Source organism: Bacillus sp. XB1 (genome assembly GCF_053557995.1).
The window spans coordinates 1-56,158 of the sequence record NZ_JBNRIL010000008.1; the positions used below are offsets into that span (position 1 = coordinate 1).

General features: G+C 39.1%; 71 protein-coding genes, 1 rRNA gene and 2 other annotated features (1 of these 74 cut by a window edge). Of the genes, 71 read left to right on the top strand and 1 reads right to left on the bottom strand.

The genetic code is table 11. From position 1 onward, the window contains the following. The 71 genes from rrf to ACK1U5_RS27045 all read left to right on the top strand — a co-directional run. A 5S ribosomal RNA gene (rrf, locus tag ACK1U5_RS26695) occupies positions 1–89 on the top strand; the annotation flags it as partial. Between the two features lie 208 nt (positions 90–297). Then, positions 298–759, top strand: coding sequence for a transcriptional regulator CtsR (gene ctsR / locus ACK1U5_RS26700; RefSeq protein WP_001244558.1), 462 nt, complete (start codon positions 298–300; stop codon positions 757–759). A gap of 170 nt (positions 760–929) precedes the next feature. After that, positions 930–1,478, top strand: a complete 549-nt coding sequence (locus tag ACK1U5_RS26705; protein WP_000128398.1) for a UvrB/UvrC motif-containing protein — start codon at positions 930–932, stop codon at positions 1,476–1,478. Positions 1,479–1,482: 4 nt separating this feature from the next. After that, entirely contained in the window at positions 1,483–2,547 is a 1,065-nt protein-coding gene (locus tag ACK1U5_RS26710) for a protein arginine kinase (protein WP_000050842.1), read from the top strand. 22 nt (positions 2,548–2,569) lie between these two features. Continuing rightward, positions 2,570–5,005, top strand: coding sequence for an ATP-dependent protease ATP-binding subunit ClpC (gene clpC / locus ACK1U5_RS26715; RefSeq protein ID WP_000971184.1), 2,436 nt, complete (start codon positions 2,570–2,572; stop codon positions 5,003–5,005). 95 nt (positions 5,006–5,100) lie between these two features. After that, entirely contained in the window at positions 5,101–6,477 is a 1,377-nt protein-coding gene (gene radA / locus ACK1U5_RS26720; protein WP_001085202.1) for a DNA repair protein RadA, read from the top strand. A 3-nt stretch (positions 6,478–6,480) separates the two neighbouring features. Further along, positions 6,481–7,554, top strand: a complete 1,074-nt coding sequence (gene disA, locus ACK1U5_RS26725; protein ID WP_000392158.1) for a DNA integrity scanning diadenylate cyclase DisA — start codon at positions 6,481–6,483, stop codon at positions 7,552–7,554. 160 nt (positions 7,555–7,714) lie between these two features. Continuing rightward, entirely contained in the window at positions 7,715–8,824 is a 1,110-nt protein-coding gene (locus ACK1U5_RS26730; protein ID WP_000919677.1) for a PIN/TRAM domain-containing protein, read from the top strand. A 16-nt stretch (positions 8,825–8,840) separates the two neighbouring features. After that, complete coding sequence (gene ispD / locus ACK1U5_RS26735; RefSeq protein ID WP_000288282.1) at positions 8,841–9,521, top strand: 2-C-methyl-D-erythritol 4-phosphate cytidylyltransferase; 681 nt, start codon at positions 8,841–8,843, stop codon at positions 9,519–9,521. Positions 9,522–9,637: 116 nt separating this feature from the next. Then, the gene (gene ispF, locus ACK1U5_RS26740) at positions 9,638–10,114 is read left to right on the top strand and encodes a 2-C-methyl-D-erythritol 2,4-cyclodiphosphate synthase (RefSeq protein ID WP_000488391.1); all 477 of its coding nucleotides are present in this window, start codon (positions 9,638–9,640) and stop codon (positions 10,112–10,114) included. A gap of 89 nt (positions 10,115–10,203) precedes the next feature. Then, positions 10,204–11,661 (top strand): glutamate--tRNA ligase, encoded by a 1,458-nt coding sequence (gene gltX / locus ACK1U5_RS26745; protein ID WP_000415143.1) that lies wholly within the window; start codon positions 10,204–10,206, stop codon positions 11,659–11,661. A 47-nt stretch (positions 11,662–11,708) separates the two neighbouring features. Beyond that, positions 11,709–11,955: a binding site (T-box leader), on the top strand. A gap of 150 nt (positions 11,956–12,105) precedes the next feature. Continuing rightward, a complete protein-coding gene (gene cysE, locus ACK1U5_RS26750) occupies positions 12,106–12,771 on the top strand; it encodes a serine O-acetyltransferase (RefSeq protein ID WP_000476497.1) in 666 nt (221 codons plus the stop codon). After that, entirely contained in the window at positions 12,752–14,149 is a 1,398-nt protein-coding gene (cysS, locus tag ACK1U5_RS26755; protein WP_000152276.1) for a cysteine--tRNA ligase, read from the top strand. The genes cysE and cysS overlap by 20 nt, the downstream gene beginning before the upstream one ends. A gap of 2 nt (positions 14,150–14,151) precedes the next feature. Further along, the gene (locus tag ACK1U5_RS26760; RefSeq protein WP_000564261.1) at positions 14,152–14,559 is read left to right on the top strand and encodes a Mini-ribonuclease 3; all 408 of its coding nucleotides are present in this window, start codon (positions 14,152–14,154) and stop codon (positions 14,557–14,559) included. Further along, positions 14,556–15,299, top strand: coding sequence for a 23S rRNA (guanosine(2251)-2'-O)-methyltransferase RlmB (gene rlmB / locus ACK1U5_RS26765; RefSeq protein WP_000200237.1), 744 nt, complete (start codon positions 14,556–14,558; stop codon positions 15,297–15,299). The genes ACK1U5_RS26760 and rlmB overlap by 4 nt, the downstream gene beginning before the upstream one ends. 3 nt (positions 15,300–15,302) lie before the next feature. Continuing rightward, a complete protein-coding gene (locus ACK1U5_RS26770; protein ID WP_000997886.1) occupies positions 15,303–15,815 on the top strand; it encodes an NYN domain-containing protein in 513 nt (170 codons plus the stop codon). 67 nt (positions 15,816–15,882) lie between these two features. Further along, positions 15,883–16,542 carry an RNA polymerase sporulation sigma factor SigH gene (locus ACK1U5_RS26775; protein ID WP_000387193.1) on the top strand — a complete coding sequence of 220 codons (660 nt, stop codon included), beginning with the start codon at positions 15,883–15,885 and terminating at the stop codon, positions 16,540–16,542. A 136-nt stretch (positions 16,543–16,678) separates the two neighbouring features. Beyond that, positions 16,679–16,825 (top strand): 50S ribosomal protein L33, encoded by a 147-nt coding sequence (gene rpmG / locus ACK1U5_RS26780; RefSeq protein ID WP_014481927.1) that lies wholly within the window; start codon positions 16,679–16,681, stop codon positions 16,823–16,825. A 32-nt stretch (positions 16,826–16,857) separates the two neighbouring features. Further along, complete coding sequence (gene secE / locus ACK1U5_RS26785; protein ID WP_001241323.1) at positions 16,858–17,037, top strand: preprotein translocase subunit SecE; 180 nt, start codon at positions 16,858–16,860, stop codon at positions 17,035–17,037. Positions 17,038–17,168: 131 nt separating this feature from the next. Next, positions 17,169–17,702, top strand: a complete 534-nt coding sequence (gene nusG / locus ACK1U5_RS26790; protein WP_000415794.1) for a transcription termination/antitermination protein NusG — start codon at positions 17,169–17,171, stop codon at positions 17,700–17,702. A gap of 167 nt (positions 17,703–17,869) precedes the next feature. Continuing rightward, entirely contained in the window at positions 17,870–18,295 is a 426-nt protein-coding gene (rplK, locus tag ACK1U5_RS26795) for a 50S ribosomal protein L11 (protein ID WP_001085872.1), read from the top strand. A gap of 176 nt (positions 18,296–18,471) precedes the next feature. After that, positions 18,472–19,164 carry a 50S ribosomal protein L1 gene (gene rplA, locus ACK1U5_RS26800; protein ID WP_001987630.1) on the top strand — a complete coding sequence of 231 codons (693 nt, stop codon included), beginning with the start codon at positions 18,472–18,474 and terminating at the stop codon, positions 19,162–19,164. 49 nt (positions 19,165–19,213) lie between these two features. Further along, positions 19,214–19,358, top strand: a sequence feature (ribosomal protein L10 leader region). A gap of 39 nt (positions 19,359–19,397) precedes the next feature. Continuing rightward, entirely contained in the window at positions 19,398–19,898 is a 501-nt protein-coding gene (rplJ, locus tag ACK1U5_RS26805; RefSeq protein WP_000048716.1) for a 50S ribosomal protein L10, read from the top strand. A 67-nt stretch (positions 19,899–19,965) separates the two neighbouring features. After that, positions 19,966–20,325: a 50S ribosomal protein L7/L12 gene (gene rplL, locus ACK1U5_RS26810; protein WP_000159736.1), complete on the top strand. Its 360-nt coding sequence runs from the start codon at positions 19,966–19,968 to the stop codon at positions 20,323–20,325. 75 nt (positions 20,326–20,400) lie between these two features. Then, positions 20,401–21,000: a class I SAM-dependent methyltransferase gene (locus ACK1U5_RS26815; RefSeq protein WP_000763262.1), complete on the top strand. Its 600-nt coding sequence runs from the start codon at positions 20,401–20,403 to the stop codon at positions 20,998–21,000. A gap of 291 nt (positions 21,001–21,291) precedes the next feature. Further along, positions 21,292–24,825 carry a DNA-directed RNA polymerase subunit beta gene (gene rpoB, locus ACK1U5_RS26820; protein WP_000147553.1) on the top strand — a complete coding sequence of 1,178 codons (3,534 nt, stop codon included), beginning with the start codon at positions 21,292–21,294 and terminating at the stop codon, positions 24,823–24,825. 37 nt (positions 24,826–24,862) lie between these two features. Further along, a complete protein-coding gene (rpoC, locus tag ACK1U5_RS26825; RefSeq protein WP_000567939.1) occupies positions 24,863–28,474 on the top strand; it encodes a DNA-directed RNA polymerase subunit beta' in 3,612 nt (1,203 codons plus the stop codon). A 113-nt stretch (positions 28,475–28,587) separates the two neighbouring features. Continuing rightward, entirely contained in the window at positions 28,588–28,836 is a 249-nt protein-coding gene (locus tag ACK1U5_RS26830; protein ID WP_000121837.1) for a 50S ribosomal protein L7ae-like protein, read from the top strand. 114 nt (positions 28,837–28,950) lie between these two features. Further along, on the top strand, positions 28,951–29,373 hold the full coding sequence (gene rpsL, locus ACK1U5_RS26835; RefSeq protein WP_001142341.1) for a 30S ribosomal protein S12: 423 nt from the start codon (positions 28,951–28,953) through the stop codon (positions 29,371–29,373). A gap of 29 nt (positions 29,374–29,402) precedes the next feature. After that, positions 29,403–29,873 carry a 30S ribosomal protein S7 gene (rpsG, locus tag ACK1U5_RS26840; protein ID WP_001137491.1) on the top strand — a complete coding sequence of 157 codons (471 nt, stop codon included), beginning with the start codon at positions 29,403–29,405 and terminating at the stop codon, positions 29,871–29,873. Positions 29,874–30,081: 208 nt separating this feature from the next. Beyond that, positions 30,082–32,160, top strand: coding sequence for an elongation factor G (gene fusA / locus ACK1U5_RS26845; RefSeq protein ID WP_000090370.1), 2,079 nt, complete (start codon positions 30,082–30,084; stop codon positions 32,158–32,160). 117 nt (positions 32,161–32,277) lie between these two features. Then, on the top strand, positions 32,278–33,465 hold the full coding sequence (gene tuf, locus ACK1U5_RS26850) for an elongation factor Tu (RefSeq protein WP_001029614.1): 1,188 nt from the start codon (positions 32,278–32,280) through the stop codon (positions 33,463–33,465). 400 nt (positions 33,466–33,865) lie between these two features. Next, complete coding sequence (gene rpsJ, locus ACK1U5_RS26855; protein ID WP_001040596.1) at positions 33,866–34,174, top strand: 30S ribosomal protein S10; 309 nt, start codon at positions 33,866–33,868, stop codon at positions 34,172–34,174. 34 nt (positions 34,175–34,208) lie between these two features. Then, positions 34,209–34,841: a 50S ribosomal protein L3 gene (rplC, locus tag ACK1U5_RS26860; protein ID WP_000160207.1), complete on the top strand. Its 633-nt coding sequence runs from the start codon at positions 34,209–34,211 to the stop codon at positions 34,839–34,841. Between the two features lie 25 nt (positions 34,842–34,866). Further along, positions 34,867–35,490 carry a 50S ribosomal protein L4 gene (rplD, locus tag ACK1U5_RS26865; RefSeq protein WP_001127258.1) on the top strand — a complete coding sequence of 208 codons (624 nt, stop codon included), beginning with the start codon at positions 34,867–34,869 and terminating at the stop codon, positions 35,488–35,490. Then, on the top strand, positions 35,490–35,780 hold the full coding sequence (gene rplW, locus ACK1U5_RS26870; protein WP_001205558.1) for a 50S ribosomal protein L23: 291 nt from the start codon (positions 35,490–35,492) through the stop codon (positions 35,778–35,780). Before rplD ends, rplW begins: the two co-directional genes overlap by 1 nt. A gap of 28 nt (positions 35,781–35,808) precedes the next feature. Next, positions 35,809–36,639: a 50S ribosomal protein L2 gene (gene rplB / locus ACK1U5_RS26875; protein ID WP_000511583.1), complete on the top strand. Its 831-nt coding sequence runs from the start codon at positions 35,809–35,811 to the stop codon at positions 36,637–36,639. A gap of 60 nt (positions 36,640–36,699) precedes the next feature. Further along, positions 36,700–36,978: a 30S ribosomal protein S19 gene (gene rpsS, locus ACK1U5_RS26880; RefSeq protein WP_000124454.1), complete on the top strand. Its 279-nt coding sequence runs from the start codon at positions 36,700–36,702 to the stop codon at positions 36,976–36,978. Between the two features lie 17 nt (positions 36,979–36,995). Further along, on the top strand, positions 36,996–37,337 hold the full coding sequence (gene rplV / locus ACK1U5_RS26885; RefSeq protein ID WP_001148024.1) for a 50S ribosomal protein L22: 342 nt from the start codon (positions 36,996–36,998) through the stop codon (positions 37,335–37,337). A 3-nt stretch (positions 37,338–37,340) separates the two neighbouring features. After that, positions 37,341–38,000 (top strand): 30S ribosomal protein S3, encoded by a 660-nt coding sequence (gene rpsC / locus ACK1U5_RS26890; RefSeq protein WP_000529956.1) that lies wholly within the window; start codon positions 37,341–37,343, stop codon positions 37,998–38,000. Position 38,001: 1 nt separating this feature from the next. Further along, positions 38,002–38,436 (top strand): 50S ribosomal protein L16, encoded by a 435-nt coding sequence (gene rplP / locus ACK1U5_RS26895; RefSeq protein ID WP_000928969.1) that lies wholly within the window; start codon positions 38,002–38,004, stop codon positions 38,434–38,436. Further along, positions 38,426–38,626 (top strand): 50S ribosomal protein L29, encoded by a 201-nt coding sequence (rpmC, locus tag ACK1U5_RS26900; protein WP_000855718.1) that lies wholly within the window; start codon positions 38,426–38,428, stop codon positions 38,624–38,626. The genes rplP and rpmC overlap by 11 nt, the downstream gene beginning before the upstream one ends. Positions 38,627–38,646: 20 nt before the next feature. Then, positions 38,647–38,910 (top strand): 30S ribosomal protein S17, encoded by a 264-nt coding sequence (gene rpsQ / locus ACK1U5_RS26905; protein WP_000004106.1) that lies wholly within the window; start codon positions 38,647–38,649, stop codon positions 38,908–38,910. Positions 38,911–38,953: 43 nt separating this feature from the next. Next, entirely contained in the window at positions 38,954–39,322 is a 369-nt protein-coding gene (gene rplN, locus ACK1U5_RS26910) for a 50S ribosomal protein L14 (RefSeq protein ID WP_000615912.1), read from the top strand. A gap of 38 nt (positions 39,323–39,360) precedes the next feature. Next, on the top strand, positions 39,361–39,672 hold the full coding sequence (gene rplX, locus ACK1U5_RS26915; protein ID WP_000558200.1) for a 50S ribosomal protein L24: 312 nt from the start codon (positions 39,361–39,363) through the stop codon (positions 39,670–39,672). A gap of 26 nt (positions 39,673–39,698) precedes the next feature. Beyond that, positions 39,699–40,238, top strand: coding sequence for a 50S ribosomal protein L5 (gene rplE / locus ACK1U5_RS26920; protein ID WP_001080831.1), 540 nt, complete (start codon positions 39,699–39,701; stop codon positions 40,236–40,238). Between the two features lie 33 nt (positions 40,239–40,271). Continuing rightward, positions 40,272–40,457 carry a 30S ribosomal protein S14 gene (rpsN, locus tag ACK1U5_RS26925; RefSeq protein ID WP_001085700.1) on the top strand — a complete coding sequence of 62 codons (186 nt, stop codon included), beginning with the start codon at positions 40,272–40,274 and terminating at the stop codon, positions 40,455–40,457. A 29-nt stretch (positions 40,458–40,486) separates the two neighbouring features. Further along, positions 40,487–40,885 carry a 30S ribosomal protein S8 gene (gene rpsH / locus ACK1U5_RS26930; RefSeq protein ID WP_000245511.1) on the top strand — a complete coding sequence of 133 codons (399 nt, stop codon included), beginning with the start codon at positions 40,487–40,489 and terminating at the stop codon, positions 40,883–40,885. Between the two features lie 32 nt (positions 40,886–40,917). Next, complete coding sequence (rplF, locus tag ACK1U5_RS26935; protein ID WP_000086558.1) at positions 40,918–41,457, top strand: 50S ribosomal protein L6; 540 nt, start codon at positions 40,918–40,920, stop codon at positions 41,455–41,457. A gap of 31 nt (positions 41,458–41,488) precedes the next feature. After that, the gene (rplR, locus tag ACK1U5_RS26940) at positions 41,489–41,851 is read left to right on the top strand and encodes a 50S ribosomal protein L18 (RefSeq protein WP_000628816.1); all 363 of its coding nucleotides are present in this window, start codon (positions 41,489–41,491) and stop codon (positions 41,849–41,851) included. A gap of 21 nt (positions 41,852–41,872) precedes the next feature. Beyond that, positions 41,873–42,373 (top strand): 30S ribosomal protein S5, encoded by a 501-nt coding sequence (gene rpsE / locus ACK1U5_RS26945; protein WP_000554646.1) that lies wholly within the window; start codon positions 41,873–41,875, stop codon positions 42,371–42,373. Between the two features lie 13 nt (positions 42,374–42,386). Then, positions 42,387–42,569, top strand: a complete 183-nt coding sequence (gene rpmD / locus ACK1U5_RS26950) for a 50S ribosomal protein L30 (RefSeq protein ID WP_001085234.1) — start codon at positions 42,387–42,389, stop codon at positions 42,567–42,569. Between the two features lie 33 nt (positions 42,570–42,602). Further along, the gene (gene rplO / locus ACK1U5_RS26955; protein WP_000766081.1) at positions 42,603–43,043 is read left to right on the top strand and encodes a 50S ribosomal protein L15; all 441 of its coding nucleotides are present in this window, start codon (positions 42,603–42,605) and stop codon (positions 43,041–43,043) included. Beyond that, entirely contained in the window at positions 43,043–44,344 is a 1,302-nt protein-coding gene (secY, locus tag ACK1U5_RS26960) for a preprotein translocase subunit SecY (RefSeq protein ID WP_000490117.1), read from the top strand. Before rplO ends, secY begins: the two co-directional genes overlap by 1 nt. A gap of 56 nt (positions 44,345–44,400) precedes the next feature. Further along, entirely contained in the window at positions 44,401–45,051 is a 651-nt protein-coding gene (locus tag ACK1U5_RS26965) for an adenylate kinase (protein ID WP_001048989.1), read from the top strand. Then, entirely contained in the window at positions 45,051–45,797 is a 747-nt protein-coding gene (map, locus tag ACK1U5_RS26970) for a type I methionyl aminopeptidase (RefSeq protein WP_000582539.1), read from the top strand. Before ACK1U5_RS26965 ends, map begins: the two co-directional genes overlap by 1 nt. 68 nt (positions 45,798–45,865) lie before the next feature. After that, the gene (gene infA / locus ACK1U5_RS26975) at positions 45,866–46,084 is read left to right on the top strand and encodes a translation initiation factor IF-1 (protein ID WP_001029884.1); all 219 of its coding nucleotides are present in this window, start codon (positions 45,866–45,868) and stop codon (positions 46,082–46,084) included. A 35-nt stretch (positions 46,085–46,119) separates the two neighbouring features. Continuing rightward, positions 46,120–46,233 (top strand): 50S ribosomal protein L36, encoded by a 114-nt coding sequence (gene rpmJ / locus ACK1U5_RS26980; protein WP_000868344.1) that lies wholly within the window; start codon positions 46,120–46,122, stop codon positions 46,231–46,233. Between the two features lie 21 nt (positions 46,234–46,254). Continuing rightward, positions 46,255–46,620 (top strand): 30S ribosomal protein S13, encoded by a 366-nt coding sequence (rpsM, locus tag ACK1U5_RS26985; RefSeq protein WP_000090788.1) that lies wholly within the window; start codon positions 46,255–46,257, stop codon positions 46,618–46,620. A gap of 24 nt (positions 46,621–46,644) precedes the next feature. Beyond that, positions 46,645–47,034 carry a 30S ribosomal protein S11 gene (gene rpsK, locus ACK1U5_RS26990; protein WP_000101798.1) on the top strand — a complete coding sequence of 130 codons (390 nt, stop codon included), beginning with the start codon at positions 46,645–46,647 and terminating at the stop codon, positions 47,032–47,034. A 180-nt stretch (positions 47,035–47,214) separates the two neighbouring features. Beyond that, a complete protein-coding gene (locus ACK1U5_RS26995; RefSeq protein WP_000569643.1) occupies positions 47,215–48,159 on the top strand; it encodes a DNA-directed RNA polymerase subunit alpha in 945 nt (314 codons plus the stop codon). Positions 48,160–48,194: 35 nt separating this feature from the next. Further along, positions 48,195–48,557, top strand: a complete 363-nt coding sequence (gene rplQ, locus ACK1U5_RS27000) for a 50S ribosomal protein L17 (RefSeq protein WP_000331490.1) — start codon at positions 48,195–48,197, stop codon at positions 48,555–48,557. Between the two features lie 103 nt (positions 48,558–48,660). Next, positions 48,661–49,503: an energy-coupling factor ABC transporter ATP-binding protein gene (locus ACK1U5_RS27005; RefSeq protein WP_000711759.1), complete on the top strand. Its 843-nt coding sequence runs from the start codon at positions 48,661–48,663 to the stop codon at positions 49,501–49,503. Continuing rightward, positions 49,479–50,360 (top strand): energy-coupling factor ABC transporter ATP-binding protein, encoded by an 882-nt coding sequence (locus ACK1U5_RS27010; protein WP_000406535.1) that lies wholly within the window; start codon positions 49,479–49,481, stop codon positions 50,358–50,360. Before ACK1U5_RS27005 ends, ACK1U5_RS27010 begins: the two co-directional genes overlap by 25 nt. After that, positions 50,348–51,142, top strand: coding sequence for an energy-coupling factor transporter transmembrane component T family protein (locus tag ACK1U5_RS27015; RefSeq protein ID WP_001186526.1), 795 nt, complete (start codon positions 50,348–50,350; stop codon positions 51,140–51,142). The genes ACK1U5_RS27010 and ACK1U5_RS27015 overlap by 13 nt, the downstream gene beginning before the upstream one ends. A 14-nt stretch (positions 51,143–51,156) precedes the next feature. Then, positions 51,157–51,900, top strand: coding sequence for a tRNA pseudouridine(38-40) synthase TruA (gene truA / locus ACK1U5_RS27020; RefSeq protein WP_002098927.1), 744 nt, complete (start codon positions 51,157–51,159; stop codon positions 51,898–51,900). Positions 51,901–52,052: 152 nt separating this feature from the next. Continuing rightward, positions 52,053–52,490: a 50S ribosomal protein L13 gene (gene rplM / locus ACK1U5_RS27025; protein WP_001260793.1), complete on the top strand. Its 438-nt coding sequence runs from the start codon at positions 52,053–52,055 to the stop codon at positions 52,488–52,490. A gap of 21 nt (positions 52,491–52,511) precedes the next feature. Continuing rightward, positions 52,512–52,904, top strand: coding sequence for a 30S ribosomal protein S9 (rpsI, locus tag ACK1U5_RS27030; protein WP_000079986.1), 393 nt, complete (start codon positions 52,512–52,514; stop codon positions 52,902–52,904). Positions 52,905–53,066: 162 nt separating this feature from the next. After that, the gene (locus ACK1U5_RS27035; RefSeq protein WP_001101005.1) at positions 53,067–53,495 is read left to right on the top strand and encodes a DUF2521 family protein; all 429 of its coding nucleotides are present in this window, start codon (positions 53,067–53,069) and stop codon (positions 53,493–53,495) included. A gap of 66 nt (positions 53,496–53,561) precedes the next feature. Further along, entirely contained in the window at positions 53,562–54,275 is a 714-nt protein-coding gene (cwlD, locus tag ACK1U5_RS27040; protein WP_000822439.1) for an N-acetylmuramoyl-L-alanine amidase CwlD, read from the top strand. Positions 54,276–54,419: 144 nt separating this feature from the next. Next, positions 54,420–55,487, top strand: a complete 1,068-nt coding sequence (locus ACK1U5_RS27045; protein WP_000628846.1) for an Mrp/NBP35 family ATP-binding protein — start codon at positions 54,420–54,422, stop codon at positions 55,485–55,487. A 174-nt stretch (positions 55,488–55,661) separates the two neighbouring features. Here ACK1U5_RS27045 and gerD read toward each other — a convergent pair whose 3' ends face one another. Then, positions 55,662–56,158 carry the 3' portion of a spore germination lipoprotein GerD gene (gene gerD / locus ACK1U5_RS27050; RefSeq protein ID WP_000827296.1) on the bottom strand. It continues 118 nt past the right edge of the window, so the window shows 497 of its 615 coding nt (coding positions 119–615); its start codon lies beyond the right edge, outside the window; its stop codon occupies positions 55,662–55,664.

Sequence of the window (56,158 nt, forward strand, 5' to 3'; positions counted from 1 at the left end):
CCCGTTCCCATACCGAACACGGAAGTTAAGCTCTCTAGCGCCGATGGTAGTTGGGACCTTGTCCCTGTGAGAGTAGGACGTCGCCAAGCAACTAAACACGAGTCAAATGACTCGTGTTTTTTCGTGTTTTCTTTTATAATCCATAGTAATTAAAAAAATGTGCTTAAATAATTACTATTTTGATTAAATGCAGGGGAATGTGGCTAGGATAGTGAATAAGCAAAAGAGTTGCAAATTTTATTAATACGTATATAATTAAAGTCAAAGATAGTCAAAGTCAATAAAGGTGGCGGATAAATGAGAAATATATCTGATATCATTGAGCAATATCTAAAGCAAGTTATTGACTTAAGTAATAATAATGTGATTGAAATCAAAAGAAATGAGATTGCGGATCGATTCGAGTGCGTACCATCTCAAATCAATTATGTAATCAATACCCGTTTTACATTAGAAAGAGGATTTATAGTAGAAAGTAAACGTGGTGGAGGAGGTTACATTCGCATTATAAAAGTCAAACTGCATGATGATATAGACATTATTGATCAAATGCTTCATATGATTGATCATAGCGTTGCACAAGGGAATGCAGAGAGTATGATTATACGTTTATTAGAAGAGGGAATCATAACAGGCCGTGAAGCAAAACTAATGTTAAGTGTACTAGATCGTTCTGTATTATCAATGGATATTCCTTCTCGAGATGAACTTAGGGCTCGAATATTATGCGCAATGTTAAGAACACTGAAATATAAATAAATACAGCTTTTGTAAAAGAATGATAATTAAGATAGGGCAGTTAAATATTGTAGAAGTTTTGAAAAAGAGCATGTACTTTTATCTAAATGGATTAAGGAAAGAGGACAATCTAGTAATGTATGAAAAGTATCATGAGGTAGATCGTTCCTGTTGTAAAGGTGGGGATATTGATGACTTGTCAAAACTGTAATATAAGACCAGCAACTTTACATTATACAAAAGTAATCAACGAGAAGAAGGCGGAAGTTCATCTTTGTGAGCAATGTGCAGAGCAAAGTGGCTATACGTCTTTCTTTCAATCATCACAGTCTAACTTTTCATTTCATGATGTATTTGCTGGTTTATTACACGGTGAATCAACAATGTTTGGAGAAGGAAAAAACGGGTTTTCAAATACAAATACAATAAGATGTCCAGGTTGTAAGATGACATACGAACATTTTACAAAGGTGGGACGCCTTGGTTGTGCTTCTTGTTACGATACATTTAAAGGACACTTAAACCCATTGTTAAAACGACTTCATGGTGGACATACAGAACATTGTGGAAAAATTCCGGAACGAATGGAAGGAAATATCCACTTAAAGAAAGAATTAGATGAACTAAAACTTATTCTGAAACAATATGTACAGAATGAGGAGTTTGAGAAAGCTGCTGAGGTAAGAGATGAAATTCGAGGGCTTGAAACTCAGCTTAGTGAGCATAGAGAGGGGGAGTAGTTCTATGTCACTGGACAAAATTATGAATGAAGCGATTAGTCCATGGATGAAGGGGGATGGCCCTGATTCTGATATTGTTTTAAGTAGTCGAATTCGTTTGGCTCGTAATTTTAAGCAATATCAATTTTCTACTATGCAAAACGAAGAGGAAGCTCAAAAGGTTCAAGAATTATTTAAAAAGAAATTTATAAATAAAGCGGTAGAGCCCTTTGGGAAGTTTGGACTATTAAAAATGAATGAATTAACGCCTCTTCAAAGGAGAGTTTTAGTCGAAAAGCATTTAATTAGTCCAAATCTAGCAGGGACTGAATATGGAGCATGTCTGTTATCAGAAAGCGAACACATTAGTGTGATGCTTAATGAGGAAGACCACATTAGGATTCAGTGCCTATTTCCAGGACTACAGTTATCAAAGGCGCTTCAAAGCGCCAATCAAATAGATAATTGGATTGAGAAAGAGGTTGAATATGCTTTTGATGAATCACTTGGATATATTACGAGTTGTCCTACTAACGTTGGTACAGGATTAAGAGCTTCTGTAATGATTCATTTACCAGGGCTGGTTTTAACAAAAAGAATTAGCCGTATTATACAAGTAATTCAAAAATTAGGTTTAGTAGTAAGAGGAATATACGGTGAAGGTAGCGAAGCGTTAGGTAATATATTTCAAGTATCAAATCAAATGACGCTAGGGAAATCCGAAGAAGATATTATTGCAGATTTAAAGAGTGTCATGCAGCAAATTATACAACAAGAAAAATTGGCCAGAGAATTAATTGTACAAAATTCGAGTATTGAGCTTGAAGATAAGGTTTATCGTTCTTACGGTATACTAGCAAATAGTCGTTTAATTCAATCTGCAGAAGCGGCAACTTGCTTATCGGATGTACGACTTGGTATTGATCTAGGATATATAAAAGGTATATCGAGAAATATTTTGACTGAGCTAATGGTTCTTACGCAACCTGGTATTTTACAACAATACGCAGGAGGACCTTTAGGACCAGAAGAAAGAGATTATCGAAGAGCAACCTTAATCCGTGAGCGATTACGTATTGAAAAAAACTAAGCGCAAGTAGGAGGCGATTTCTATGATGTTTGGAAGATTTACAGAAAGAGCACAGAAAGTATTAGCTTTATCTCAAGAGGAAGCAATTCGCATTGGGCATAATAACATTGGAACAGAACATATTTTACTTGGGCTTGTACGCGAAGGTGAAGGAATTGCAGCAAAAGCGTTAATTGCTCTTGGATTGAGCCCGGAGAAAGTGCAAAAAGAGGTAGAAGCGTTAATTGGACGTGGAACAGAAGCTTCTCAAACTGTACATTATACACCTCGTGCTAAAAAAGTTATTGAATTGTCTATGGATGAAGCGCGTAAGCTAGGACATTCTTACGTTGGAACAGAACATATTTTACTTGGCTTAATCCGTGAAGGTGAAGGTGTAGCGGCACGTGTTTTAAATAATTTAGGCGTCAGCCTCAACAAAGCAAGACAACAAGTGTTACAACTTCTTGGAAGTAACGAAGCAAGTTCAGGTCACCAAGGTGGTTCATCGACAAATGCAAATACACCGACACTAGACAGTTTAGCGCGCGACTTAACAGTTGTTGCACGTGAGAATCGTTTGGATCCTGTTATTGGACGTAGTAAAGAAATTCAACGTGTAATTGAAGTGTTAAGCCGTAGAACAAAAAACAATCCAGTGTTAATTGGAGAGCCTGGTGTAGGTAAAACAGCAATTGCTGAAGGGTTAGCACAGCAAATCGTAAATAATGAAGTTCCTGAAACGTTAAGAGATAAGCGTGTTATGACACTAGATATGGGAACAGTGGTAGCTGGGACGAAATATCGTGGTGAGTTTGAAGATCGTTTAAAGAAAGTAATGGATGAAATACGTCAAGCAGGGAATATTATTCTATTTATTGATGAACTTCATACACTAATCGGTGCAGGTGGAGCAGAAGGTGCAATCGATGCATCAAATATTTTAAAACCATCTTTAGCACGCGGAGAATTACAATGTATTGGTGCGACAACTTTAGATGAGTATCGTAAATATATTGAAAAGGATGCAGCTTTAGAGAGACGTTTCCAGCCAATTCATGTTGATGAGCCGAGTCTAGAAGAATCAACTCAAATCTTGAAAGGTTTACGCGATCGTTATGAGGCCCATCACCGTGTGTCTATTACAGATGATGCAATTGATGCAGCTGTGAAACTTTCCGATCGTTATATTACGGATCGTTTCTTACCAGATAAAGCAATTGATTTAATTGATGAAGCTGCTTCAAAGGTTCGCTTACGTTCTTATACAACACCACCAAACTTAAAAGAGCTTGAAGTGAAGCTTGAGGAAATTCGAAAAGAAAAAGATGCGGCTGTACAAAGTCAAGAGTTTGAAAAGGCTGCTTCCTTACGTGATATGGAACAACGCTTACGTGAGAAATTGGAAGATACAAAGCGTCAGTGGAAAGAACAACAAGGAAAAGAAAATTCAGAGGTTACGGTAGAAGATATTGCAAATGTCGTTTCTACATGGACACGTATCCCTGTTTCTAAACTTGCACAAACAGAGACTGATAAATTATTAAACTTAGAATCCATTCTTCATGATCGTGTCATCGGCCAGGATGAAGCGGTAGTGGCTGTAGCGAAAGCTGTTCGTCGTGCAAGAGCAGGACTGAAAGATCCGAAACGTCCAATTGGTTCATTTATTTTCTTAGGACCAACAGGTGTAGGTAAAACAGAATTAGCAAGAGCGTTAGCAGAATCTATGTTCGGTGATGAGGATGCAATGATTCGCATTGATATGTCTGAGTATATGGAGAAACATTCAACTTCTCGCTTAGTTGGTTCTCCTCCAGGATATGTTGGGTATGAAGAAGGCGGACAATTAACAGAGAAGGTTCGTCGTAAGCCGTATTCAGTTGTCCTATTAGATGAAGTAGAGAAGGCGCATCCTGATGTATTTAATATTTTACTACAGGTATTGGAAGATGGTCGTTTAACTGATTCTAAAGGACGTACAGTTGACTTCCGTAATACGATTGTTATTATGACGTCTAACGTTGGTGCTGAGGCGTTAAAACGTAACAAACATCTTGGATTTAACGTACAAGATGAAAGCCGTGATTATTCGGATATGAAAGGTAAAGTAATGGATGAGCTGAAAAAGGCATTTCGTCCAGAATTCTTAAACCGTATTGATGAAATTATCGTATTCCATATGCTTGAGAAAAAACATATTCAAGAAATTGTGACTCTTATGGTAAATCAGTTAGTGAATCGCTTAAAAGAACAAGAAATTGAATTGCAATTAACAGAAGGGGCGATTGCAGCTATTGCTGATAAAGGGTTTGATCGTGAATATGGTGCTCGTCCACTACGTAGAGCAATTCAGAAGCATGTAGAAGATAGACTATCGGAAGAACTTTTAAAAGGTGCTATTGAGAAAGGACAAAAAGTTATCTTTGATGTAGAAGGGGAAACATTTGTCATTCATAGTGCTGAAAAGGTAAAATAAGTATAGACAAACTAAGAGGGCTACGAGATAGCCCTCTTTCTTGTACGAGAAGGTCAAATGTTTATAGATGAAAGCGAAGTGAAATATAAAAAGATATGGCTAAAAAGAAAACAAAATTCACATGTCAAGAGTGTGGTTATCAATCACCAAAATATATGGGTAAATGTCCAGGGTGTGGTCAATGGAATTCGCTTGTTGAAGAGATGGAACCCGTTGTATCATCCAGACGCCTAAATTATGCAAATGCAATTCAAACAGAAGTAACAAAACCAAGACGTCTTACAGAAGTAGAAACAAAGTCTGAGGCACGTATTGAAACAAAATTTCAGGAGTTTAACCGTGTACTAGGTGGCGGAATTGTAGATGGATCTTTAGTACTTATTGGTGGGGACCCTGGGATTGGAAAATCAACGTTATTATTACAGATTTCCTCGCAATTAGCAGATGCTTCATATGATGTATTGTATATATCAGGTGAGGAGTCAGCAAAGCAGATTAAACTTCGTGCAGATCGTTTACATGTAAATGGTAGTAATCTATTTGTTGTATCAGAGACAGATTTACAGCGTATTGCAGCACATATTGAAGAGATGAATCCTGCTTTTGTTGTTATTGATTCTATTCAAACGATACATTTACCTGAAGTGACATCAGCTCCTGGTAGTGTGGCGCAAGTACGTGAATGTACAGCAGAATTAATGAAACTTGCAAAAACAAAGGGAATCCCAATTTTCATCGTAGGGCATGTGACAAAAGAAGGTGCAATTGCGGGACCGCGTATGCTAGAACATATGGTCGATGCAGTTCTTTACTTTGAAGGAGATCGACACCATACATATCGTATTTTACGAGCTGTAAAGAATCGTTTTGGTTCTACGAATGAAATGGGTATCTTTGAAATGAAAGAACTTGGCCTTGCAGAAGTCTTAAATCCTTCTGAAATTTTCCTTGAGGAAAGACCAGTTGGAGTTGCAGGTTCAACAGTAGTTGCCTCAATGGAAGGAACAAGACCAGTTTTAGTAGAAATACAGGCATTAATTTCCCCTACTAGTTTTGGAAATCCTCGAAGAATGGCGACAGGAATTGATCATAATCGTGTCTCGCTTATTATGGCGGTACTAGAGAAAAGAACAGGTTTACTATTACAAAATCAAGATGCGTATTTAAAAGTAGCTGGTGGTTTGAAATTAGATGAACCGGCAATTGATTTAGCTGTTGCCTTAAGTATAGCTTCAAGTTTTAGAGATAAATCTACGGCACCAACTGATGCGGTAATAGGAGAAGTTGGATTAACTGGAGAAATAAGAAGAGTATCAAGAATCGAACAACGTGTACAAGAAGCAGCTAAATTAGGATTTCAACGTGCTATCATTCCTAGAAAAAATTTAGGGGGGTGGACAATTCCAGAGGGGATTGAGGTTGTAGGTGTTTCTAATTTAGGAGAAGCGCTTCGTTTGACATTAGGAGGCTAGGCTATGGAAGAAAATAAGCAACGTGTCAAAAGTATAATTAATATTTTACAGCTCGTGGCCCCGGGAACACCACTGCGCGAAGGGATAGATAATGTACTTCGTGCACAAACAGGGGGACTAATTGTTCTTGGGTATAATGAGCAGATTAAAAGCATTGTTGATGGTGGTTTTCATATTAATTGCGCATTCTCTCCTGCTAGTTTATATGAATTAGCAAAAATGGATGGAGCACTTATTTTAAATGAAACTGGAAGTAAAATTTTAATTGCAAACGCACAGTTAGTTCCGGATTCATCTATTGATTCTATTGAAACAGGTATGCGTCACCGAACAGCAGAGCGTGTAGCAAAGCAGACGGGCAGCCTTGTTGTGGCCATTTCACAAAGACGTAATGTAATTACGCTATATCAAGGGAACTTACGTTATACATTAAAAGATATAGGTGTCATTTTAACAAAAGCAAATCAAGCAATTCAAACGCTAGAAAAATATAAGGCTGTATGGAATGACGGCATTACGAATTTGGGTATTCTAGAATTTGAAGAGGTCGTTACAATGTCCGAGGTGGTTCACGTTTTACATAGTGTTGAAATGGTGCTGCGTATAAAAAATGAAATATTGAGCTATATTCATGAGTTAGGAACAGAAGGTAGGTTAATTCGTTTACAGCTTACAGAATTACTAGCTGATTTAGAGGCAGAGGCAGCATTGTTAATTAAAGATTATCACCAGGAGAAAACACAAGACCATCATCAAATCTTGAAAAAGTTACAAGATCTTGCAAATACACAACTTTTAGAGGATAGTGATTTAGTTAAATTACTTGGCTATCCAGGACAAACAAGCTTAGAAGAAAGTGTGACACCTAGAGGGTACCGAATCACAAGCAAGATTTCTCGTGTTCCGCCACTTATTATCGAGAATTTAATTAATCGATTTAAAACATTGCAAGGTGTTTGCCGAGCAACTATTAATGAATTGGATGATGTGGAAGGAATTGGAGAAGTGAGAGCGAAGAAAATACGAGAAGGTCTAAAAAGAATTCAAGAGCATCTCTATATGAGTAGACACAATTAAGAATATTACATTGATTCTATAATATAACGACACTAGAACATTTTTGGTATATGATATGATATATTGGTAAATAAAACTATTTACAAAAAAACACGTCCGCTTTTGCATTCGGCGTTTTGATTAGCGAAACAATGGTTAATAATGAGTAGGAGGTGGTTGGATGTTAAAACGGATTGTACAGCTCTTCTTTTTAGTGATCGGGGGAGCGTTAGGGATTTACTTAATCCCAAAAATTATTAATGTATTAGATATCGGTGCGGTTCCTTTGTTGGAAGGATCGTATGTTCGTGCAATTATTGGTGCAATTATTTTATTTTTAACAACATTTTGGCTTGTAGATTATATTGTTCAACTTATTAAGCATATTGAAGAGGCTCTTGTAAAGGCGCCTGTAGCAGATGTTTTATTTGGTACATTAGGATTAATCTCTGGTCTTATTGTTGCATATTTAATTTTGATACCAATTCGTGAATTTACAATTCCAGTTATTAGTACGGTGTTGCAAGTGTTCTTCACCCTTTTACTTGGATATTTAGGATTCCAAGTAGGATTTAAAAAGAGGAATGAATTGCTAGGATTATTTACATTACCCCAACGCGGAGGTAAGAAGAAAAACAATAGTGAGAATGAAGAGGTAGAGGTCGAAGCAGAAAAATCTACGACTCATTGGAAAATTCTCGATACGAGTGTAATTATTGACGGACGTATTGCAGATATTTGCCAAACAAAGTTTTTAGAAGGAACAATTGTCATTCCGCAATTCGTATTAGAAGAGCTTCAGCATATTGCCGATTCTTCAGATGCTTTAAAGCGTAATCGTGGCCGCAGAGGGCTAGACATTTTAAATCGTATTCAAAAGGAGATGCCGATTCCGGTAGAAATTTATGAAGGCGATTTCGATGATATCCAAGAAGTAGATAGCAAGCTTGTAAAGTTGGCAAAAATCACTGGTGGAACTGTAGTAACAAACGATTTCAATTTAAACAAAGTTTCTGAATTACAAGGGGTTACGGTGTTAAACATTAATGATTTAGCTAATGCGATAAAACCAGTCGTACTCCCTGGTGAAGAATTAAGTGTTTATGTTGTGAAAGATGGTAAAGAACAAAATCAAGGTGTTGCATACTTAGATGATGGTACGATGATTGTAGTAGAAGATGGTAGAGAGTATGTGGGTTCACAACTTGACGTACTTGTTACTAGCGTATTACAAACATCGGCTGGTCGTATGATTTTTGCAAAACGTAAATTGCTAGAAAAAGCATTATAAGTAGAGGATTATTAATATGTATACATTAATTATTCCGGCAGCGGGCCAAGGAAAACGAATGGGTGCTGGTAAAAATAAGTTATTTTTACTTATAGATGAAGTACCAATTATTGTGCACACATTGCGTGCTTTTGAAAAAGATAAAGCGTGCAAAAGTATTATTATGGCAATTAACGAAGAAGAACGCCCGTATTTTGAAGAGTTAATGCAGAAGTACCAGATTGAAAAGCACGTACAATTTATTCAGGGTGGAGCCGAAAGACAAGATAGCGTATATAACGCACTTCAGTATGCGAGTGGTGTCGAATATGTTCTTGTGCATGACGGGGCGCGCCCGTTCGTAACGAATAAAGTGATTCGCGATGTATTAATTGCAGCAGAAAAATATGGAGCTTCCATTTGTGCAGTGCCAGTAAAAGATACTGTTAAGAAAGTAGAGCAGGGTGTTGTTGTAGAAACGGTAGAGCGATCTCAACTTAACGCTGTACAAACACCACAAGGATTCTCTGTTTCTCTTTTGCTAGAAGCTCATAGAAGCGCAAAGCAAAGTTGTTTTCTTGGCACAGATGATGCAAGTCTCGTAGAACGTGTTGGGAAGCAAGTAGGTGTAGTAGAGGGGAGTTACTATAATATTAAAGTGACGACTCCGGAAGATCTATTAATTGCTGAAAGTTTCCTACGTGTTCAGAAGAAATAATGTTGATGATGTGTTAATAAAGAAAAGCTCGGCAACAGCCGGGCTTTTCTTTATAAGGATAGCGATATAATATAGAGTCATAAAGCTCAGTAGTTTAGCTTAAGGAGGAAGTAAGGATGTTTCGAATTGGACAAGGTTTTGATGTACATGAATTTGCGGAAGGGCGCCCGTTGATTATCGGTGGAATTACAATTCCACACGAGAAAGGATTAATTGGTCATTCAGATGCAGATGTATTGTTACATACGATTGCTGATGCATGTTTAGGTGCGATTGCAGCAGGAGATATCGGAAAGCACTTTCCTGATACAGACCCAGCTTTTAAAGATGCAGATTCAGCTGTATTGTTACAAAAAGTTTGGGAATTTGTGCGTGAACAAGGTTACGAGTTAGGAAATTTAGATTGTACAATTATTGCTCAACAACCAAAAATGGCACCACATATTGAGAGCATGCGTAAGCGCATTAGTGAACTGTTAGAAACGTCTATCGATAACATTAATGTAAAGGCAACAACAACAGAAAAATTAGGATTTACAGGTAGAGAAGAAGGGATTGCTTCTCAAGCGGTTGTTTTATTACAGAAAAAATGATGGTTTTTAATTCGTAAGATGGATAATCACATTTTTTTGGTGTACAATTATAGAATGTGTTGACATTAAGGATGGAAGGTGTACCAATTATGGAAAAGCAAGTGAGAGTACGCTACGCGCCAAGTCCAACAGGACACTTACATATCGGAAATGCGCGTACGGCATTATTTAATTATTTATTTGCTCGTCATTTAGATGGCAAATTTATTATTCGTATTGAAGATACTGATGTAAAACGTAACGTGGCTGGTGGAGAAGAAAGCCAATTAAAATACTTGAAATGGCTCGGTATGGACTGGGATGAAGGTGTTGATGTTGGTGGTGAATTTGGACCATATCGCCAAACAGAGCGTTTAGATATTTATAAAAAATTATATGAAGATTTATTAGAGCGTGGTCTAGCTTATAAATGTTATATGACAGAAGAAGAGCTAGAAGCAGAGCGTGAAGGACAAATCGCTCGCGGTGAAACACCTCGTTACGCAGGTAACCACCGTGAATTAACTGAAGAACAAGTGAAAGAATTTGAAGCTGAGGGACGTATTCCAAGTATTCGTTTCCGTGTACCAGCTGATCGTGACTACACATTCAAAGATATTGTAAAAGATGAAGTTGCGTTCCATTCAAATGATTTCGGTGATTTTGTTATTGTGAAAAAAGATGGAATTCCAACTTATAACTTTGCAGTAGCAGTAGATGATCATCTAATGGAAATTACACATGTACTTCGTGGTGATGATCATATTTCAAATACACCGAAACAAATGATGATTTATGAAGCTTTCGGCTGGGATATTCCACAATTCGGTCATATGACTCTAATTGTTAATGAAAGTCGTAAAAAGTTAAGTAAGCGTGATGAATCTATTATTCAATTTATTGAGCAATATAAAGAGCTTGGGTATCTTCCAGAAGCAATCTTTAACTTTATTGCACTACTAGGTTGGTCTCCGGTAGGAGAAGAAGAAATCTTCTCTAAAGATGAGTTTATCAAAATGTTCGATGCAGCTCGTTTATCAAAATCACCTGCATTATTTGATTCTCAAAAACTAAAATGGATGAACAACCAGTATATGAAAAAGCAAGATTTAGATACGGTTGTAGAGTTAAGCTTACCGCATTTAGTGAAAGCTGGACGTGTGGGAGAAACTTTAAGCGAACAAGACCAAGCTTGGATTCGTGATGTAATTGCTTTATACCATGAACAAATGAGTTTTGGAGCTGAAATTGTAGAGCTTTCTGAAATGTTCTTTAAAGATCATGTTGATTATGAAGAAGAAGGACAAGAAGTATTAAATGGTGAACAAGTACCTGAAGTACTTCGTGCATTTGCTGGTCAAATAGAAGCTCTAGAAGCAATGGAGCCAGCAGCAATTAAGGCAGCGATTAAAGCAGTTCAAAAGGAAACAGGACATAAAGGTAAAAATTTATTTATGCCAATCCGTGTTGCAACTACAGGACAAACGCATGGTCCAGAGCTTCCGAATGCTATTGCACTTCTTGGAAAAGAAAAAGTTTTAAATCGTCTTCAAAAAGTAATTGGTTAACATTTTCTAGGTTTAGAAATATAATAAGTATACCTAAAACCTAATAAGGAAAAGCGACGAGAAGGAGAAGTAGAAAATCAGGCTTTTTACAGAGAGAACCACCTTTAGGCTGGGAGTGGTTTATAAGCGGATTTTTGAAATGCCCCTTCGAGTCTTCTGCTGAACAGCGAATTGCTTCGTGGGATGTCTTAGGCCGCAAAGTAAGCAGGAGCGGTGTACACCGTTATCATGGATGAGTTTGAGGCTTTTTTAAGCCTAAACAGAGTGGAACCGCGCTTAAAAGGCGTCTCTGTCAATATGACAGAGACGCCTTTTTTTTATACCGTGTAAATAGGTATGAATATAGAATTTATCTCCTTATATAAAGAATTAGGGGAGAAGTGATGAGTTAGGGGAGTTAGTTCGTTCGACAAAAAAGCAGCCCATAAAGGGGAGGGAACACCGATGTTTAAGAGGCTTCGGGAAGATATTGAAGTCGTTTTTGAACAGGATCCAGCGGCAAGAGGTTATTTCGAAGTCATTTTAACTTACTCTGGATTACATGCAGTTTGGGCCCATCGAATTGCACATGCTTTTTATAAAAGAAATTTTTTCTTTCTTGCACGTTTTGTTTCACAAGTGAGCCGCTTTTTTACTGGCATTGAGATCCATCCAGGAGCAACTATTGGTCGACGCTTTTTTATAGATCATGGAATGGGAGTTGTAATTGGAGAAACTTGTGAAATTGGTGATAATGTAACGATTTATCAAGGGGTTACATTAGGTGGTACAGGAAAAGAAAAAGGGAAGAGGCACCCAACAATTCAGGATAATGTATTAATTGCGACGGGTGCTAAAGTTCTTGGGTCTATTACTGTGGGAGAGAATTCTAAAATCGGAGCAGGGTCTGTCGTATTAAAAGAAGTTCCTGCACATTCTACAGTTGTAGGTATACCTGGCCGTGTCGTTATTCAAAATGGAGTAAAGATTGGTCAAGAATTAAATCACTCTGACCTTCCAGATCCGATTTTTGATAAATTAAAGGCTATGGAAGTAGAACTTGATAAATTGAAGAAACAATTGGAATTAAAGGTAGAAAGGAAGGATAAAAATGACTATTCACATTTATAATACGTTAACACGTCAAAAAGAAGAGTTTGTTCCATTAGAAGAAAATAAGGTAAAGATGTATGTATGCGGACCTACAGTTTATAACTACATTCATATTGGGAATGCAAGACCTCCTATGGTATTCGATACAGTGCGTCGTTATTTAGAATACAAAGGATACGATGTGCAATATGTATCTAACTTTACGGACGTAGATGATAAATTAATTAAAGCGGCAAATGAATTAGGTGAAGATGTACCAACGATTGCTGATCGTTTTGTTGAAGCGTACTTTGAAGATGTAACAGCACTAGGTTGCAAACACGCAACAGTTCATCCTCGTGTAACAGAAAATATGGATATCATTATTGAATTTATTCAAGAACTTGTGAATAAAGGGTATGCATATGAATCAGAGGGTGATGTGTACTTTAAGACGAAGGAATTCGAAGGTTACGGTAAATTATCACATCAACCAATCGCAGATTTACGTCACGGTGCTCGTATTGAGGTAGGGGAAAAGAAACAAGACCCTCTTGATTTTGCTTTATGGAAAGCTGCGAAAGAAGGAGAAATCTTCTGGGAAAGCCCTTGGGGGCAAGGACGTCCAGGATGGCATATTGAATGCTCAGCAATGGCGCGTAAGTATTTAGGGGATACAATTGACATTCATGCTGGTGGGCAAGACTTGGCGTTCCCGCATCATGAAAATGAAATTGCGCAGTCAGAGGCATTGACTGGAAAAACGTTTGCACGTTACTGGATGCATAATGGATATATTAATATTAACAATGAGAAGATGTCTAAATCGCTGGGTAACTTTATTTTAGTTCACGATATTATTAAGCAATACGACCCGCAGTTAATTAGATTCTTTATGTTATCAGTACACTATCGTCACCCGATTAACTTTAGTGAAGAGTTATTACAAAGTACGAATAATGGACTGGAAAGAATTAAAACAGCTTATGGAAACTTAAAGCATCGTATGGAGAGTAGTACGGATTTAACGGACCATAATGAGAAATGGTTAGCTGAAATAGAGAAATTCCAGACTGCATTTGAAGAGGCAATGAATGATGACTTTAACACTGCAAATGCAATTACCGAATTATACAACGTAGCAAATCATGCAAATCAATATTTACTTGAAGAGCATACATCTAAAGTTGTGATTGAAGCATACGTAAAACAACTGGAAACGTTATTTGATATTTTAGGATTAGAATTATCAAAAGAAGAATTACTGGATGAAGAAATTGAAGAGCTTATCCAAAAGCGCATTGAAGCTCGTAAAAATCGCGATTTCGCATTGTCTGATCAAATTCGTGACGATTTAAAAGAACGTAATATTATTTTAGAAGATACCGCTCAAGGTACAAGATGGAAAAGAGGATAAGGATGATTGATGCAAAGCAATTAAACAGCTTGGCGTTAGCGTATATGGGTGATGCGGTATATGAACAATATATCCGCTATCACCTCCTTCAAAAAGGAAAAGTTCGCCCTAATCAATTACATCGCTTAGGGACGAGCTTTGTTTCAGCAAAAGCACAGGCGAAAGTTGTTTATCATTTATTAGAGACGGCATTTTTGACAGAGGAAGAAGAGGCGGTATTAAGAAGAGGGCGTAATGCAAATTCAGGTACAGTTCCGAAAAATACGGATGTACAAACATATCGACATAGTACAGCCTTTGAAGCACTAATTGGTTATCATCATTTATTAAATAATCGTGAAAGATTAGACGAAATTGTATATAAGGCAATTGCAGTTTTAGAAGAAAAGGAAGGGGGCACATCATCATGACTAGTGAATATATTATCGGACGTAACCCTGTAATTGAAGCGTTAAGATCAGGGAGAGATATTAATAAAATTTGGATCGCAGAAGGTGCTGCCAAAGGACAAGTACAAATTGTACTAGCGTTAGCGAAAGAAAATAAGATTATTTTACAACATGCACCAAAGAAAAAGTTAGATCAATTAGTTGAGGGTAATCATCAAGGTGTAATTGCTCAAGTAGCTGCATATCAGTATGCAGAGTTAGAAGATTTATTCAAAGTGGCAGAAAAACGTAATGAAGATCCGTTCTTCTTGATTTTAGATGAGATTGAAGATCCGCATAACCTAGGTTCTATTATGCGTACTGCTGATGCAACAGGAGCTCATGGAATTATTATTCCGAAGAGAAGAGCTGTGGGACTTACCGCATCAGTTGCGAAAGCATCAACAGGAGCGATTGAATACATTCCTGTTGCGCGCGTAACAAACTTATCTCGTACAATTGATGAATTAAAAGAGCGTGGACTTTGGATTGCTGGTACAGATGCCAAAGGGAAAACGGATTACCGTAATTTAGATGGTACAATGCCGATTGGATTAGTAATTGGTAGTGAAGGAAAAGGTATGAGTCGTATTATTGGTGAAAAGTGTGATTTCTTAATCACTCTACCGATGGTTGGTAAAGTTACATCCTTAAATGCTTCAGTAGCCGCAAGTTTGTTAATGTATGAGGTATATCGTAAACGTCACGAAATTGGTAAATAAAAAATGAACGATATTTTAATCGTTGACGGCTACAACATTATCGGAGCTTGGGGAGATTTGAAGAAACTGCGGGATGTAGATTTACAATCATCAAGAGATGCGCTTATTGATAAGATGGCGGATTATCAAGGTTATACAGGCACAAAAGTGATGATAGTCTTTGATGCCTATACAGTCCATGGTATTGAGAAAAAGATGAAACAATCTCGTGTAGAAGTAATATTCACACGAAAGAATCAAACTGCAGACGAAAAGATAGAGCAACTTGCGATAGAGCTTAGAAATATAAATACACAAATATATGTTGCGACTTCTGATTATACAGAACAATGGGTTATATTTGGGCAAGGTGCCCTTCGAAAATCTGCGCGTGAATTAGAGTTGGAAGTACAAGCGATGGAACAACAAGTAAGAAGGCGTACAAAAGACACGAAAGAACAGCAGCCCGCCATGCGAAAGATATTTAGTAAGGATATTACAGAAAAATTAGAAAAATTAAGAAGAGGAGAGCGTTGAAGCATTGACGCTCTTTATCTTTTTACTGTATAATATTGCTAAATAAATAGCGGTCGGAGGGATCAAGGTGGAAGCAGGCTTCGTAAGTATAGGCGACGTTACATTTCGTGATTTAGAGGATGAGGCAATCGTTGAGTTAGTTCGAAAAGGTAATACTGACGCTCTAGAATATTTAATTCACAAGTATAAGAACTTTGTTCGTGCGAAATCAAGATCTTACTTTTTAGTGGGTGCCGATCGAGAAGACATTGTTCAAGAAGGTATGATAGGGTTGTTTAAAGCAATTCGTGATTATAAAGAGGACAAGCTGTCTTCATTCAAAGCATTTGCTGAACTATGTATCACTCGACAAATTATTACCGCTATTAAAACGGCAACAAGACAAAAACATATTCCTTTAAATTCGTATGTGTCTTTAGATAAGCCGATTTACGATGAGGAATCTGATCGAACGTTATTGGATGTTATTTCTGAAGCGAAGGTGACTGATCCTGAAGAGATGATCATTAGCCAGGAAGAATATACAGACATAGAATCAAAAATATCTGAATTATTAAGCGATTTAGAAAGAAAAGTGCTTTCTTTATATTTAGATGGTCGTTCTTATCAAGAGATTTCAGAACAGTTAAACAGGCATGTGAAATCTATTGATAACGCTTTACAAAGAGTAAAGAGGAAATTGGAACGATATATGGAAATGAGAGAAAGTACAACTTTAAATTCATAAGAAGTAACAAGTGCTGCAGGTGTAAAATAAATCACCTGTTTTCTTTTGTAGAGAGTACAAAATGCATGTCATTGACATTGTCTTTTATTGTATGATACATTTTTAGGGACATAATGTTACAAGGTTGGTGTAACTAATGAGGAAAAAAGTTGTACTCTCATGTGAAGAGTGTAAAAATCGAAACTACTCTACTATGAAAGATACGAGCTCAATAGAGCGACTTGAAATAAAAAAGTTTTGTAAAACATGCAATCAGCATACAGTTCACAAGGAAACAAAATAAATAATTGAAATAATACACTGGAGGTCCCGCAGATGCGTTTAACGAACTTTTTCGGCGATGTAGGTCGCGAAATGAAAAAAGTAAGTTGGCCTAAAAAAGATGAATTACTCCGCTCAACAGCGACTGTTGTTGCTACAGTTGTGTTCTTTGCGATTTTCTTCGCAGTAGTTGATATGGGCATTTCTTCTTTAATTCGGTTAATTCTTGGTTAATTCTTGAATAAGAAGCACTTATCCATGATATAATGTTATTTATAAGAACTGTGTAAAAGCCCGGTGAACGGGTTTTTTCATTTGCGCAAAAAAATGTACGTCAGGGAGGGAAGGACGCTCGTCCTAAATGAATGGAAAAAAGTTGGTATGTTGTCCATACTTATTCTGGATATGAAAATAAAGTAAAAGCAAACCTAGAGAAACGTGTAGAATCAATGGGTATGCAAGATAAAATTTTCCGTGTTGTTGTCCCGGAAGAAGTAGAAGTAGAAATGAAAAACGGAAAAGAAAAATTAATGAAAAGAAAAGTGTTCCCAGGTTATGTATTAGTAGAATTAATCATGACTGATGACTCTTGGTATGTTGTACGTAACACGCCGGGTGTAACTGGGTTCGTTGGTTCTTCTGGTTCTGGATCTAAACCATCACCTCTATTAGAAGAGGAAGTTGTTACCATTATGAAACATATGGGAATGGACAACGAAGTGGTTGATTTCGACTTTGAACTTCATGAGACAGTACGTGTAAATGAGGGGCCATTCGCAGATTATACAGGTGCTATTGAAGAAATTGATGTGGAGAAGAAAAAGGTTAGCGTGCTTGTGGATATGTTTGGTCGCGAGACTCCAGTTGAACTTGACTTCCATCAAATTGAAAAATTATAAAATGAAACTTGAAATGAATTGTAAAAAGTGATAATATCTTTTAAGTCAGTACGTCTTCGTTATCGGAGACGTTTTTTGAAAGATTTTATCCTTACAGATAAAATATGACGTGGGAGGGCAAATCACTGTCCAATTGACCACATCACGGACTTAAGGAGGTGTGTCTCGTGGCTAAAAAGGTAATTAAAATGGTAAAGCTTCAAATTCCTGCAGGTAAAGCTAACCCAGCTCCACCAGTTGGTCCAGCATTAGGACAAGCAGGTGTTAACATCATGGGCTTCTGTAAAGAGTTTAACGCTCGTACAGCAGATCAAGCTGGTCTTATCATCCCTGTTGAAATTACGGTATTTGAGGACCGTTCATTCACTTTCATTACTAAAACTCCTCCTGCTGCTGTTCTTCTTAAGAAAGTAGCTGGTATTGAGTCTGGTTCTGGTGAACCAAACCGTAATAAAGTGGCAACTGTTAAGCGTGATAAAGTACGCGAAATCGCTGAAACTAAAATGCCTGACCTAAACGCTGCTAGCGTAGAAGCTGCAATGCGTATGGTTGAAGGTACTGCACGCAGTATGGGCATCGTTATCGAAGACTAATTCGATTTGTTTTTAAAAAAGGTTGCGGGTCTGGAATTCCAATTCGCAACCTTTATTATCGTAAATGATTATCGTTTTTAAATAAATGGATGGCGCTCATCCTCAGGTTATACCTGAAAACAGGCGTAAACGTGGGAGGTTATTCCGCTAAAACCACATTCGAGGAGGAAATAAAAATGGCTAAAAGAGGTAAAAAGTACGTAGAAGCTGCAAAGCTTGTTGATCGTGCAGCTGCTTACTCTGCAACAGAAGCAGTAGAATTAGTAAAGAAAACAAACACAGCTAAATTTGATGCAACTGTAGAAGCTGCATTCCGTTTAGGTGTTGACCCTAAGAAAGCTGACCAACAAATCCGTGGTGCAGTTGTTCTTCCACACGGTACTGGTAAAGTACAACGTGTATTAGTATTTGCTAAAGGTGAAAAAGCTAAAGAAGCTGAAGCTGCTGGAGCTGACTTCGTAGGCGATACTGATTACATCGGTAAAATCCAACAAGGTTGGTTCGATTTCGATGTAGTAGTAGCAACTCCTGACATGATGGGTGAAGTTGGTAAACTTGGTCGCGTATTAGGACCTAAAGGTTTAATGCCAAACCCTAAAACTGGAACAGTTACTTTCGATGTAACTAAAGCTGTTAACGAAATCAAAGCTGGTAAAGTTGAATACCGCGTTGATAAAGCTGGTAACATCCACGTTCCAATCGGTAAAGTATCTTTCGAAGATGCTAAATTAGTAGAAAACTTCAAAACAATTGCTGACACTTTACAAAAAGTTAAGCCAGCTGCTGCAAAAGGTACTTACATGAAGAATGTAACAGTTGCTTCTACAATGGGACCTGGCGTACGTGTAGACGTTTCTACATTAGCGTAAATTTTGGAAGTTGACTTCATAAAGAAGTTTTAATATAATCATTTATGTTGTGAATTTAATTAGTGTACCGTAGACAGTAGGTGTCAATAGACTTAATTTCCTACCTAGGTGTTAATATACGAAGCGGAATCTTTTTTCTGTGACTATATGCCTCCATGTCTACAAGTTGGGCATGGAGGTTTTTAGTGCACTTTCGGTACATCTTCTATATAATCTACAGGAGGTGTAATAACATGAGCAAAGTAATCGAAACTAAACAACAAGTTGTAACTGAAATCGCGGACAAACTTCGCGCTAGTAAATCTACAATCGTTGTTGACTACCGTGGTTTAACAGTTTCTGAAGCAACAGAATTACGTAAGCAATTACGTGAAGCTGGCGTTGAGTTCAAAGTTTACAAAAACTCTCTAACTCGTCGTGCTGCAGAATCTGCTGAAATGGCTGAGTTAAATGAATTCTTAACAGGACCAAACGCAATCGCGTTCAGTAACGAGGATGTAGTTGCTCCTGCGAAAGTATTAAACGACTTCGCTAAAGATCATGAAGCTTTAGAAATTAAAGCGGGCGTAATCGAAGGTAAACTTGTAACACTTGATGAGGTTAAAGCAATCGCTACTCTTCCATCACGTGAAGGCTTACTTTCTATGCTTCTTAGCGTTCTTCAAGCTCCAATCCGTAACCTTGCACTTGCTACTAAAGCAGTTGCAGACCAAAAGGAAGAGCAAGGCGCTTAATTTTTTAAAAGATAATTACGTATTATCGATAAAACAATACAAACCTATTTAAGGGAGGATATTTACAATGACTAAAGAACAAATCATTGAAGCAGTTAAATCTATGACTGTATTAGAACTTAACGACTTAGTAAAAGCTATCGAGGAAGAATTCGGCGTAACTGCTGCTGCTCCTGTAGCTGTTGCTGGTGGCGCTGGAGAAGCTGCTGCTGAGAAAACTGAATTTGATGTGGAACTAACTAGCGCTGGTGCACAAAAAATCAAAGTTATCAAAGTTGTTCGTGAAATCACTGGTCTTGGCTTAAAAGAAGCTAAAGAATTAGTTGACAACACTCCAAAAGTAATCAAAGAAGCTGCTGCTAAAGAAGAAGCTGAAGAAATCAAAGCTAAACTTGAAGAAGTTGGCGCTGCTGTAGAAGTTAAGTAATTAACTTTTGATGCTTTAAAAAAGCTCGCTCTCATGCGAGCTTTTTTTTTAACTGTAAAGAAAAGAGGTGGCCATATGGCAGACCATTATTTTTCTAACGACCCTTCTAGTAAAAGTGATCGTAAGCGATGGGAGTTTGCCCTTCGTGGATCTCGATTCACTTTCTTATCTGACCATGGGGTGTTCTCGAAAAACGAAGTGGACTTTGGTTCCCGTCTTTTAATTGAAGCGTTTCAAATGCCAGATATTAAAGGTGATATATTAGACGTAGGTTGCGGATACGGTCCTATTGGTTTGTCGTTAGCGAAAGAGTTTCAAGGTCGTGAAGTTCACATGGTGGATGTGAACGAGAGGGCACTTGGGCTTGCGAAAGAAAACGCCGCTAATAACAAAATCGAGAATATACGTATTTTTCAAAGTAGCGTCTATGAAAATGTAGATGGTAAGTATGCTGCTATTCTATCTAACCCTCCAATTCGTGCGGGTAAAGATATCGTACATGAGATTTTAGAAAAAGCTGTGGAGTATTTAGTTCCAGATGGAGAGCTTTGGATTGTTATTCAAAAGAAACAAGGTGCACCGTCTGCGCTAAAAAAACTAGAAGAAGTATTTTCTGAAGTTGAGGTTGTAGAAAAGAAAAAAGGATATTATATCATAAAATCAAAAAAACGTTGACGGTTATTTTTGGCTATGTTAACATTATACAATGCCAATATATGATTTTCTGCGTTGAGAAAGATGTATATTTTTGTTTCTCTTGGAAAAGATAGTAAAATCAGCAGATTATGAAACAGAATGATGGTTTTCTTATAGAAGCCATTTTTCTTTTTTGAGCAGGTAGAAAGACTCAACGTATTTATCTTTAAGAGAAAGAGACTACGCTAATAGCAGTAGTTGTATTTATTTGTGATTTTGCACAAATTTTTTTGTGCATTTATAATACTCATGATTTGAGGGGTGAAGCAGTTGACAGGTCAACTAGTTCAATACGGACGCCACCGCCAACGAAGAAGTTATGCCCGTATTAGTGAAGTATTAGAGTTACCAAATCTTATCGAAATTCAAACCTCTTCTTATCAGTGGTTTCTTGATGAGGGTTTGCGAGAAATGTTCCAAGACATTTCTCCGATTGAAGACTTTACGGGAAATCTATCGCTTGAATTTATCGACTACAGCTTAGGTGAACCTAAATACTCTGTAGACGAATGCAAAGAGCGTGATGTGACGTATGCAGCACCACTTCGTGTAAAAGTGCGTCTAATCAACAAGGAAACTGGTGAAGTAAAAGAACAAGATGTGTTCATGGGAGATTTCCCACTCATGACAGAGACTGGAACATTCGTAATTAACGGTGCAGAACGTGTTATCGTTTCCCAGTTAGTTCGCTCTCCAAGCGTATACTATAGTGGCAAAGTGGATAAAAACGGAAAACGTGGTTTTACTGCTACTGTAATTCCAAACCGCGGAGCTTGGTTAGAGTATGAGACAGATGCTAAGGATGTTGTATATGTGCGTATTGACCGTACGCGTAAACTTCCTGTAACTGTTTTGTTACGCGCATTAGGGTTTGGCTCTGATCAAGAAATCACCGAGCTTTTAGGTGATAACGAATACTTAAGCAACACATTAGAAAAAGACAACACAGATAGCACAGAAAAAGCATTGCTTGAAATTTATGAGCGTCTACGTCCTGGTGAACCACCAACAGTAGAAAACGCTAAGAGCTTACTTGTGTCTCGTTTCTTCGATCCAAAGCGCTACGATTTAGCAAATGTAGGTCGCTATAAGATCAACAAGAAGTTACACATTAAAAACAGATTGTTTAATCAACGTTTAGCTGAAACATTAGTGGATCCAGAAACTGGTGAAATTTTAGCGGCAGAAGGAACAATCTTAGATCGTCGTACACTTGATCGCATTTTACCTTACTTAGAGAAAAACATTGGATTCAAAACAGCGAAACCAATGGGTGGAGTGGTAGAAGGCGATGTTGAGCTGCAATCTATTAAGATTTATGCTCCTGAGTCGGAAGGCGAACGCGTAATTAATGTAATTGGTAATGCAAACATTACTCGTGATGTGAAACACATCACACCAGGTGATATCCTTGCTTCTATCAGTTACTTCTTCAACCTACTATACAAAGTAGGGGATACAGATGATATTGACCATTTAGGAAACCGTCGTCTGCGTTCTGTTGGAGAACTATTACAAAATCAATTCCGTATCGGTCTTTCTCGTATGGAACGTGTTGTTCGTGAGAGAATGTCGATCCAAGATACAAATGCGATTACACCACAGGCACTAATTAATATTCGTCCTGTTATTGCATCTATTAAAGAGTTCTTCGGAAGTTCTCAGTTATCTCAGTTTATGGACCAAACAAACCCATTAGCAGAGTTAACTCACAAACGAAGACTATCTGCATTAGGACCTGGTGGTTTAACGCGTGAGCGCGCAGGCTTTGAAGTGCGTGACGTTCATTACTCTCACTACGGTCGTATGTGTCCGATTGAAACACCAGAGGGACCAAACATCGGTTTGATTAACTCATTATCTTCGTTCGCGAAAGTAAATGAGTTTGGTTTCATTGAAACACCATACCGTCGTGTTGACCCAGAAACTGGTCTTGTAACAGGGCATGTTGATTACTTAACAGCAGATGAAGAAGATAATTATGTTGTAGCCCAAGCGAATATGAAATTATCTGACGAAGGTGAATTCCTAAGTGAAGATATCGTAGCTCGTTTCCGTGGTGAAAACATTGTCACAAATAGAGAACGCATCGACTACATGGATGTATCTCCAAAACAAGTAGTGTCGGCAGCGACAGCTTGTATTCCGTTCTTAGAAAACGATGACTCTAACCGCGCACTTATGGGAGCGAACATGCAACGTCAGGCGGTTCCGTTAATGAATCCGGAATCTCCGATTGTAGGTACAGGTATGGAGTACGTATCAGCAAAAGACTCAGGTGCTGCAGTAATCTGTAAACATCCTGGTGTTGTTGAGCGCGTAGAAGCACGTGAAGTTTGGGTACGTCGCTATGTAGAAGTTGACGGTCAAACAGTAAAAGGCGACTTAGATCGCTACAAAATGCAAAAATTCATTCGTTCTAACCAAGGAACTTGTTACAACCAACGTCCAATCGTAAGTGTTGGAAATGAAGTTGTAAAAGGTGAAATCCTTGCGGATGGTCCTTCTATGGAATTAGGTGAACTAGCACTTGGACGTAACGTGCTTGTTGGCTTCATGACTTGGGACGGTTATAACTACGAGGATGCGATCATCATGAGTGAGCGCCTTGTAAAAGATGATGTGTACACTTCTATTCATATTGAAGAATATGAATCAGAAGCTCGTGATACGAAGCTTGGACCAGAAGAAATTACACGTGACATTCCAAACGTTGGGGAAGACGCATTACGTAACCTTGACGAGCGCGGTATCATTCGCGTTGGTGCTGAAGTAAAAGATGGAGATTTACTTGTTGGTAAAGTAACACCTAAAGGTGTAACAGAATTAACAGCTGAAGAACGTCTATTACATGCTATCTTTGGAGAAAAAGCGCGTGAAGTACGTGATACATCACTACGTGTACCACACGGTGGTGGCGGTATTATCTTAGACGTAAAAGTATTCAACCGTGAAGATGGCGATGAATTGCCACCAGGCGTGAATCAACTTGTACGTGCATATATCGTTCAAAAACGTAAAATTTCTGAAGGTGACAAGATGGCCGGACGTCACGGTAACAAAGGTGTTATTTCTCGTATTTTACCAGAAGAAGATATGCCTTACTTACCAGACGGTACGCCAATCGATATCATGTTAAACCCATTAGGGGTACCATCTCGTATGAATATCGGTCAGGTATTAGAGCTTCATCTTGGTATGGCAGCAAGATACCTTGGCATTCACATTGCAACACCAGTATTCGATGGTGCTCGTGAGGAAGATGTTTGGGGCACAATTGAAGAAGCTGGTATGGCAAATGACGCGAAAACAATCCTGTATGACGGACGTACTGGTGAACCATTCGATAACCGCGTATCTGTTGGTGTCATGTATATGATCAAACTTGCGCACATGGTTGACGATAAACTTCATGCTCGTTCTACTGGACCATACTCACTTGTAACGCAGCAACCTCTTGGAGGTAAAGCTCAGTTCGGTGGACAGCGTTTCGGTGAGATGGAGGTTTGGGCACTTGAAGCTTACGGTGCTGCTTATACTCTTCAAGAAATCTTAACAGTGAAGTCTGATGATGTTGTTGGACGTGTTAAGACTTATGAAGCAATTGTTAAAGGCGAAAATGTTCCAGAACCAGGCGTTCCTGAATCATTCAAAGTATTGATTAAAGAGCTGCAAAGTTTAGGTATGGACGTTAAAATGATGTCTAGCGACGATACAGAAATTGAAATGCGTGATACAGAAGATGACGATGATCATCAATCAGCAGATAAATTGAATGTCGAAGTTGAGACAACTAAGGAATAATTGGGATAACCTGTAGACTAAAAGGGAGGTAGGCCCCTTGATAGATGTAAATAACTTTGAATATATGAAGATTGGACTTGCTTCACCTGACAAGATTCGTTCTTGGTCATACGGTGAAGTTAAGAAACCAGAAACTATTAACTATCGTACGTTAAAGCCTGAAAAAGATGGCTTGTTCTGTGAGCGTATTTTCGGACCACAAAAGGACTGGGAATGTCATTGCGGAAAATACAAACGTGTACGTTATAAAGGTGTAGTTTGTGATCGATGTGGCGTTGAAGTAACGCGTGCAAAAGTACGTCGTGAACGTATGGGTCATATTGAATTAGCTGCTCCTGTATCTCATATTTGGTATTTCAAAGGTATCCCGAGCCGCATGGGACTTGTCTTAGACATGTCCCCTCGCGCGCTTGAAGAAGTAATTTATTTCGCTTCTTATGTTGTAACAGAAAGTGGAGATACACCACTTGATAAGAAGCAATTACTTTCTGAAAAAGAATACCGTGCATATCGTGATCGATATGGTAGCACATTCCAAGCTGCTATGGGTGCAGAAGCAATTAAAAAGCTACTACAAGACATCGATTTAGATAAAGAAGTAGACTTCTTAAAAGAAGAATTAAAAACAGCACAAGGACAACGCCGTACTCGTGCTATTAAACGTCTAGAAGTATTAGAAGCATTCCGTAACTCTGGAAATGAACCGTCTTGGATGATCTTAGATGTTCTACCAGTAATTCCACCAGAACTACGCCCAATGGTACAGTTAGACGGTGGACGTTTTGCTACTTCTGACTTAAACGACTTATACCGTCGTGTAATTAACCGTAACAATCGTTTAAAACGTCTATTGGACTTAGGTGCACCAAGCATCATCGTTCAAAACGAAAAACGTATGTTACAAGAAGCTGTAGACGCATTAATCGATAATGGTCGTCGTGGCCGTCCAGTTACTGGACCAGGTAACCGTCCATTAAAATCACTATCTCACATGCTTAAAGGTAAACAAGGACGTTTCCGTCAAAACTTATTAGGTAAACGTGTTGACTACTCTGGTCGTTCTGTAATCGTTGTAGGACCGAACTTAAAGATGTATCAATGTGGATTACCAAAAGAAATGGCGCTTGAACTGTTCAAACCTTTCGTAATGAAAGAGTTAGTTGAAAAAGGATTAGCACATAACATTAAGAGTGCGAAACGTAAAATCGAGCGTGTACAACCTGAAGTTTGGGACGTTTTAGAGTCTGTGATTAAAGAACATCCAGTACTTCTAAACCGCGCACCAACACTTCACCGTCTTGGTATCCAGGCGTTTGAACCTACATTAGTAGAAGGTCGCGCAATCCGTCTTCACCCACTTGTATGTACTGCATACAACGCGGACTTTGACGGTGACCAAATGGCCGTTCACGTACCTTTATCATCAGAAGCTCAAGCTGAAGCTCGTCTTCTTATGTTAGCGGCACAAAACATCTTGAACCCGAAAGACGGTAAACCAGTTGTTACTCCATCTCAGGATATGGTATTAGGTAACTATTACTTAACACTTGAGCGTGAAGGTGCAATCGGTGAAGGTATGGTCTTCAAAGATGCAAACGAAGCATTGCTTGCATATCAAAATGGATATGTTCATCTTCATACACGTGTTGCAGTAGCTGCAAGTGCAGTAAACAACGCAACATTTACTGAAGAGCAAAAGAGTATGCTTCTATTAACAACAGTTGGTAAATTAATATTTAACGAAATCTTGCCAGAGTCGTTCCCTTATATTAATGAACCAACAAATTCAAACCTTGAAAAAGAAACACCAGCGAAATATTTCGTTGAAAAAGGTGCGAACATTAAAGAAATTATTGCTAGTCGCGAAGAAGTGGCGCCATTTAGCAAGAAAATCCTTGGTAACATCATTGCGGAAGTATTCAAACGTTTCCAAATTACAGAAACGTCTCGCATGCTTGACCGTATGAAAAACTTAGGATTCAAGTACTCTACAAAAGCTGGTATTACAGTTGGGGTATCTGACATTCTTGTATTAGGCGAAAAAGATGAAATTCTCCACGAAGCACAAGCAAAAGTAGATAATGTAATTAAACAATTCCGTCGCGGTTTAATCACGGAAGAAGAACGTTACGATCGCGTTATCTCTATTTGGAGTAATGCAAAAGATGTTATCCAAGGAAAACTGATGAAATCCTTGAATAAACGCAACCCAATCTTCATGATGAGTGACTCAGGTGCCCGTGGTAACGCATCTAACTTTACTCAGCTTGCTGGTATGCGTGGTCTTATGGCCAATCCATCTGGTCGTATCATCGAACTTCCAATCAAATCGAGTTTCCGTGAAGGTTTAACAGTACTTGAGTACTTCATCTCTACGCACGGTGCGCGTAAAGGTCTTGCTGATACAGCACTTAAAACTGCCGATTCTGGTTACTTAACACGTCGTCTTGTTGACGTTGCACAAGATGTAATCGTTCGTGAAGATGATTGTGGAACAGATCGCGGTTTATTAATCGGTGCGATTAAAGAGGGTAATGAAGTTATCGAGTCATTATATGATCGTCTTGTTGGACGTTTTGCAAGAAAAACTGTAAAACATCCTGAAACAGGTGAAGTATTAGTTGCTGAAAATCAATTAATTACTGAAGATATCGCTCATATCGTTGAAAATTCGGGTGTTGAAACTGTAAACATTCGTTCAGCGTTTACGTGTAACACTCGCCACGGTGTATGTAAGAAGTGTTACGGTCGTAACTTAGCAACTGGAACAGACGTAGAAGTAGGAGAAGCGGTAGGTATTATCGCAGCTCAATCTATCGGTGAGCCAGGTACACAGTTAACGATGCGTACATTCCATACAGGTGGGGTTGCCGGAGATGATATCACTCAAGGTTTACCTCGTATCCAAGAGATCTTCGAAGCTCGTAATCCGAAAGGTCAGGCAGTTATCAGTGAAATCGACGGTGTTATCGCAGCGATCAACGACGTTAAAGATCGCCAAGAAGTAGTTGTACAGGGTGAAGTTGAAGCTCGTACGTATGCTATTCCTTACGGTGCTCGTCTGAAAGTAACTCCAGGACAGCCAATTAGCCACGGTAAAGAGTTAACAGAAGGTTCTATTGATCCGAAAGAATTACTAAAAGTAACGGACATTACGGCGGTTCAAGAATACTTATTACGTGAAGTTCAAAAAGTATACCGTATGCAAGGGGTAGAAATTGGTGACAAACACGTAGAAGTAATGGTACGTCAAATGTTACGTAAAGTTCGTGTAAGTGATGCAGGTGAAACAGATGTATTACCAGGAACATTACTAGATATCCATCAGTTCACTGATGCGAATGCTAAGGTCTTACTGCAAGGTAAGCAACCAGCAACAGCTAGACCTGTTCTACTTGGTATTACAAAAGCTTCACTTGAAACAGATTCATTCTTATCTGCAGCATCGTTCCAAGAAACAACTCGTGTCTTAACTGATGCAGCAATTAAGGGTAAACGCGATGAACTTCTAGGATTAAAAGAAAATGTTATTATCGGTAAACTTGTTCCTGCTGGAACAGGTATGAATCGTTATCGCAAAGTGGATCTTGTAAAAACAACACAAGATGACATGAATGTAGAAAACGATGAGGTTTATGTGGAACAGTAAAATTTTCCGGCATAAATTTTGTATAAAAACAATTAATCTTAGTTGACATTGTATGAGTCAAAATGTTACTATAATCAAGGTTGCTCCTGAACGATGCTTTGGAGGATATTTATATGTCTTATCAAAAAGTATCAACTGCTGAAAATGTAGTCGTTGGTCATAAACGCACATTGGAGGCAATCAAAAATGGTACAGTTAAAGAAGTTGTCATCGCAGAGGATGCTGACATGCGGTTAACCCATGCTATCATTCGTGTTGCAATGCAATATAACGTGCCCATAACAAAAGTTGAATCAGTTCGTAAGCTTGGTAAAGCTTCGGGGATTCAAGTGGGAGCTTCAGCAATAGGAATAATAAGTTAAAACTGTTTTTGTGAGGAGAGAGCATTTGCTCTTCCTTGCAAAAACTTTGTTTTCAACTAATAATGAACCACCTGGATATGTGGTCATACAAACATGCGAAGGGAGGATAATCAAATGCCTACTATTAACCAATTAGTGAGAAATGGTCGTACTGATAAAGTATGGAAATCTAAATCACCTGCGTTAAACAAAGGTTTTAACTCTTTAAAGAAAAAATCAACTGATATCTCTGCACCTCAAAAACGTGGTGTATGTACTCGTGTTGGTACAATGACTCCAAAGAAACCTAACTCAGCGTTACGTAAATACGCTCGTGTACGTTTAACAAACGGTATCGAGGTTACAGCTTACATCCCAGGTATCGGTCATAACCTACAAGAGCATAGCGTAGTATTAATTCGCGGTGGTCGTGTAAAGGATTTACCGGGGGTACGTTACCACATCGTTCGTGGTGCGCTTGACACAGCTGGTGTTGACAAACGTATGCAAGGACGTTCTAAATATGGTACTAAGAGACCAAAACCTGCTAAAAAATAATAACTTTAAAATGAAAGGAGGAACTCAATATGCCTCGTAAAGGACCTGTTGCGAAACGTGACGTGTTACCAGATCCAATGTACAATTCGAAGCTAGTAACACGCCTTATCAACAAAATGATGGTTGACGGTAAAAAAGGTAAATCTCAAACAATTCTTTATAATGCGTTCGATATCGTAAACGAACGTACTGGTAAAGAGCCAATGGAAGTATTCGAGCAAGCTCTTAAGAACATCATGCCTGTTCTTGAAGTACGCGCTCGTCGTGTTGGTGGTGCTAACTACCAAGTTCCAGTTGAGGTTCGTCCAGAACGCCGTACAACTTTAGGTCTTCGTTGGTTAGTAAACTACGCTCGTCTTCGTGGTGAAAAAACTATGGAAGAGCGTCTTGCTAACGAAATCTTAGATGCAGCTAACAACGCTGGTGCATCTGTTAAGAAACGTGAAGACACTCATAAAATGGCAGAAGCTAACAAAGCATTTGCTCATTACCGTTGGTAGGATTCAACGTAAAATAAATGTAAGCATAAACCGCTTTATTTGTCGCTTATGGAAGTGTGGAGAGGGAGAATGCCTCTCCCTTTCATCGGGCGCTCGTTTTACATAATGAGAGTACTGGACATACTGACATGTGTAACAATATAAAGTGGCTTTTTTGCTACTTAAAATAAAAAAATCCAATCCATATATGGAAGGAGCAAGACACCAAATGGCAAGAGAGTTCTCTTTAGAAAACACTCGTAATATTGGTATCATGGCTCACATCGATGCTGGTAAAACAACAGCAACTGAGCGTATTCTGTACTACACAGGACGTATTCATAAAATCGGTGAAACTCACGAAGGTGCATCTCAGATGGACTGGATGGAGCAAGAGCAAGAGCGTGGTATCACAATTACTTCTGCTGCAACTACAGCACAATGGAAAGGTCATCGTGTAAACATCATTGATACTCCAGGACACGTAGATTTCACAGTAGAAGTAGAACGTTCTTTACGCGTACTTGATGGCGCTGTAGCAGTACTTGATGCGCAATCTGGTGTAGAACCACAAACAGAAACTGTTTGGCGTCAGGCTACTACTTACGGCGTACCTCGTATCGTATTCGTTAACAAAATGGATAAGATCGGTGCAGATTTCTTATACTCTGTAGGAACAATCCACGATCGTTTACAAGCAAACGCACATCCAATTCAGTTACCAATCGGTGCTGAAGATGAGTTCAATGGTATCATTGACCTTGTTGAAGAGTGTGCTTACATGTACGGTAACGATTTAGGAACAGACATTCAACGTGTTGAAATTCCTGAAGAGCACAAAGAATTAGCTGAAGAATACCGTGGAAAACTTATTGAAGCGGTAGCTGAGCTTGATGAAGAAATGATGATGAAGTACCTAGAAGGTGAAGAAATCACTGTAGAAGAGCTTAAAGCTGGTATCCGTAAGGCTACAACTTCTGTAGAATTCTTCCCAGTAATCTGTGGTTCTGCATTCAAAAACAAAGGTGTTCAAATTCTGTTAGACGCAGTTATCGACTACCTTCCATCTCCACTAGATGTACCTGCTATTAAAGGTACTCTACCGGATACAGATGAAGAAGTAGAACGTAAGTCTAGCGATGAAGAACCATTCGCAGCTTTAGCATTCAAAATCATGACTGACCCTTATGTTGGTAAGTTAACGTTCTTCCGTGTGTACTCTGGTGTGTTAAACTCTGGATCATACGTGAAAAACTCAACTAAAGGTAAGCGTGAGCGTGTAGGTCGTATCCTACAAATGCACGCTAACAGCCGTGAAGAGATTTCAACAGTTTACGCTGGTGATATCGCTGCTGCTGTAGGTTTAAAAGATACTACTACTGGTGATACTCTTTGTGACGAGAAGAGCCTTGTTATCCTTGAGTCTATGGAATTCCCAGAGCCAGTTATCTCTGTAGCTATCGAACCAAAATCTAAAGCTGACCAAGATAAAATGGGTACAGCATTATCTAAGCTTTCTGAAGAAGATCCAACATTCCGTGCTCACACTGACCAAGAAACTGGCCAAACTATCATCGCTGGTATGGGTGAACTTCACCTTGATATCATCGTTGACCGTATGCGTCGTGAATTCAAAGTGGAAGCAAACGTTGGTGCTCCTCAGGTAGCATACCGTGAGACTTTCCGCGCTGCTGCGAAAGTTGAAGGTAAGTTCGCTCGTCAATCTGGTGGTCGTGGACAATTCGGTCACGTTTGGATTGAGTTTGAACCTAACGAAGAAGGTAAAGGATTCGAATTCGAAAACAAGATCGTCGGTGGTGTAGTTCCTCGTGAATACATCCCAGCTGTTGGAGCAGGTCTTGAAGATGCACTTAAAAATGGTGTACTAGCTGGTTATCCACTAGTTGACATTAAAGCTGCATTAGTTGACGGATCTTACCATGATGTCGATTCATCTGAGATGGCGTTCAAAATCGCTGCATCTATGGCACTTAAAGCTGCGGTTTCTAAATGTAGCCCAGTAATTCTTGAGCCAATGATGAAAGTTGAAGTTGTAATTCCTGAAGAGTACATGGGTGACATTATGGGTGACGTAACATCTCGTCGTGGACGTGTAGAAGGTATGGAAGCTCGCGGTAACGCACAAGTTGTTCGCGCTATGGTTCCACTTTCTGAAATGTTCGGTTATGCAACGTCATTACGTTCTAACACTCAAGGACGCGGAACATTCTCTATGGTGTTTGACCACTATGAAGAAGTACCAAAGTCTGTTTCTGAAGAAATTATCAAAAAAAATAAAGGTGAATAATTGATTTTTATCGATTGTTCAAGTATAACTACTTATGTAAGCTTAGAAAGTGGGACGTAAGTTTCACTTTCTAGTCTAAATATAAAATAACCTATATAAACTAAGGAGGAATTTAGAATGGCTAAAGCTAAATTCGAACGTTCTAAACCCCATGTTAACATCGGTACAATCGGCCACGTTGACCATGGTAAAACTACATTAACTGCTGCGATCACTACAGTTCTTGCAAAAGCTGGTGGTGCTGAAGCACGCGGATACGATCAAATCGATGCTGCTCCAGAAGAAAGAGAGCGCGGTATCACAATCTCAACTGCACACGTTGAGTACGAAACTGAAACTCGTCACTATGCACACGTTGACTGCCCAGGTCACGCTGACTATGTTAAAAACATGATCACTGGTGCTGCTCAAATGGACGGCGGTATCTTAGTAGTATCTGCTGCTGATGGCCCAATGCCTCAAACACGTGAGCACATCCTTCTTTCTCGTCAAGTAGGTGTTCCTTACATCGTTGTATTCTTAAACAAATGCGACATGGTAGATGACGAAGAATTATTAGAATTAGTAGAAATGGAAGTTCGCGACCTATTATCTGAATACGGATTCCCAGGCGACGACATTCCTGTAATCAAAGGTTCTGCTCTTAAAGCTCTTCAAGGAGAAGCTGATTGGGAAGCAAAAATCATTGAATTAATGGCTGAAGTTGATGCTTACATCCCAACTCCAGAACGTGAAACTGACAAACCATTCTTAATGCCTGTAGAGGACGTATTCTCTATCACAGGTCGTGGTACAGTTGCTACTGGTCGTGTTGAGCGCGGTATCGTTAAAGTTGGTGACGTAGTAGAAATCATCGGTCTTGCTGAAGAAAATGCTTCTACAACTGTAACTGGTGTAGAGATGTTCCGTAAACTTCTTGACCAAGCTCAAGCTGGAGACAACATCGGTGCTTTACTTCGTGGGGTTGCTCGTGAAGACATCCAACGTGGACAAGTACTTGCAAAAAGCGGTTCTGTAAAAGCTCACGCTAAATTCAAAGCTGAAGTTTTCGTATTATCTAAAGAAGAAGGTGGACGTCACACTCCATTCTTCGCTAACTACCGTCCTCAGTTCTACTTCCGTACAACTGACGTAACTGGTATCATCCAATTACCAGAAGGTACTGAAATGGTAATGCCTGGTGACAACATCGAAATGACTATCGAACTTATCGCTCCAATCGCTATCGAAGAGGGAACTAAATTCTCTATTCGTGAAGGTGGACGTACAGTAGGTTACGGTGTAGTTGCTACTATCGTTGAGTAATCTTAACTGATATAAAAAAACCTAAGGGATTTTCCCTTAGGTTTTTTGTTTGCGTTTATATAAGGGAGAAGAGAGTGTTTTTTTTGTTTTGACGAGTTTCTTCTATAGTAATATAAAAACAACAAAAGATAATCCAGAAACTGTAAAATGAATTCTGTTAGATGAAAACTTGAAATTCTTTAAAGTGCCATGTATAATAGCAAAAGTAGAGAAAAGCAGATGCAAACAAAAAGATGCTTGCATCTAGACGAATAACATTGTATAATAGACAATGTTGGTCTTTGACTGCGATGAAGTGGAAGGTTGCTGACACACCCGGCCGCTTTGCCATGGCATGGTGTGGGGAAATTTCCATGGAGAAGGTCTATTTTAGAAATAGGCGAACGAAGGAGGGAAAATAATGGCAAAAGAAAAAATTCGTATCCGTTTAAAAGCTTACGATCACCGTATTCTTGATCAGTCAGCTGAGAAAATTGTAGAAACAGCTAAGCGTTCTGGGGCAACAGTTTCTGGTCCGATCCCATTACCAACTGAAAAAACTGTTTACACAATTCTTCGTGCTGTTCATAAGTACAAAGATTCTCGTGAGCAATTCGAAATGCGCACGCACAAACGTCTAATCGACATCGTGAGTCCTACTCCACAAACAGTAGATTCATTAATGCGTTTAGACTTACCATCTGGTGTAGATATCGAAATCAAACTATAATTTATATAACTTAAAAATGTAGGAGGTGTAACTCATGACCAAAGGAATCTTAGGAAGAAAGATCGGTATGACTCAAGTATTTGCTGAGAACGGTGAGTTAATCCCAGTAACAGTTATCGCTGCTAATCCAAACGTTGTTCTTCAAAAGAAAACAACTGAAACTGATGGCTACAATGCAATCCAGTTAGGATTTGAAGATAAACGTGAAAAGTTAACTAACAAACCTGAACAAGGCCACACTGCTAAAGCATCTACAACTCCTAAGCGCTTCATTCGCGAAATCCGCGATGCAGACGTGGACGGATTAGAGGTTGGTCAAGAGGTAAAAGTTGACGTATTCGCTACAGGTGAAATCGTTGATGTAACAGGAATTTCTAAAGGTAAAGGTTTCCAAGGTGTTATCAAACGCCACGGACAATCTCGCGGACCTATGTCTCATGGTTCTCGCTATCACCGTCGTCCAGGTTCAATGGGCCCAGTTGCTCCGAACCGTGTATTCAAAGGCAAAAAACTTGCTGGACGTATGGGTGGAGACCAAGTTACTATCCAAAACTTAGAAATCGTTCAAGTTGACACTGAGCGCAACTTATTACTAGTAAAAGGTAACGTTCCAGGTGCTAAGAAATCTCTTGTAGTTGTTCAAGGCGCTGTGAAGGTTAGCAAATAATTCACAATAGGAAGGAGGAATTCCAATGCCAAAAGTTACTGTATATAACCAAACTGGTTCACAGGTTGGTGAAATCGAATTAGCTGAAGCTATTTTCGGTATCGAACCAAATGAAGCTGTACTTTTCGAAGCTGTAATGATGCAACGTGCATCTTTACGTCAAGGTACACACAAAGTAAAAACTCGCTCTGAAGTTCGCGGTGGTGGTCGTAAACCATGGCGTCAAAAAGGAACTGGACGTGCTCGTCAAGGGTCTATCCGCTCTCCTCAATGGCGTGGTGGTGGTACGGTATTCGGACCTACACCAAGAAGCTATGCGTACAAACTTCCTAAGAAAGTTCGTCGTTTAGCAATCAAATCTGCATTAGCTACTAAAGTAGTTGAGAACAACATTGTAGTTCTTGAAGACCTAGTGTTAAATGCACCAAAAACAAAAGATATGCTAGCAGTACTTAAAGGATTAACTGTTGAGAAGAAAGCTCTTATCGTAACTGCTGATGCAAACGAATCTGTAGAGTTATCTGCTCGCAATATCCCTGGAGTAACAGTAATCACTGCTGATGGCGTAAACGTTTTAGACGTGCTTCATCATGATAAGCTAATCATGACAAAAGCGGCAGTGGAAAAAGTAGAGGAGGTGCTTGCATAATGAGAGATCCTCGTGATATCATTAAGCGCCCAGTTATCACTGAACGTTCTATGGAAATGATGGCTGAAAAAAAATACACGTTCGATGTGGACGTTAAATCTAATAAAACAGAAGTTAAAGATGCTCTTGAAGCGATCTTTGGTGTTAAAGTAGAAAAAGTGAACATCATGAACTACAAGCCGAAAGCAAAACGCGTTGGTCGTCACGCTGGTTTTACTAGCCGTCGTCGTAAAGCAATCGTTAAGCTAACTGCTGACAGCAAAGAAATCGAAATCTTCCAAGGCGTTTAATTCTTACTAAAGAAGGAGGGAAATTGAGATGGGAATCAAAAAGTATAATCCAACTACTAACGGTCGTCGTAATATGACTACGAATGATTTCGCTGAAATCACGACTGATAGACCCGAAAAGTCATTACTTGCTCCTTTAAGCAAGAAGGCTGGTCGTAATAACCAAGGTAAAATCACTGTACGTCATCAAGGTGGCGGACATAAGCGTCAATACCGTATCATCGACTTTAAGCGTAACAAAGATGGAATTCCAGGACGCGTTGCTACGATCGAATACGATCCAAACCGCTCTGCGAATATCGCATTAATTAACTACGTTGACGGTGAAAAACGTTACATTCTTGCTCCTAAATCTTTAGAAGTAGGTATGGAAGTTATGTCTGGCCCAGAAGCTGACATTAAAATCGGTAACGCATTACCATTAATCAACATTCCAGTAGGTACTGTTGTTCATAACATCGAGCTTAAGCCTGGTCGTGGCGGACAATTAGTTCGTTCTGCTGGTACATCTGCTCAAGTACTTGGTAAAGAAGGTAAATACGTACTTGTACGTTTAACTTCTGGTGAAGTACGTCTTGTATTATCTGCTTGTCGCGCTTCAATCGGTCAAGTAGGTAACGAACAACACGAACTTATCAAAATCGGTAAAGCAGGTCGCTCTCGCTGGTTAGGTAAACGCCCAACAGTTCGTGGTTCTGTAATGAACCCGGTTGATCACCCACACGGTGGTGGTGAAGGACGTTCTCCAATCGGACGTAAGTCTCCAATGTCTCCATGGGGTAAACCAACTCTTGGATTCAAGACTCGTAAGAAAAACAAAGCGTCTGACAAATTCATCGTTCGTCGTCGTAAAAAATAATGGGATTGTAGTACGGTTCATTTCTAGAACCGTACGCCAATCACGAAGGGAGGCACCAAAATGGCTCGTAGCTTAAAAAAAGGACCATTTGTCGATGATCACTTAATGAGCAAAATGGAAAAATTAGTTGCATCTGAGCAAAAACAAGTTGTTAAAACTTGGTCTCGCCGTTCAACAATCTTCCCTCAGTTCATCGGACACACAATCGCTGTATATGATGGTCGTAAACACGTACCTGTGTACATCACTGAGGATATGGTTGGCCATAAGTTAGGTGAATTCGCACCAACTCGTACGTACAAAGGTCACCTTGCTGACGATAAGAAAACTAGAAGATAATGAGAGGAGGCACTTCAATGCAAGCTAAAGCAGTAGCGAGAACAGTTCGTATTGCTCCTCGTAAAGTTCGTTTAGTAGTAGACTTAATCCGAGGTAAGCAAGTGGGTGAAGCGATTGCTATCCTTAACCACACACCAAAAACTGCTTCTCCAGTTGTAGAAAAAGTTTTAAAATCTGCAATCGCAAATGCAGAGCACAATTATGAGATGGACATTAACAACCTAGTTGTTGAAAAAGTTTTCGTTGACGAAGGTCCAACGTTAAAACGTTTCCGTCCACGTGCAATGGGTCGTGCAAGCCAAATTAACAAACGCACAAGCCACATCACAGTTGTGGTATCAGAAAAGAAGGAGGGATAATCGATGGGTCAAAAGGTTAATCCAATTGGTCTTCGTGTCGGCGTTATCCGTGACTGGGAATCTCGTTGGTTCGCTGAGAAAGATTACGCTACATTATTACATGAAGACATCAAAATCCGTGAGTACATTAATGTACGCTTAAAAGATTCTGCTGTTGCTAAAGTAGAAATCGAACGTGCAGCAAATCGTGTAAATGTTACAATTCACACTGCAAAACCTGGTATGGTAATTGGTAAAGGTGGTACTGAAGTTGAAGCACTTCGTAAAGCTCTTAACCAATTAACAGGCAAGCGTGTACACATCAACATTTTAGAAGTTAAGAGAGCTGATCTTAACGCTAAATTAGTAGGCGAAAACATCGCTCGTCAATTAGAAAACCGTGTATCATTCCGTCGTGCACAAAAGCAAGTTATTCAACGTGCTATGCGTGCAGGTGCTAAAGGTATTAAAACACAGGTTTCTGGTCGTCTTGGCGGAGCTGATATCGCTCGTGCAGAATCTTACAGTGAAGGAACTGTTCCACTTCATACACTTCGCGCTGATATTGACTATGCAGCAGTTGAAGCTGATACAACATACGGTAAATTAGGCGTAAAAGTATGGATCTACCGTGGAGAAGTCCTTCCTACAAAAAAGAAAGCTTCTGAGGAAGGAGGAAAATAATATGTTAATGCCAAAACGCGTAAAATATCGTAGAGAGCATCGTGGTAAAATGCGTGGTCGTGCTAAAGGTGGAACTGAAATTGCTTTCGGTGAATTCGGTTTACAAGCACAAGCTGCTTCATGGATTACAAACCGTCAAATCGAAGCTGCTCGTCGTGCAATGACTCGTTACATGAAACGTGGCGGTAAAGTATGGATTAAAATTTTCCCTTCTAAACCTTACACTGCAAAACCTCTAGAAGTACGTATGGGTTCCGGTAAAGGGGCACCAGAAGGCTGGGTAGCAGTAGTAAAACCTGGGAAAATTATGTTCGAAATCGCGGGTGTATCTGAAGAGGTAGCACGCGAAGCATTACGTCTTGCAGCTCACAAGTTACCTGTGAAATGTAAATTCGTAAAACGTGAAGAAAATGGTGGTGAATCTAATGAAAACTAATGATATTCGTGAATTAACCACTGCCGAAATCGAAACAAAAGTTAAAGCTTTAAAGGAAGAGTTGTTTAATCTTCGCTTCCAACTTGCTACAGGACAATTAGAGAATCCAACTCGCATTCGTGAAGTGCGTAAAGCAATTGCTCGTATGAAAACTGTAGTTCGTGAAAGAGAGATCGGAATTAATCGATAAATTGAGGGGAGGTTTGCATAGTGAGCGAACGTAACCAACGCAAAGTTTATACTGGTCGTGTAGTGTCTGACAAAATGGACAAAACGATTACAGTTTTAGTTGAAACTTACAAAACTCATTCCTTGTACGGAAAACGTGTTAAGTATTCTAAGAAGTACAAAGCCCATGATGAGCAAAACCAAGCGAAACTTGGCGATATCGTTAAAATCATGGAAACTCGCCCGCTTTCTGCTACTAAGCGTTTCCGTTTAGTTGAAATCGTTGAAGAAGCGGTTATTATCTAAATAGACGAATCGGAATTTTTAGTCCGAAGGGAGGTTTCATAACATGATCCAACAAGAATCTCGTTTGAAAGTTGCTGACAACTCTGGTGCACGTGAACTTTTAACAATTAAAGTATTAGGCGGCTCTGGTCGTAAATATGCTAACATTGGTGACATTATCGTTGCTACGGTAAAACAAGCAACACCAGGTGGCGTTGTTAAAAAAGGTGACGTTGTTAAAGCAGTAGTGGTACGTACGAAGAGCGGAGCTCGTCGTCCGGACGGTTCTTACATCAAATTTGATGAAAACGCAGCGGTTATCATTAAAGACGATAAGAGCCCACGTGGTACTCGTATCTTCGGACCAGTAGCTCGTGAATTACGTGATAGCAACTTCATGAAGATCGTTTCTTTAGCTCCAGAAGTTCTATAATTTAAGGTATTGCCTTGCTAAGGAGGTGCAGAATTAAGATGCATGTAAAAAAAGGTGATAAAGTACAGGTAATCACTGGTAAAGACAAAGGAAAACAAGGCGTTATCCTTGTGGCTTTCCCAAAGCAAAACCGTGTTATCGTTGAGGGTGTCAATATCGTTAAGAAGCACTCTAAGCCATCTCAATTAAATCCACAAGGTGGAATTATTACTAAAGAAGCACCTATTCACGTTTCTAACGTTATGATTTTAGATCCGAAAACAGGTGAACCTACTCGTGTAGGCTTCAAAGTAGAAGATGGTAAAAAAGTTCGTATTGCAAAAAAATCTGGTGAATTATTAGATAAATAATTTTCTTAAGAAAGGAGGTCACTTCATTGAATCGCCTTAAAGAGAAGTTCCAAAAGGAAATTACTCCTGCTCTAGTGAGCAAGTTTAACTATAAATCTGTAATGCAGGTACCAAAAATCGAAAAGATCGTAATCAACACTGGTGTTGGTGACGCGGTATCTAACTCAAAAGCGTTAGACAACGCAGTAGAAGAATTAACACAAATCACAGGTCAAAAACCTGTTGTAACTCGTGCTAAAAAATCAATCGCTGGTTTCCGTCTTCGTGAAGGTATGCCAATCGGTGCGAAAGTAACTTTACGCGGCGAGCAAATGTATGAGTTCTTCGACAAATTAGTATCAGTTTCTTTACCACGTGTACGTGATTTCCGTGGTGTTTCTAAGAAATCATTCGATGGTCGTGGAAACTATACATTAGGTGTTAAAGAGCAACTTATTTTCCCTGAGATTGATTATGATAAAGTAAGCAAAGTCCGCGGTATGGACATCGTAATCGTTACTACAGCGAAAACTGATGAAGAAGCTCGTGAACTTTTAACACAATTCGGTATGCCATTCCAAAAATAATGGAAGCCAACGCTAAGTAGAGGAGGCGAAAACGTGGCTAAAAAATCTATGATAGCGAAACAAAAGCGTACTCCTAAGTTTAAAGTACAAGAGTATACACGTTGCGAACGCTGCGGTCGTCCGCATTCTGTATACCGCAAATTTAAACTTTGCCGTATTTGTTTCCGTGAACTTGCATATAAAGGTCAAATTCCTGGTGTTAAAAAAGCTAGTTGGTAAAACCCACAAATGGGAAGGAGGTAAAACACATGGTGATGACAGATCCAATTGCAGACATGCTTACTCGCATCCGTAATGCGAACATGGTACGTCATGAGAAATTAGAGGTTCCTGCTTCTAAAATCAAAAAAGAGATCGCTGAACTTTTAAAACGTGAAGGTTTCATTCGTGATGTAGAATACATCGAGGATAACAAACAAGGTATCCTTCGTATTTTCCTGAAATATGGTGCAAACAATGAACGTGTAATCACTGGATTAAAACGTATCAGTAAACCTGGCTTACGCGTTTACGCTAAAGCTGACGAAGTACCACGTGTACTTAACGGATTAGGTATCGCTCTTGTTTCTACATCTAAGGGAGTAATGACAGACAAAGACGCTCGTCAATTACAAACTGGTGGAGAAGTAGTAGCATACGTTTGGTAATATATATTTAAAACGAACGGAGGTGTGACCACATGTCTCGTATTGGTAAAAAGATTCTTGAAATCCCTGCAGGTGTTACTATTACAGTTGCAGAAGACAATACTGTAACAGTAAAAGGCCCTAAAGGTGAATTAACTCGTACTTTCAATGCTGATATGCTTATCAAAATTGAAGAGAATACATTAACAGTTGAGCGTCCATCTGAACAGAAGGAACACCGTGCATTACACGGTACAACTCGTGCTTTAATCGGAAACATGGTTGAAGGTGTAACTGAAGGTTTCGCACGCGGACTTGAATTAGTCGGTGTTGGTTACCGTGCTCAAAAACAAGGTGATAAACTTGTATTAAGCGTAGGTTATTCTCATCCAGTAGAAATGACTCCGGAAGCAGGTCTTGAAGTTGAAGTACCTGCACCAACTAAGATCGTAATTAAAGGTATCGACAAGCAACGTGTTGGCGAATTCGCTGCTAACATCCGTGCTGTACGTGCTCCTGAGCCTTACAAAGGTAAAGGTATTCGTTACGAAGGCGAAGTTGTTCGTCGTAAAGAAGGTAAAACTGCTAAGTAAACCCGTTAGGTGAGAGAAAGGAGTGACAAGAATGATCACTAAAGCTGATAAAAATGCGACTCGTAAGAAAAGACATGCACGTGTACGTGCTAAACTTACTGGTACTGCAGAGCGTCCACGTTTAAACGTGTTCCGTTCTAACCAACATATTTACGCTCAAGTTATTGATGATGTGAATGGTGTAACGTTAGTAAGTGCATCTACTCTTGATAAAGACCTTGCTCTTAACGGTACTAGCAATATTGAAGCTGCTACGAAAGTTGGAGAATCAGTTGCTAAGCGTGCTGTAGAGAAAGGCGTTAAAGAAGTAGTATTTGATCGCGGTGGTTACTTATACCATGGCCGTGTTAAAGCTCTAGCTGAAGCTGCTCGTGAGGCTGGATTACAATTTTAATGGTCAAAGGAGGGAAAATTGATGCATCGCATTGACCCAAGTAAATTAGAACTTGAAGAACGTGTAGTTACGATAAATCGTGTCGCGAAAGTTGTTAAGGGTGGTCGTCGTTTCCGCTTTGCTGCACTAGTTGTAGTTGGCGATAAAAACGGTCATGTTGGATTCGGTACTGGTAAAGCACAAGAGGTACCAGACGCAATCCGTAAAGCTATCGAAGACGCTAAGAAAAACTTAATCGCTGTACCATTAGTTGGTACAACAATTCCACACACAATCAACGGTCATTTTGGCGCTGGTGAAGTATTCTTAAAACCTGCTGCTGAGGGTACTGGTGTTATTGCTGGTGGACCTGTTCGTGCGGTCCTTGAATTAGCTGGTGTACAAGATATTCTTTCGAAATCTCTTGGTTCTAACACACCAATCAACATGATTCGCGCTACTGTGAACGGATTAAGCGAACTTAAGCGCGCTGAAGATGTTGCAAAATTACGCGGTAAATCTGTAGAAGAGCTACTAGGTTAAGGAGGGAAAACAAATGGCGAAAAAGTTAGAAATTACCCTCACTCGTAGTGTAATTGGTCGTCCACAAGATCAACGTGCGACGGTAGAAGCTTTAGGTCTTAAAAAGTTGAATTCAACTGTAGTTAAGGAAGAAACTCCTGCTATTCTTGGTATGATCAACAAAGTTTCTCACCTTGTAACTGTAAAAGAAGCTTAAGGATAACTCATTAATATAAGGAGGTGCCTGGGAATGAAACTTCATGAATTAAAACCTGCAGAAGGTTCTCGTAAAGTACGTAACCGTGTCGGTCGTGGTATCGGTTCTGGTAACGGTAAAACTGCTGGTAAAGGTCATAAAGGACAAAACGCACGTTCTGGCGGCGGTGTTCGTCTTGGCTTCGAAGGTGGTCAAACTCCATTATTCCGTCGTTTACCAAAACGCGGCTTCACAAACATTAACCGTAAAGAGTTTGCTATTGTAAACTTATCAACGTTAAATCGTTTTGAAGATGGTACAGAAGTAACACCTGAATTATTGCTGGAAACTGGCGTTATCAGCAAGTTAAACGACGGTGTTAAAGTTCTTGCAAGCGGAGCAGTAGAGAAAAAACTAACTGTTAAAGCGCACAAGTTCTCTTCAAGTGCTAAAGAAGCAATTGAAGCAGCTGGCGGATCAGTTGAGGTGATCTAATGTTTCGTACAATCTCCAACTTTATGCGCGTTGCTGAGATAAGACGTAAAATATTATTCACTTTAGCGATGTTAATCGTATTCAGGATTGGCACGTTTATCCCCGTGCCATTTACAAATGGAGACGTACTGAAGGCACAAGATCAATTAAATGCTTTAGGTATTCTAAATACATTTGGCGGTGGAGCCTTGAAAAACTTCTCCATCTTTGCGATGGGAATCATGCCGTATATTACAGCATCCATCATCGTGCAATTATTGCAGATGGATGTTGTTCCTAAATTTTCGGAATGGTCGAAGCAAGGTGAAATGGGCCGTCGTAAATTAACGCAATTCACGCGTTACTTTACAATTGTTCTTGCGTTTATTCAGGGGTTTGGTATGTCAATCGGTTTTAACGGTATGGTAGGTGGACAATTAATTTTGAATCCAGGTTGGAGCACTTATTTATACATTGCTACGGTACTGACTGCTGGTACTGCATTTTTAATGTGGTTAGGTGAACAGATTACAGCTAAAGGTGTAGGTAATGGTATTTCCATCCTTATCTTTGGCGGTATTGCCGCAGCGATCCCAAGTGTTATATCTCAAGTGTATCAGCAACAGTTTCAAAATATCGGAGATCAATTGTTCATGAGTATCGTTAAAGTTGCATTGATTTTACTAGCTGTGCTAGCAGTTATTGTGGGTGTTATTTTCATTCAACAGGCTGTTAGAAAGATCCCAATTCAATATGCGAAGCGTGTAACAGGAGGAAATGGTGGTTATGCTGGAGCACAAAACACACATTTACCGCTTAAGGTAAATAGTGCTGGTGTTATTCCAGTAATTTTTGCTGTTTCATTCTTAATTACGCCTCCGACTATTGCACAGTTCTTCCCGAAACATGATGTATCGCAGTGGATTATTGCAAACTTTAACTATTCTCACCCAGTGGGAATGATCATATATGTTGCGCTCATTGTAGCCTTCACATATTTCTATGCATTTGTTCAGGTTAATCCAGAGCAAATGTCAGAGAATCTAAACAAGCAAGGTGGATATGTTCCAGGTATTCGTCCGGGTAAGAATACGGAACAATATCTAACAAAAATCTTGTATCGTTTGACCTTTGTAGGATCAATTTTCCTAGCAGCGATTGCAATCTTACCAGTTATCTTTACGAAATTGGGAAATCTTCCTCCATCTGCACAGATCGGTGGAACGAGTATGTTAATCGTTGTCGGCGTTGCTTTAGAAACAATGAAGCAGCTAGAAAGCCAACTGGTAAAACGCCATTACAAAGGGTTTATCAAGCAGTGAGTAAGTGGGAAGAATTGTCTTCCCTACATGCTCATGTACTCTGAGGGGGAACAAGGATGAACTTAATTTTAATGGGGCTTCCTGGTGCTGGTAAAGGTACACAAGCCGAACAGATTGTTGCCAAGTATAACATCCCTCACATTTCAACAGGAGACATGTTCCGTGCAGCTATGAAGGCTGAAACTGAAATGGGTCTACAAGCAAAATCTTTTATTGATAAAGGTGCACTTGTTCCAGATGAAGTTACAATCGGAATCGTTCGTGAACGTTTAAGTCAAGACGACTGCGTAAGAGGTTTCTTACTAGATGGTTTCCCACGAACTGTTGCACAAGCATCAGCTCTTGAAGAAATTATGAAAGATCTTGGCAAAAAAATCGACTATGTTTTAAACATTAATGTGGATTCAGGGTTGTTATTAAAACGCCTTACAGGCCGTCGCATTTGTAAAGAGTGCGGTGCGACTTACCACTTAGAATTCAATCCACCAGCAAAAGCTGATGTGTGCGATAAATGTGGTGGCGAATTATATCAACGCTCTGATGACAATGAAGAAACTGTAGCAAATCGTTTAGATGTAAATATTAAGCAAACAAAACCTTTGCTTGATTTCTACGAAGAGCTTGGTTACTTACAAAGCATTAATGGTGAGCAAGATATCAATAAAGTATTTGCTGATATCGATGTTCTCATCGGAGGCTTAGCGTAATGATAATCTGCAAAACTCCTCGCGAGATAGAAATCATGCGAGAAGCTGGCAGGATCGTTGCTTTGACTCATCAAGAGTTGAAACAGCACATTACTCCAGGAATTACAACGAAAGAGCTCGATCAAATAGCGGAAAAGACGATTCAAAAATATGGTGCTACGCCATCTTTTAAAGGATACAACGGATTTCCGGGGAGCATATGTGCTTCTGTAAATGAAGAGCTTGTACACGGAATTCCAGGGAAGCGCAAGCTCAAAGAGGGCGATATCATCAGTATCGATATTGGTGCGAAATACAATGGGTACCATGGAGATTCTGCATGGACGTATCCAGTTGGAAACATTTCTGAATCTGTTCAAAAGCTACTTGATGTCACAGAAAAATCGTTGTATCTTGGTCTAGAACAAGTAAAACCAGGCGAGAGATTATCAAATATCTCACATGCGGTTCAAACCCATGCTGAAGAGAATGGATTCTCGATCGTTAGGGAGTATGTTGGTCACGGAATCGGGCAAGACTTACATGAGGACCCTCAAATCCCGCACTATGGTCCACCCAATAGAGGCCCTAGATTAAAGCCGGGAATGGTCATCTGTGTTGAGCCGATGGTGAATCAAGGAAGACGATATGTAAAAACACTATCTGATGACTGGACAGTGGTAACGGTAGATGGTAAATGGTGTGCCCATTTTGAGCACACGATTGCTCTTACAGAAGCAGGATACGAAATCCTTACCACTTTATAAGTAGCTGGCTCTCCGGGATTTCAGAGCAGTGTAAAATGTTACTGATTTGAAGAAGGGAGAACTATTGAATGGCTAAAGATGATGTAATTGAAGTCGAAGGTACCGTTCTTGAAACGTTGCCAAATGCTATGTTCAAAGTAGAATTAGAGAATGGGCATGTCGTATTGGCTCACGTTTCTGGTAAAATCCGTATGAACTTCATTCGTATTTTACCAGGAGACAAAGTTACGGTAGAATTATCTCCGTACGATTTAAATCGTGGTCGTATTACGTACCGTTTTAAATAATATAGCACTCCGTAATCTTTAAGGAGGTTCGAGACATGAAAGTAAGACCGTCAGTTAAACCAATCTGCGAAAAATGTAAAGTTATTCGTAGACGTGGAAAAGTAATGGTTATTTGTGAAAACCCTAAACATAAACAAAAACAAGGTTAATCAGAAGGAGGTGCATTCGTAATGGCACGTATCGCAGGTGTAGATATTCCTCGAGACAAACGCGTTGTTATTTCTTTAACTTACGTATTCGGCATTGGTCGCACAACTGCTGAAAAAATTCTTGCTGAAGCAGGTATTTCTGAAGAAACACGAGTTCGTGATTTAACGGAAGACGAATTAGGACGTATCCGTGATATCATCGATCGTATTAAAGTTGAGGGAGACCTTCGTCGTGAAGTATCTCTTAACATCAAACGTCTAATGGAGATCGGTTCTTACCGTGGTCTTCGTCACCGTCGTGGTTTACCAGTTCGTGGTCAAAACTCTAAAAACAATGCTCGTACACGTAAAGGTCCACGTCGTACAGTAGCAAATAAAAAGAAATAATAAGTAAAGGAGGTTGAACTAACAATGGCACGTAAAACAAACACTCGTAAAAAACGTGTGAAAAAGAATATTGAAGCTGGTATAGCTCATATTCGTTCTACTTTCAACAACACAATCGTAACACTTACAGATACTCACGGTAACGCACTTTCTTGGTCTAGTGCTGGTGCACTTGGTTTCCGTGGATCTCGTAAATCTACTCCATTCGCTGCGCAAATGGCTGCTGAAACTGCTGCTAAAGCTGCAATGGAACACGGTTTAAAAACTTTAGAGGTTACTGTTAAAGGTCCTGGTGCTGGTCGTGAAGCTGCAATTCGTGCTCTTCAAGCTGCAGGTCTAGAAGTAACAGCAATTAGAGATGTTACTCCAGTTCCTCATAATGGATGTCGTCCACCAAAACGTCGTCGTGTGTAATTTTTCTGTATAGAATTTTCCCTTTTGTCTATAATGGATATGATGCATTATCGAGAAATTTCGTACAGAAACATCGCTTGTTGTGCACAATCGGGAACTGCCTAAGGGGGACTTTCGGTTAGACAGGGGTTATACCTTTGTTTAACCGGGGTTTCGACGTTTTGAAGGAGGGTTTAGTTAATGATTGAAATCGAAAAGCCGAAAATCGAAACGGTTGAACTTAACGAAGATGCTAAATATGGTAAATTCGTAATTGAACCGCTTGAGCGTGGATATGGTACTACTTTGGGTAACTCCTTACGTCGTATTCTTTTATCCTCACTCCCTGGTGCCGCTGTTACTGCTATCCAAATCGATGGCGTATTACATGAATTTTCAACAGTTGAGGGCGTAGTAGAAGACGTTACGACGATCATCTTAAACTTGAAAAAGTTAGCTCTTAAAATCTACTCTGAAGAAGAGAAGACGTTGGAAATTGATGTACAGGGCGAAGGTATTGTCACAGCTGCTGATATTACTCACGATAGTGATGTAGAAATCTTAAATCCAGATTTACACATTGCAACGTTAGCAAAAGATGCGCATTTCCGCGTGCGTTTAACTGCAAAGCGTGGCCGTGGGTATACGCCAGCTGATGCAAATAAAAGCGAAGATCAACCAATAGGAGTAATTCCTATTGATTCTATTTATACTCCAGTATCACGTGTGACTTACCAAGTGGAAAAGACACGTGTCGGACAAGTGGCTAATTATGATAAGCTTACGCTTGATGTATGGACGGATGGAAGCATCGGGCCAAAAGAAGCTATCTCTTTAGGTGCCAAAATCTTAACTGAGCATTTAAATATCTTTGTTGGTTTAACTGATGAAGCACAAAATGCTGAGATTATGGTCGAGAAGGAAGAAGATCAAAAAGAGAAAGTTCTTGAGATGACTATCGAAGAACTAGACCTTTCTGTTCGTTCTTATAATTGCCTAAAACGTGCAGGAATTAATACTGTACAAGAGCTTGCGAACAAAACAGAAGAAGATATGATGAAAGTTCGTAACTTAGGACGTAAATCCTTAGAAGAAGTTAAACATAAACTTGAGGAATTAGGTTTAGGTTTACGTAAAGACGACTGAGGATTTAAACCCATCAACAAAGGAGGGAACTACGAATGGCATACAGAAAATTAGGCCGTACAAGTGCGCAACGTAAAGCTATGTTACGTGATTTAGCTACTGATTTAATTATCAACGAGCGCATCCAAACGACAGAAACTCGTGCAAAAGAACTTCGTTCTGTAGTGGAAAAAATGATCACTTTAGGTAAACGCGGAGATCTTCATGCTCGTCGTCAAGCAGCAGCTTTCATTCGCAATGAAGTAGCTAACGCTGAGACTGGTCAAGATGCACTTCAAAAACTATTCGCTGATGTAGCTCCACGCTATGCTGAGCGCCAAGGCGGATACACTCGTATTGCAAAAATTGGTCCACGTCGCGGAGACGCAGCACCAATGGTAATTATCGAGTTAGTATAATGATAATTAAAAGGGCAGGACAGTTCTTTTCAAGAAACTGGTCATGGCCCTTTTTTTTAAATATAAAAATAGGCTAACTGTGCGAAGGAAAGGGTGCCTTCTATTGAAAAAAGAGAAACTTCGGATAGAAAATATATCATTTCAATATCCTGGGGCAGCCACTTATGCATTAAAAGATGTTTCATTTTCCTTATATGAGGGAGAGTGGGTATCTATTATTGGACAAAACGGTTCAGGAAAGTCTACACTTGCAAAATTATTGAATGGTTTGTTTTTGCCAGAAGCAGGGACTATTACAGTAAATGATACAATGGTTTTATCAGAGGAAACGGTATGGGATGTTCGAAAACAAATTGGAATGGTATTTCAAAATCCAGATAATCAATTTGTTGGAACAACAGTGCAAGATGATGTTGTATTTGGCTTAGAGAATATCGGAATGCCAAGAGAACAAATGATTGAAAGATTAGAACAGGCCTTGCGACTTGTCCGTATGGAAGATTTTCTTAATGATGAGCCTCATTCCTTATCTGGTGGGCAAAAGCAGCGAGTGGCAATAGCAGGCGTTTTAGCACTTCAACCATCTATTTTAATATTAGATGAAGCAACGTCAATGTTAGACCCTCAAGGGAGACGTGAAGTAGTAGAAACGGTTAGACAACTTGTTACTCAAAAAGGTATTACCGTGTTATCGATTACGCACGATTTAGAAGAAGCGGCACAGTCAGATCGTGTCATTATTTTAAATAAGGGAGAAATATTAGAGGAAGGGACTCCAGAAAAAATTTTCAAATCCTCTCATATGCTCCAAGAAATTGGCTTAGATGTACCGTTTTCAGTGAAAATAGCAGAATTATTAAAAAGAAATGAAATTCTCTTGCAAAATACGCATCTTACAATGGAAAGCTTGGTGAACGAACTTTGGAGATTACATTCCAAAAAGTAGAGCATCGTTATCAATATAAAACTCCATTTGAAAGACGCGCACTTTATGATGTAGATGTGTCGTTTCCAAGTGGGGGCTATTATGCCATTATTGGTCATACTGGTTCAGGTAAGTCAACGATGATTCAACATTTAAATGGTTTATTGCAGCCGACAAATGGTACAGTTCAAATTGGTGAACATTTGATTTCGGCAGGAAAGAAAGAAAAAAAGTTAAAGCCACTACGTAAAAAAGTAGGGGTTGTCTTTCAATTCCCAGAACATCAGTTGTTTGAAGAGACTGTGGAGAAAGATATTTGTTTCGGCCCTACTAATTTTGGAGTATCTGTAGACGAAGCAAGGCAAAAGGCTAGAAAGGCAATTGAACTTGTAGGGCTAGAACCGGAACTGTTAACACGTTCTCCGTTCGAATTAAGTGGTGGACAAATGAGACGTGTTGCTATAGCGGGTGTACTGGCGATGGAACCTGAAGTGCTTGTATTAGATGAACCTACAGCAGGACTAGATCCAAAAGGGCAGAACGAACTTATGGAGATGTTTTATAAGCTGCACAAGGAAAAGGGGCTTACAGTTATCCTTGTAACGCATAATATGGAGGATGCTGCTCAGTATGCGGAGCAGATTGTAGTTATGCATAAAGGAACGGTCTTTTTGCAAGGAAGTGCAGAGGAAGTATTTTCACATGCCGATGAACTAGAGAAAATTGGTGTGGATCTTCCTATGTCATTAAAGTATAAACGTGCAATTGAAGAGAAGTTTGGTATTTCAATTCCAAAGGCTACCTTATCTTTAGAGGATCTTACTCATGAAGTTGTGCAGGTGTTACGAAAAGGTGGTCATGAATCATGCAGCAGTTGATTATTGGGAGATATATCCCGGGGAATTCACTTATTCATCAACTTGATCCACGTACGAAGCTGCTGATTGTCTTTTTATATGTATTTGTTGTTTTCTTAGCAAATAATGCGATTTCATATGGATTTTTATTTTTATATGCACTCATTGCTTTATTTTTTGCAAAAGTGCCGATTCGTTATGTACTTTCGGGCTTAAAACCAATTTTATGGATTTTTCTTTTTACATTTTTCCTGCATATTTTTACAAATAAGGAGGGGGATGTACTATTCCAGCTTGGTTGGTTTTCGATATATGAAAAAGGATTAGAGCAAGGGATATACATTTCTGTACGATTCTTCGTTATTATTTTAATGACGACATTATTAACGTTAACGACGACACCTATTGAAATTACAGATGGTTTGGAGACGTTATTAAAGCCGTTGAAGCGTATAAAGGTTCCTGTTCATGAAATCGCATTAATGATGTCAATTTCTCTTCGTTTTATCCCGACATTAATGGATGAAACGAGTAAAATAATGAAAGCACAAGCGTCACGTGGTATTGATTTTGCCGGGGGACCGATAAAAGATAGAATGAAAGCTATTATTTCACTGCTCGTTCCTCTGTTTATCAGTGCTTTTAAGCGTGCAGAGGACTTAGCCATTGCGATGGAAGCTCGTGGATATCAAAGTGGTGAAGGACGTACTAAATTTAGGCAACTACGCTGGAAAACAAGCGATACAGTAACGATTGTCAGCTTATTTTGTTTAGCTTGTATTTTGGCATGGGTGCGATCGTAATGGAGAATAGAGAAATGGATAGAATAAAATGTACGGTTGCATATGATGGCATGCATTTTTGTGGTTATCAAATTCAGCCGAACCATCGTACTGTTCAACAGGAGATAGAAAAAGCATTGCAGAAATTGCATAAGGGAGAACTTGTTCGTGTTCAGGCATCTGGTAGAACAGATTCTACAGTTCATGCAAAAGGACAAGTAATACACTTTGATACTCCTTTGTCTCTTGAAGAGTGGCAATGGATTAATGCTTTAAACACAATGTTGCCAGATGATATTGTTATTAGGCAAGTAGAGAAAAAAACAGAAGAATTTCATGCACGTTACGGTGTTGAGAAAAAAGAATATCGTTATCGTGTATTATTATCAAAGACTGCGGATGTATTCCGTAGAAATTACGTATATCAATATCCATACCCGCTCGAAATCAACTCTATAAGAAAAGCAATTCCTTATTTTATTGGAACACATGATTTCACTTCTTTTTGTTCGGCAAAAACTGACAAAAAAGATAAAGTGCGAACAATTTATGAAATCGAGTTAATTGAACAAAATGATGAAATAATTTTTCGTTTTGTAGGTAATGGATTTTTATATAATATGGTCAGAATTATTGTTGGTACGTTACTTAGCGTAGGGCAAGGAAAGCTTGATCCTGATAGCATTCCAGAGATTTTAGCGAAACAAAATCGTCAGTTTGCTGGAAAGATGGCTCCAGGTCATGGGCTTTACTTATGGGAGGTAAACTATAACAACTAATCCTGGTGTAACATTTGCTTGACATTAGAAACTCAAAAGTATATCATAACATATGGTATTGTTTCTAAAACCACGATTAGCCCCGGAAGGAAATCGTGTTTAAGATAAACAATAGATTTTTTCTATGGAAAAGATAACGAGGAGGGAAACACATGCGTACGACTTTTATGGCAAAAGCTAACGAAGTTGAGCGTAAATGGTATGTGGTTGATGCTGAAGGTCAAACTTTAGGTCGCCTTGCTAGTGAAGTAGCATCCATTTTACGTGGTAAAAACAAACCTACATTTACACCACACGTTGACACGGGTGATCATGTAATTATTATTAACGCTGAGAAAATTCATTTAACAGGTAATAAATTAAACGATAAAATTTACTACCGTCACACTAACCACCCAGGTGGACTTAAGCAAAGAACAGCTCTTGAAATGCGTACAAACTACCCTGTACAAATGTTAGAGCTTGCAATTAAAGGCATGCTTCCAAAAGGACGCTTAGGCCGTCAAGTTTCTAAGAAACTTAACGTGTATGCTGGAGCAGAGCATCCACACCAAGCACAAAAACCAGAAGTTTACGAACTTCGCGGATAATTAATTAAAGGAGGGCTTACTTTGGCACAGGTTCAATACTATGGCACTGGACGTCGTAAGAGTTCAGTAGCGCGCGTACGCCTAGTTCCAGGCGAAGGACGCGTTATCATTAACGGTCGTGATTTTGAAAACTATATCCCATTTGCTGCATTACGTGAAGTAGTGAAACAACCTCTAGTTGCAACAGAAACTTTAGGTAACTACGATGTACTTGTAAACGTAAATGGTGGTGGATACACTGGTCAAGCTGGTGCTATTCGTCACGGTATTTCTCGCGCTTTATTAAAAGCTGATCCAGAATACCGTCTAACACTAAAACGTGCAGGTCTATTAACTCGTGACGCACGTATGAAAGAGCGTAAAAAATACGGTCTTAAAGGCGCACGTCGTGCACCTCAGTTCTCAAAACGTTAATTTTTGCGAACTACAAACCCCAACCATTTTGGTTGGGGTTTTTTTATGTTTCATTCTTCTTTTGCAATTTTTATAGCTTGGAATATTTTAGTGCTACCGCCACGCGTATGCTTCTTCTTTAGAAGTTTAGACTAATACGTATTAGGGAGGTTTATAAGTACTATGAATGTCATTGTCAGCTTACAAGAAAAACAAAAAGAAAAGCAGTTAAAATACGAGCGGAAGATGTTGCGGGAATTATCATTAAAAACATTGCGTTCAAATATTCGTGATGCCTTTCAAATGCAAGAGCTTCATCGTCAGTATGAAGATTACTGTATTGAATTAGGGATAGAATCTTATTTATTAGGAGCGAGATACAGTAAATTTGGTTATTATGGTGAATCGTTTTTTGATGTGAAATATAGAGCTTTAGAAGAAGAACAACAATTAACTGAAACGCTATTTCAATTTTTAACGAGTATGACTATGCGAGAAATAAAGTTGAAAGATGAGGAATTACTTTTTGAATCTTGTCAGCAGTTTATAGGATTGTGGTGGCAAGAAGGGTATGAAAAAGGTGAAAGAAGATATCGATTAAAGCTTCATTAAGACAAGCATAAACTTTCCTCTTGTCCCATATAAGTAATTAGAGGGACTAGCTGGAGGAGGAAAGGTATGAAGAGAATTCGAATTATCTCTTTTGCACTCGCTGCGGTTGTATTATTTTTTTTAGTTAAACAAGAATTTCAAATTACAAAATCGTGGCGAGCTTGGAATTTACCCTTATCAGGGAAAGTAATTGTATTAGATGCTGGGCATGGTGGACCAGATGGAGGGGCTGTTGGTGGAAAGGATATTATAGAAAAGGATATTACGCTTGAAATTACAAAAAAGGTACAAGACTATTTACAAGAACAAGGTGCACTAGTTATTTTAACGCGTGAGGGAGATTATGATTTAGCTAACAAAGATACAAAGTCATATAGTAGACGTAAAGCAGAGGATTTAAAAAAACGTGTAGAAATCATCAATAAACCTGATGTAGACTTTTTTGCAAGTATTCATTTAAATGCTTTAACTAGTAGTGGATCGAAAGGCGCACAAACGTTCTATTACCGCTCTTCGATTGAAAATGAACGTGCTGCAAAATTTATACAGGCTGAATTGAGAACAAGTTTAGAAAACACGAATCGTTCTGCTAAGACAATTTCGCATGTATATTTATTAAAGTATTCTAAAACACCAGGTGCTTTAATTGAAGCTGGCTTTTTATCGAATGTGAACGAAAGGTATATGTTAAATTCGGAGAAATATCAGCAAAAGGTAGCAGCTGCAATATACCGTGGTATATTACGTTATTTCACGGAAAAAGGAAATCCTCCAGAATAAGGAGGATTTTTTTGAGCTTCTCTCGTTAACGAAGTTTTCGGAAAATATGTTATACTGGAAATGTAAACGCATTTATTTCAAGGATAAGCAGAGATAAATTCAATTAACATTACGTTATTTTTCATACAGGGGGCTGGGCTAATTATGATAACGAAAGAGCAAGTGGTTGAAGCGTTAGAAGGGATTGTAGATCCGTTTTTACATAAAACATTAAAAGAAACAAGTGCAATTAAAGAGGTAACAGTCAAGCCAGAGAAGGAACATGTGAGTGTCAAAATTGCAATCGTAAAAACCGGTACAGCGGAACAAATGCAGTTGCAGTCTGGAATTGTAAAGTTAGTAAAAGAACTTGGGGCAGCAACAGTTGGACTTCGTTTTGCAGAATTTACAGAAGAGGAATTAGCTCAGTTTGCACCGGAACAAGAAGAAGAGCAAAGTGAATCTTTATTGTCACCTAATTCAAAAACAACATTCTTAGCAGTAGCGAGTGGAAAAGGTGGCGTGGGAAAATCAACTGTTTCCGTTAACCTTGCAGTTGCTTTAGCTCGTTTAGGAAAAAAAGTTGGTATTATTGATGCGGACATTTACGGTTTTAGTGTGCCAGACATGATGGGGATAGAAAAACGTCCTATCGTAAGAGGTGACAAGATAATTCCGGTGGAACGTTTAGGTGTAAAGGTAATCTCAATGGGCTTCTTTGTAGAGGATAATGCACCAGTTATTTGGAGAGGACCTATGCTTGGGAAAATGTTAAACCACTTCTTCACAGAAGTAGAATGGGGCGATTTAGATTATTTAGTACTAGATTTGCCACCAGGCACAGGTGATGTTGCGTTAGATGTGCACTCAATGTTGCCATCTTGCAAAGAGATTATTGTAACGACGCCTCATCCAACAGCTGCGTTTGTAGCAGCGCGTGCTGGAGCGATGGCATTGCGCACTGAACATAGTATTCTTGGTGTTGTTGAGAATATGGCATATTTTGAAAGTAAGGTAACTGGTGAGAAAGAATATGTATTTGGAAAAGGCGGGGGAGATAAGTTAGCTACCGAATTACAAACGAATGTTCTTGGTCGCATTCCGCTACAACAACCCGATTGGAATAAAGAAGACTTTGCTCCTTCAGTATATGAAGATACACATACAACGGGCATTATTTATAGTAAAATAGCTGAAACAGTAATTGATAGAACAGCTGTTACACAAAAATAAAGTGAAACTTTAATCAGTGGGGTTCACCTGTTACTGACAACAATAAGGCTTTTGTTGCTAGTAAACCTTTCGCTTAACTAGAGGGGGCCATTTCGTCTGTTAATAGCAAGATAAAGTAATAACGAGTGAACAATGTATAAATTGTCCACTCGTTATTATAGTTATTATTTTTTACTATTCTTCCTTCTTCCCGCCTTGAGAACCACCGTCACCGCCTGCTTCTTTCTTACCAGATCCGCCTTTTTCAGCTTTTTGCACACCTTTACTAATGATATCAATCATCTTGGCTTGGAAGAGTGGACTTTCAGCAGTTTCTGTTAGTACTTGTTGTAGATATTGACGGTATTCTTTACTCTTCATTGTTTGTAACATCATTTTTTCTACTTCAGGATTTTTCATAATTTCTATAACGCCTGCTTGGTATTCAGGGTCTTTTAATAAGGTTTTCATTAATTGGGTTTGTTCTTTCCCCATACTTTTAGCGAACTTCGATGAGAACTCAGGATCTTTAAAGAGCTTTTCCCAGAATTGTTGCCCTTTATCGGATACCATGGCATCTTCAATCGTTTTCTTTACTACTGTTTCATCTAGTATGAGTGCTTGTTTCATTTTTTCATCAGTTAATACATCTTGAATAGCTTTCTTACCTTGATCTGTTTTTAAAATATCAA

Excerpts from the sequence above, each read along its gene's own strand:
- tuf (WP_001029614.1), top strand. The coding sequence starts at position 32,278 with ATGGCTAAAGCTAAATTCGAACGTTCTAAACCCCATGTTAACATCGGT.
- infA (WP_001029884.1), top strand. The coding sequence starts at position 45,866 with ATGGCTAAAGATGATGTAATTGAAGTCGAAGGTACCGTTCTTGAAACG.
- cysE (WP_000476497.1), top strand. The coding sequence starts at position 12,106 with ATGTTTAAGAGGCTTCGGGAAGATATTGAAGTCGTTTTTGAACAGGAT.
- rpsE (WP_000554646.1), top strand. The coding sequence starts at position 41,873 with ATGCATCGCATTGACCCAAGTAAATTAGAACTTGAAGAACGTGTAGTT.
- rpsK (WP_000101798.1), top strand. The coding sequence starts at position 46,645 with ATGGCACGTAAAACAAACACTCGTAAAAAACGTGTGAAAAAGAATATT.
- rplQ (WP_000331490.1), top strand. The coding sequence starts at position 48,195 with ATGGCATACAGAAAATTAGGCCGTACAAGTGCGCAACGTAAAGCTATG.
- ACK1U5_RS26710 (WP_000050842.1), top strand. The coding sequence starts at position 1,483 with ATGTCACTGGACAAAATTATGAATGAAGCGATTAGTCCATGGATGAAG.
- gltX (WP_000415143.1), top strand. The coding sequence starts at position 10,204 with ATGGAAAAGCAAGTGAGAGTACGCTACGCGCCAAGTCCAACAGGACAC.
- rplL (WP_000159736.1), top strand. The coding sequence starts at position 19,966 with ATGACTAAAGAACAAATCATTGAAGCAGTTAAATCTATGACTGTATTA.
- rplF (WP_000086558.1), top strand. The coding sequence starts at position 40,918 with ATGTCTCGTATTGGTAAAAAGATTCTTGAAATCCCTGCAGGTGTTACT.
- rpsC (WP_000529956.1), top strand. The coding sequence starts at position 37,341 with ATGGGTCAAAAGGTTAATCCAATTGGTCTTCGTGTCGGCGTTATCCGT.
- rpsS (WP_000124454.1), top strand. The coding sequence starts at position 36,700 with ATGGCTCGTAGCTTAAAAAAAGGACCATTTGTCGATGATCACTTAATG.
- rpmD (WP_001085234.1), top strand. The coding sequence starts at position 42,387 with ATGGCGAAAAAGTTAGAAATTACCCTCACTCGTAGTGTAATTGGTCGT.
- fusA (WP_000090370.1), top strand. The coding sequence starts at position 30,082 with ATGGCAAGAGAGTTCTCTTTAGAAAACACTCGTAATATTGGTATCATG.
- ACK1U5_RS26770 (WP_000997886.1), top strand. The coding sequence starts at position 15,303 with ATGAACGATATTTTAATCGTTGACGGCTACAACATTATCGGAGCTTGG.
- rplR (WP_000628816.1), top strand. The coding sequence starts at position 41,489 with ATGATCACTAAAGCTGATAAAAATGCGACTCGTAAGAAAAGACATGCA.
- rplN (WP_000615912.1), top strand. The coding sequence starts at position 38,954 with ATGATCCAACAAGAATCTCGTTTGAAAGTTGCTGACAACTCTGGTGCA.
- rplV (WP_001148024.1), top strand. The coding sequence starts at position 36,996 with ATGCAAGCTAAAGCAGTAGCGAGAACAGTTCGTATTGCTCCTCGTAAA.
- rplJ (WP_000048716.1), top strand. The coding sequence starts at position 19,398 with ATGAGCAAAGTAATCGAAACTAAACAACAAGTTGTAACTGAAATCGCG.
- ACK1U5_RS26730 (WP_000919677.1), top strand. The coding sequence starts at position 7,715 with ATGTTAAAACGGATTGTACAGCTCTTCTTTTTAGTGATCGGGGGAGCG.
- rpmG (WP_014481927.1), top strand. The coding sequence starts at position 16,679 with ATGAGGAAAAAAGTTGTACTCTCATGTGAAGAGTGTAAAAATCGAAAC.
- ctsR (WP_001244558.1), top strand. The coding sequence starts at position 298 with ATGAGAAATATATCTGATATCATTGAGCAATATCTAAAGCAAGTTATT.
- rpsL (WP_001142341.1), top strand. The coding sequence starts at position 28,951 with ATGCCTACTATTAACCAATTAGTGAGAAATGGTCGTACTGATAAAGTA.
- rpsJ (WP_001040596.1), top strand. The coding sequence starts at position 33,866 with ATGGCAAAAGAAAAAATTCGTATCCGTTTAAAAGCTTACGATCACCGT.
- rplC (WP_000160207.1), top strand. The coding sequence starts at position 34,209 with ATGACCAAAGGAATCTTAGGAAGAAAGATCGGTATGACTCAAGTATTT.
- ACK1U5_RS26760 (WP_000564261.1), top strand. The coding sequence starts at position 14,152 with ATGATTGATGCAAAGCAATTAAACAGCTTGGCGTTAGCGTATATGGGT.
- truA (WP_002098927.1), top strand. The coding sequence starts at position 51,157 with ATGGATAGAATAAAATGTACGGTTGCATATGATGGCATGCATTTTTGT.
- cysS (WP_000152276.1), top strand. The coding sequence starts at position 12,752 with ATGACTATTCACATTTATAATACGTTAACACGTCAAAAAGAAGAGTTT.
- rplW (WP_001205558.1), top strand. The coding sequence starts at position 35,490 with ATGAGAGATCCTCGTGATATCATTAAGCGCCCAGTTATCACTGAACGT.
- ispD (WP_000288282.1), top strand. The coding sequence starts at position 8,841 with ATGTATACATTAATTATTCCGGCAGCGGGCCAAGGAAAACGAATGGGT.
- nusG (WP_000415794.1), top strand. The coding sequence starts at position 17,169 with ATGGAAAAAAGTTGGTATGTTGTCCATACTTATTCTGGATATGAAAAT.
- ACK1U5_RS26815 (WP_000763262.1), top strand. The coding sequence starts at position 20,401 with ATGGCAGACCATTATTTTTCTAACGACCCTTCTAGTAAAAGTGATCGT.
- rplA (WP_001987630.1), top strand. The coding sequence starts at position 18,472 with ATGGCTAAAAGAGGTAAAAAGTACGTAGAAGCTGCAAAGCTTGTTGAT.
- disA (WP_000392158.1), top strand. The coding sequence starts at position 6,481 with ATGGAAGAAAATAAGCAACGTGTCAAAAGTATAATTAATATTTTACAG.
- clpC (WP_000971184.1), top strand. The coding sequence starts at position 2,570 with ATGATGTTTGGAAGATTTACAGAAAGAGCACAGAAAGTATTAGCTTTA.
- rpmC (WP_000855718.1), top strand. The coding sequence starts at position 38,426 with ATGAAAACTAATGATATTCGTGAATTAACCACTGCCGAAATCGAAACA.
- map (WP_000582539.1), top strand. The coding sequence starts at position 45,051 with ATGATAATCTGCAAAACTCCTCGCGAGATAGAAATCATGCGAGAAGCT.
- rplX (WP_000558200.1), top strand. The coding sequence starts at position 39,361 with ATGCATGTAAAAAAAGGTGATAAAGTACAGGTAATCACTGGTAAAGAC.
- ACK1U5_RS26995 (WP_000569643.1), top strand. The coding sequence starts at position 47,215 with ATGATTGAAATCGAAAAGCCGAAAATCGAAACGGTTGAACTTAACGAA.
- rplD (WP_001127258.1), top strand. The coding sequence starts at position 34,867 with ATGCCAAAAGTTACTGTATATAACCAAACTGGTTCACAGGTTGGTGAA.
- rpsM (WP_000090788.1), top strand. The coding sequence starts at position 46,255 with ATGGCACGTATCGCAGGTGTAGATATTCCTCGAGACAAACGCGTTGTT.
- ispF (WP_000488391.1), top strand. The coding sequence starts at position 9,638 with ATGTTTCGAATTGGACAAGGTTTTGATGTACATGAATTTGCGGAAGGG.
- ACK1U5_RS27015 (WP_001186526.1), top strand. The coding sequence starts at position 50,348 with ATGCAGCAGTTGATTATTGGGAGATATATCCCGGGGAATTCACTTATT.
- ACK1U5_RS27035 (WP_001101005.1), top strand. The coding sequence starts at position 53,067 with ATGAATGTCATTGTCAGCTTACAAGAAAAACAAAAAGAAAAGCAGTTA.
- rplP (WP_000928969.1), top strand. The coding sequence starts at position 38,002 with ATGTTAATGCCAAAACGCGTAAAATATCGTAGAGAGCATCGTGGTAAA.
- ACK1U5_RS27045 (WP_000628846.1), top strand. The coding sequence starts at position 54,420 with ATGATAACGAAAGAGCAAGTGGTTGAAGCGTTAGAAGGGATTGTAGAT.
- rpsG (WP_001137491.1), top strand. The coding sequence starts at position 29,403 with ATGCCTCGTAAAGGACCTGTTGCGAAACGTGACGTGTTACCAGATCCA.
- ACK1U5_RS26705 (WP_000128398.1), top strand. The coding sequence starts at position 930 with ATGACTTGTCAAAACTGTAATATAAGACCAGCAACTTTACATTATACA.
- rpsH (WP_000245511.1), top strand. The coding sequence starts at position 40,487 with ATGGTGATGACAGATCCAATTGCAGACATGCTTACTCGCATCCGTAAT.
- rplB (WP_000511583.1), top strand. The coding sequence starts at position 35,809 with ATGGGAATCAAAAAGTATAATCCAACTACTAACGGTCGTCGTAATATG.
- ACK1U5_RS26830 (WP_000121837.1), top strand. The coding sequence starts at position 28,588 with ATGTCTTATCAAAAAGTATCAACTGCTGAAAATGTAGTCGTTGGTCAT.
- rlmB (WP_000200237.1), top strand. The coding sequence starts at position 14,556 with ATGACTAGTGAATATATTATCGGACGTAACCCTGTAATTGAAGCGTTA.
- cwlD (WP_000822439.1), top strand. The coding sequence starts at position 53,562 with ATGAAGAGAATTCGAATTATCTCTTTTGCACTCGCTGCGGTTGTATTA.
- rplO (WP_000766081.1), top strand. The coding sequence starts at position 42,603 with ATGAAACTTCATGAATTAAAACCTGCAGAAGGTTCTCGTAAAGTACGT.
- secE (WP_001241323.1), top strand. The coding sequence starts at position 16,858 with ATGCGTTTAACGAACTTTTTCGGCGATGTAGGTCGCGAAATGAAAAAA.
- rpmJ (WP_000868344.1), top strand. The coding sequence starts at position 46,120 with ATGAAAGTAAGACCGTCAGTTAAACCAATCTGCGAAAAATGTAAAGTT.
- rplM (WP_001260793.1), top strand. The coding sequence starts at position 52,053 with ATGCGTACGACTTTTATGGCAAAAGCTAACGAAGTTGAGCGTAAATGG.
- radA (WP_001085202.1), top strand. The coding sequence starts at position 5,101 with ATGGCTAAAAAGAAAACAAAATTCACATGTCAAGAGTGTGGTTATCAA.
- ACK1U5_RS26965 (WP_001048989.1), top strand. The coding sequence starts at position 44,401 with ATGAACTTAATTTTAATGGGGCTTCCTGGTGCTGGTAAAGGTACACAA.
- secY (WP_000490117.1), top strand. The coding sequence starts at position 43,043 with ATGTTTCGTACAATCTCCAACTTTATGCGCGTTGCTGAGATAAGACGT.